The organism is Plantactinospora sp. BB1, from assembly GCF_003030385.1.
Taxonomy (GTDB): domain Bacteria; phylum Actinomycetota; class Actinomycetes; order Mycobacteriales; family Micromonosporaceae; genus Plantactinospora.
This window is the reverse complement of record NZ_CP028159.1, coordinates 5,221,089-5,278,759: the sequence shown is the minus strand read 5'-3', so window position 1 is coordinate 5,278,759 and position 57,671 is coordinate 5,221,089. Positions and strand designations below refer to the sequence as shown.

Sequence of the window (57,671 nt, the reverse complement as noted above, 5' to 3'; positions counted from 1 at the left end):
GGCGCAACCGTCGACATAGGCGATGGCGACGTCGGTGGCGCCGTCGGAGTCGAAGTCGGCCAGCCGTGGCGTGAGCGGGCCCGCGCAGTACCGCACCGGACCCGGGACGAGGGTGCCGGTGCCGGGATTCAGGAAGCTGACAAACCCCTGCCCCTGGTTGGTCCAGAGGTAGACGTCCCGCCGCCGGTCGCCGTCGAAGTCGGCCAGCCCGATGAAGTTGGGCCGGCGTAGCGCCGGCAGCGCGGCGCTCACCCGGTAGTCCCGCAGGACCAGCAGGTCGTCGCCGGACCGGCCGGGATTGCCGCCGTACCACCCCAGCACCAGTTCCGCCGCCGGCACGGGGGCGGCGTCGAGATCCACCGCCACCCCCAGATCGGGACAGCCGGTCGGGGCCCCGGGGCCGGGGAGCCGGTAGGCGTGGCTGTGCGGAGGCAGGTAACCGCCCTCCGGCCGCCCCGACTCCACCAGTACCGCGCAGGAGCGGGTCACGGTGCCGAGCCGGGCGCGGTCGAGCAGGCCGTCGCCGTTCAGGTCGCCGTACAGCGGATCGTTCGGTCCGCCGGCCCGGCCCGGCGGTGCCGCCGTGATCGTCGCGAGCATCGTCGCCGTGGCGGTCACCGCCACGATCGCTCTTCTCCACATGGCGCTCCTCCGTGCGGGTCGAGGGGCCGGCGCCGGCCGGTCGGGTCAGTCGACGATTCTCAGGCTGACCGCGGCGTTGCTGGTCCGGCCGTCCTCGGTGAGCCGGTAGACGAACGTGTCGGTCGCGCCGTGCGTCGGGTTCGGGGTGTAGATGATCGTCCGGTTCGTGGTGACCTTGACCGTGCCGTGCTGCGGCGGGGTCCAGATGGTCACCCTGGTCCGGTCGGTGGCGTAGTCGTTGGCCAACACCTGGATGCCAGTCGCCTTGCTGCCGCTGACCGTGGGATAGTCCCGGACGGCCACCGGCGACCGGACGAAGGAACCGTTGCCGAGGCTGATGAAGGTGGCGATCTCCCCGGTCGACTGGTCGTGGGTGGTCACGTCGACCAGTCCGTCGTGGTTGACGTCGCCGGTCTCCACCGTCCAACTGTCCAGGCCGGCCACGTCGGTGTGCAGGTGGTAGAGGCTGCCGTCGTCCCGGACCACCACCACGCCGCTGAAGTACGCGCCGCAGCCCTCGATGTACGCGATCACCACGTCCATCGCCCCGTTCCGGTTGAAGTCGGCGAGCCGGTGGTCCAGCGGGCCGGAGCAGTGCCGGACCGGGCCGGGCACCACCGTGCCGGTGCCGGTGGCGAGATAGCTGACGAACCCCTCGCCCTGGTCGGTCCACTCGTAGATGTCCTGCCGACCGTCGCCGTCGAAGTCGGCGGTGCCGATGTAGCTCGGCTGGAAGACGGTGTTGAACCCACGGGTGACCCGGAAGTTGTCCAGCACCAGCAGGGTGTTGGGGACGGTCGTCGGCGGCCCGGCGAACCAGGTCACCGCGAGTTCGGCGGCGACGTCCGCGTCCAGGTTGAGCCCCACGCCCATGTCGGCGCAGTTCGGCTCCGCCGCCGGCAGGGTCAGGTAGCCGTACGGCTGCGGCGGGGCGAACCCGCCGCCGGCCAGCCCCAGGCTGACCACCACCCGGCAGGTGGTCGCGGCTCCCACGGTGAGGTCGAGCACCACCCGGTCCGGCCGGGCGTCGCCGTTCACGTCGGCGACGATGGGCTCACCCGGCCCGCCCGCCCGGGCGGGCGGGCCGCCAACGCCAACACCACCGGCCGTCGCCATGATCATCACCGTTGTCGCGGCGATCCTGCTACCCCTCATGGCACGCCTCCTAAAGGCTCGCCAACCCACCCGGAACGGGCTATCCACTCCACCGGATGTACACGACCGCGCTGCTGCGGCGGGTGCCCTCGGTGAGTTGGTACGTGAACCGGTCGGTCGCGCCATGGTTCGGCCGGGGTGTGTAGATGATCCTGCCGCCGCTGATGACCCGGGCGGTGCCGTATCTCGGCTGGGCGGTGATGCTGACCTGCGCCTGACCGGTGGCGAAGTCGTTGTCCCGTACGGTGATCGTCACCGCCCGGTTGCCGGTGAGCCGTACGGTGTCGCTGTTCGCCTTCGGCGACCTGACGAAGCGGCCGCCGCCGGTGCCGATGAAGTGCTCGACCGCCCCGGTCGGTTGGGAGATGGTACGGATGTCCGGGAACCGGTCCCCGTTCACGTTGACCACCCGGGTCGTCCAGGTCTGCATGCCGGTCGGATCGTGCTGCAACTCCTGTGGCGTACCGTCGTCGAGCACCACGACCACCCCGCTGGCGAAGGTCGCCGAGAGGCAGCGCTGGATGTAGCTGTTCACCAGGTCGGTCCGGCCGTCCAGGTCGAAGTCCCGCAGCTCGTACTCCAGCGGCCGGGCGCACCACTTCTCCGGGCCGTGCGTCAGCGTGCCGTTGCCGAGGTTCAGGTACGTCTCGATCCCCTGGCCCTGGTCGGTGACCGAGTAGACGTCCTCCCGCCCGTCGCCGTTGAAGTCGGCGGTGCCGAGGTAGTACGGCGCGAAGATCGCCTCCACCAGGCCGAACGACGGCTGGAACGCGGTGTTCAGCACCATCAGGTTGTACGGCACGGTCGGCGGCGGGCCCGGATACCAGGCCACCACCAGCTCCTCGGTCCGGTCGGTGTCCAGGTCCACGGCCACCCCGAGTTCGGGGCAGCGGGTCCCCATCCCGGAGCCGCCCGGCCGGAGGTAGACGTACGCCACGGGTGGGCGGTAGCCGCCGGACGGCATGCCGTACTCGACGATCACCGAGCAGTAGTCCGGCTGGACCAGGCCGAGGGTGACGAGGTCGGTGAGACCGTCGCCGTTGACGTCGCCGAGGATCTGCTCGCCCCGCCCGGCGGCCCAGGCCGGACCCGGCGCGGTGCCCCCGACGCCGCCGACGGTCGCTACGACCACCAACACGACCACCATCGCGGTGCGTCTGCGCCACATGGCCCCTCCTGATGCCTCGACGTTCGACCGGATCAGTCCGGGAACCGGATGGTCACGGTGGCGGTGTTCCGCCCGCGCTCTTCGGTGAGCCGGTGGGTGAAGCGGTCGGTGCGGCCGTGGTCGCCCCGCGGGCGGTGCACGGTGCGGCGGTCGGGCGGGATCGGGCCGGGTTCCGTCGCGGCTCCCGCCGCCGCGCCGGAGCCTCGGCGCGGTCGCCGAGCGGCGGGTCGGGACGAACTCGAAGCCGTCGGACGCGGGGTGGCTGATCGGGGAGGCGCCGGCCGATCTCGTCCGAGCGAAGGAACTCTGCTCCACATAGTGCTCCCCCTATGTAGTGCTATGGCGGACCAACCCGCATTTGGGAGGCTAGACCGATTTTGTGGAGATCGGCCGGTGCTGACCACGATCCGACACCGGACTGGCATGACATAGCCGCAGCTCAGCGGCGTGTCGTGCTAGGGCGAGAACCGGAGGGTCACCGTGGCGGTGCTCCGCCTGCCCTCTTCGACGAGCTGATAGGTGAAGCGGTCGGTGCGGCCGTGGTCGGCCCGGGGACGGTAGACGATGCGGCGGTCGGACTGGACCCGGGTGGTCCCGTACCGGGGTGGGACGGTGACGGTGACGTCGGCGTACCGGCTGGCGTGGTCGTTGCCGAGCACGTCGATGGCGAGTGCCCGCGGCGCGGCGAGGTCGACCCGGTCGGTGTTCGCGTCCGGCGAGGGCACCAGGACGCCGGGGGACTCCGCACCACGGTTGACGAAGTAGTCGACGTCGCCCGTGCCGCGCTCGACCGTGCGGACGTCCAGCCAGCGGTTCCCGTCGGCGTCCACCACCTGGGCCGCCCAGGTCGTCCGGCCGCCCGAATCGAGCTGGAGCTGCTCCCGCTCACCCTGCTCGCGGATCCGGACCACGCCGCTGCCGGCCTGCCGGCAGTCGTCGGCGTAGCTGACGACGGCGCCGGCGATCCCGTTCCGGTCGAGGTCGGCGGTCTGCACGACCGGTACGTCGACGGTGCAGAAGCCGATCGCACCGGGACGTACGGTGTCGCCGGAGACGACGAAGCTCTGCACGCCGCCCGGCCCGACGTCGTACGGGCTGGACCGGCCGTCCCCGCCGAACGCCGCACTCCCGATCTGGCTGGGGCGGGAGATGGGCGAGGTGTACCGGGCCGTGGGCGTGAACCCGGGCGGCTGGAGCACGATCCGGTTGAAGTCCAGGGCCGGCGGCGCGCCCTGGCTCCAACCGATCCAGAGTTCGTCCGCCGGGTCCCCGTCGAGGTTGGCGGCGACCCCGATGTCCGGGCAGATCGGGGTGCCGCCGTTGGGCCGCAGATAGGTGTGCGCGACCGGCGGCCGGTAGACCCCGTCGGGCGACCCGTACTCGACGATCGTGGAGCAGAGGTCGGGGGCGACGACACCGAGGGTCGCCAGGTCCGGCAGGCCGTCGGCGTTGTAGTCACCCGCCAACTCGGCCCCGGGCTGGTCGGCCGGTGCGACGGTGGGCGGCACGGCGAACGTCGTGCCGACCACGGCGACGGTGACGGCGACGAGGAGTTTCGGTGTCCTGGTGCACATGACGATCTCCCGGAATGCTCTGCTCGGCTCGGTGCACCGGCTCCACGTCGGCGCACCGGGCCCGCTGGGCCGGTTCAGCTCGGGAACCGGATGTTGACCGCCGCGCTGCTCCGCTTGTCCTGCCGGCGCAACTGGTAGCTGAACCGGTCGGTTCGCCCGTGGTCCGGGTCGGGGCGGTAGAGGATGCGCCGGTCCGAGAGGACCTGCACGGTGCCGTACCGGGGTGGCACGGTGACCACCACCGCGGTGTCGGAGGCGGCGTAGTCGTTGGCCAGCACGTCGATCGCCAGCGGTCGGACCCTGGTCAGGAAGACGGTGTCGGTGTTCGCGTCGGGCCCCTCGACGAAGCTGCCGTCGCCCCGTCCGATGAAATAGCTGATCTCGCCGGTCGACAGGTTCTCCGTGCGTACGTCCGGGAACCGGTCGTCGTTGGTCTCCACGACCCGCGCCCGCCAGGTGGTCAGGCCCGCCGGATCGTGTTCCAGGTGCCGGGTCGTGCCGTCGTCGAGTACCACGACCACCCCGTTGGCGCCGTCGGCGCAGCCGTCGGTGTACGCCAGCACCGCGTCCGTGGCCCGGTCCCCGTCCACGTCCCGGAGCTGGAATGCCGGTGCGTTGGCCGAACACCACCGCTCCGGGCCGAGCTGGCCGACACCGTTCACGATCACGTAGGTGGCGAAGCCGCCGGCCCCGACCGAGTACGCCGTCTGCCGGCCGTCACCCCGGAAGTCGGCCGTACCGAGGTAGGTGGGGGTGATCGGCGAGCTGAACGTGAGGATGGTCCGCAGGTTGTCGTCGATCACCAGCCGGTTGTAGGTGAGCGAGGGCGGCGGGCCGGCGCTCCAGCCGAGCCAGAGTTCGTCACCGGCGTCGCCGTCGGCGTCGAAGCCCACGCCGATGTCCGGACAGGAGGTGCCGCTGCTGTTCCCGGGCCGGGCGTAGACGGTGGCCACCGGCGGCAGGTAGACGCCCGGGCTGCTGCCGTAGCTCACGATCACCGAGCAGAGGTCCGGCTCGACCGAGCCGAGCACCACGATGTCCTGGAGCCCGTCGACGTTGAAGTCGCCGGCGATGGGGTCACCCGGGCCGGCGGCCCGGGCGGGTGCTGCGGTGACCGTGGCGGCGAGCAGAGCCGCCCCGGCGGTGGTGGCGATGCGTTCGGTCCACATGACTCCTCCTGCACCGGATCGATCAGCTATCCGACCGGTCCTATTTGCGGACGTTAACCCCGCTCGTGGGCCCGATGGCGGTGCTGACCGTGATCCGACAGCCCGGTCGCAGCGGAAGTATCCGCAGCTCAGAGGCGTTTGATGCTCTGTCGTGCCGGTCATCGGGCCGCTGCGGCGCCAGGGCGGCACGGGCCCCGGCTGTCCGTGATCCGTCTGATCGGCGGCGGGCCCGGACGCGCGCCGCCACCCCCTCCGGCCCGGACTATCCGCCGGTTTCCGCGGTCTCGTACCAGGCGGCCAGATAGCGCAGGATCACCGAGGCCGCCACGTGGTGGCCGGGATCCGCACGCCTGTCGTTGAGCACGGCCGCCATCATCCTGGCCAGTTCCCGTGCCTCCGCGCTGGTCAGTACGCCCTCCTGGAAGCGTTCCAGCAGCCGGTCCCGGCGGGCGAACTCCGGGTGCGGTGAGTGCAGCAGCCGCGCGGCGTCGAAGGAGACGCCCCGCCAGAAGACGTCGACCTTGGTTTCCAGCCTCGCCAGCCGCTCGGCCAGGGCCCGGGTCTCCTCCCGTCGGCCCCGCAGCAGCGTGAGCAGGAAGGCGGCGACCGCCACCAGCGTCGAGACGCCGGCGACCGCCAGTTCGGCGGTCACCTCGTACGGCGGCGGATCGAGGCGATGGTGAACAGGCCCTGTGCGGTGGCGACCGGTGAGAGGTTGATCAGCACCGACACCTCGGTCCCGTTCTTCTTCCGGGCCCGCAGGTCCAGGTCCACGCCCATGCCGCGCATCCGGGGGTCGGCCATGAAGCCGGCCCGGTGCGCCTCGTGCGTCTCCCGCAGTTGCTGCGGCAGCAGGTTGTCGACCTTCATCGTCCGCAGTTCCTGCTTGCTGTAGCCGAACAGGAAGGTCGCCTGCCGGTTGCTGCGCTTGATGCGCCCCTCCTCGTCGACGATCACGATGGCGTCCGGGTTGAACTCGAACATCGTGATCGCGAGTTCGGAGGTCAGTTCCAGCTCCTCGGCGGCCTGCCGGAGTGGGTCGTCGTTGAACATGCCGGATCCTTCGTCCGCGCCGGTCCGGTCGGGTACCGGCGATCTCCCCGGCTCCCGGCCCGGTCCGGTGCCGGCGAGCCGGCTGGCGGCACTGCCAGTACGAGGGACGGTAGACCTGGGCGCAATATCAGTCAGTCACTCACTTGTCACTCTGGGTGATTGAATGTCCGGATGGCGTCCCGGCCGCCGCCCCCGGATCCGGTGGGTGCGGCGGTCCCCGGGTGCGCCGCCGCCCGCCCCGTAGGCTGGGAACGTGAGTCCCCGTCGCAACCGTCCGCGTCCCGACGACGCGCCGCCGCTGGACCGTACCCGGCTGGAGCGCGGCGTCGGCTCGGTGCAGACCTGGCGGGACGGCGACTGGCAGGTACGCAACATCCCGGGCAGCGCGGCGACCAAGACGTACCGCTGCCCCGGCTGCGTACAGGAGATCCGCCCCGGGGTGGCCCACCTGGTCGCCTGGCCGGCCGACGGGCAGGGCGACCTGACCGACCGCCGACACTGGCACACCGGCTGCTGGCGCGCCCGGGACCGGCGTGGCCCGGGCGTGGAACGCTCCCGCAGTGCCCCCCGGTACGGCTGACCCGCCGGACGATCCGAGGGATCTTCGTCACGCCGTCCCGGGTTCGCTGCCCTCCCCGGCCGGACCGGGTAAGACTGATCCCTGTGAGTACAGCCATCCGCGCCGCCAGCATCCTGCCCGCCCGCCGGGAGGAGATCGAGTTGCACACCGCCGACGGCCTGCGACTCGTCGGCGAACTGGCGCTCCCCGCCGACCGGGACCCGGTCGCCACCCTGGTCTGCCTGCACCCGCTGCCCACCCACGGCGGGATGATGGACAGCCACGTGTTCCGCAAGGCCGCCTGGCGGCTGCCGGCCCTGGCCGACCTCGCGGTGCTGCGCTTCAACACCCGGGGCACCAGCAGCGTGCGCGGCACCAGCGAGGGGACCTTCGACGGCGGCGAGGCCGAGCGGTACGACGTCGCCGCCGCGATCGAGTACGCCGAGTTCGCCGAGCTGCCGAACATCTGGCTGCTGGGCTGGTCGTTCGGCACCGACCTGACCCTGCGGCACGGCTGTGACCCGGGGATCACCGGCGCGATCCTGCTCTCCCCGCCACTGCGCAGCAGCACCGACGCCGACCTGGCCACCTGGGCCGAGTCCGGCAAGCCGCTGACCGCGATCGTCCCCGAGTTCGACGACTACCTGCGGCCGGAGGAGGCCCGTCGACGCTTCGCGGCCGTACCCCAGGCCGAGGTGATCGGCGTGCCCGGGGCCAAGCACCTCTGGGTCGGCGACGCCGAGACCGTACTCGACGAGGTGGTCCGGCGGGTCAACCCGGCGGTGCCGGTACCGCTGCCGTCGGAGTGGGACGGGCCGATGGAGACCGGCGACGCCAGCGCGTACGCCGACCGCACGGTGGCGGCCTTCGCCGACCTGCCGGCGCCGGGCGAGGAGCCGGGCTGAACCGGGCGGCTCAGCCCTCGGGGTCGGCGGTGCCGCGCGGGCCGGGCGGCACCGGCTCGGTGACCTCGACCGGCGGCAGTCCGGCCGCCGGTGGCCAGCCCGCCAGCCAGGTACGGCGCTGCCGCCACACCTCCCGCCAGTAACCGGCCCGGCCGGTCAGCCGGGCGGCGGTCGCCCGGGCGGCGATGCCGATCCGCAGCAGTGTCCGGCCCAGCCTCGCCCGGGTGGGTGACCAGCGCAGCCGCTGGAAGGTGACCTGGCCGCGCAGCAGCATCACCCGCTTGCCCGCACTGGTCGAGGCGGCCCCGCCGACGTGCAGCACCCGGGCCGCCGGCACCAGCACCGGGCGGGCGCCGAGCGCGGCCGCCCGCAGGCAGAGGTCGAGATCCTCGCTGTACATGAAGTAGTCCGGGGTGAAGCCGCCGAGCTGGTCGAAGAGGGTCCGCCGGACCAGCAGCAGGCAGCCGGAGGCGGCCGGCACCCGGACCGGCGCGGAGCGGTCCAGCCAGGGCAGCGCCTCCCGGTTGAAGAGCCGGGACCGGGGGAACAGCTTGGACAGTCCGGTGGCGAAGCAGGTGAGCGTCCAGAGCGAGGGCGGCCCGAAGACCGAGCGCCCGTCGTCGCTGCCGTCCGGCGCGAGGGTCCGGCCGACGTAGATGCCGTGCCCGGGCCGGTCCCGGGTGAAGGCGAGCAGTTCGCCGATGACGTTGCCGACCGGTTCGGTGTCCGGGTTCAGCAGCAGCAGCCAGTCGCCCCGGGCAAGGGCCGCGCCGACGTTGACCGCCCGGCCGAAGCCGACGTTGCGGGCCAGCCGCACCACCCGGGCCTCCGGGAAGGCCGCCGCGACCGCCGCCGCCGACCCGTCGGACGAGGCGTTGTCGACCACGATCACCTCGTACGGCTCGGCCGGGCAGGCGGTACGGAGCGTGGCCAGCGCGGTCAGGATCAGCTCGCGGGTCTGGTAGGAGACCACCACCACGCTCACCGCCGGGGTCACGGCGCCGCTCCGGTCACGCCGTCCGCCCCGGCCGGTCCTGGAACCCGGCTGGACTCGTCGCGGCCCCACCGGTCCCGTACCGCCGGTCGGCGTGCCGACGCCGCGGCCAGCAGGGTCAGCCCGAGGTAGCAGAGTCCGGCCGGCAGCAGCCACGGCCGGGGCAGCACCACGTCGACCAGCCAGGAGGTACGGCGGGCCGGGCGTACCCGGTCGTCGGCGGCACGCAGGCTGGCGTTGCCGGCCCGGACCCGGCCGAGCCGGCGCAGCAGGTCGGCGGTGCGCCGGGGCGTGGCCACCACGGTCGCCACCTCGGCCACCTCCCGCTTCTCCGCCTCGGTGAACTGCCCGTCCAGGAAGAGGTCGTCGGCGACCACGTCGGGAAACCGGCCGAACCGGGCCCGGCCGGCCGCCGAGAGCGCGATCGCGCCCCGGCCGAAGAGCGCGTTCCGGTACGCCGGATGCCGCGCGTTGATCGCGTAGTAGGCGCGTACCAGCAGGGGCCGCCCGGTGGTGTCGAGCCGGCGGCGCGGCGCGGCGGCCAGCGTCCCCGGCGCGGCGACCGCGGCGGCGAGCGCGCGGGCCCCGGCGGTGGAAAGCGCGATGTCGGCGTCGAGATAGATCCGGGGAAAGCCGGACACGGCCTCGTCCCCGGCGTTGAGTGCGGCCGGCTTGCCCGGCTCGGGCAGTTCCCGCACGAGCACGCCGGGCACCGACCGGGCCACCGCCGCCGTGGCGTCGGTGCAGCCGTTCGCCACCACGACCACCTCGAACTCGCCCGGCTCGGCGTCGGCGAGCAGGGTCCGCAGGTTCCGGCCGAGCACCGCCGCCTCGTCGTGCGCGGCCACCACCACACTGGTCACCACGGCGCCCGCCCGGTCAGCGCGAGCCGGATCTTCCGGGTGGCGTTGCGGCGACGCAGCCGCCAGCCCTGGTATTGCCGCAGGTCGAGCGGGGCGGCCTGGACCACCCGGGCCGAGTGCCGCATCTGCTGCGTCCACTCCGCCACCGTCGTCACCCCGGTACGCCGGGCCGACAGCGGCCGGCGGGCCATGAAGTCGGCGTCGGTGCGGTAGATGGTGTGCGGGCTGCGCGGGTCGTCCATGTGGTCCTCGGGCAGGAACGGGTGGTACCAGCCGTTCAGCCAGCCGAGCCGGGCGGCCCGCAGGCACCAGGCGGTGAACGTCTCGTCGCCGGCCAGCGGGCCGACCTGCTCCAGCGTCTCGCGTTTGAGCAGATAGCCGCTGCCCTGCACCCAGTGGTTGCGGAAGAGCTGGTGCCCGTTCGGATAGTCCGCCAGTTTCGCCGCCACCAGCGCCTCGTCGACGTCCTCCGGCGGGAAGCGCCAGGTGCCGATCACCCCGAAGCCGGGTACGTCCTGGTGTGCCTTGCGCAGGATGGTCAACCAGTCGGGGTCGGGCAGGCAGTCGTCGTCCACCTTGCTCAGGTAGGAACCGGTCGCCTCGGTCCAGAGCCAGTTGGTCGGCTCGGTCAGCCCGGCGTTGACCGGGCTGTGCCGGAACCGGTGCACCCGGGGATGGTGCCGCAGTTCCTCGACCGCCTCCAGGGTCGGCTGGTCGGTGCCGTTGTGCCAGAGCCACACCCGGGCGTCCGGCGGGCAGGTGTCGAAGAGGTGCGGCAGCGACAGCCGGACGTACTCCGGCCGGTCGTACGTGATCATGAGGATGTCGATGCCACCGTCGCCGGTCATCGGACCGTCCACCTCCGCTCGGGTTCCCGGAGCTGGCCGCGTCCCGCGCCCCGCCCCGTCATGCCTGTGCCGCCGCCGGCACCGGCCCGGGTTCGTCGGGTTGCCGCCCCGGCCGGCCCGACTCGATCCGGTTGGTGCGTTCCGCCCTGGTCAGCCGCCACAGCGCGCCGGTCAGCCCGAGCAGCACGTGCACGGTGATGAAGAACGTCGTGAAGTACATCGAGTCGAAGGTGAACCCGGAGACGGCGGCCACCCCGATCGCCACCGCCAGCACCGCCGCCAGGTCGCGGTCCCGTTCGGTACGGGCGAACCGGCGTACCCGGCCGGCGACCACCACCCCGGATCCGAAGAAGACGGTGAGCCCGGCCACCCCGATGATGCCGCCCTGGACCAGGGTGGTCAGCCACTGGTTGTCCAGCAGTTGGTACAGCTCCGGCAGGAAGGTGCCGACCCCGCGCCCCAGCCAGGGACGCTCCCGGATGAACGGGGCCACGTAGTCGTAGTCCTCCACCCGGGCCTGCACGCTGGGATCGTTCTCCCCGGCCAGCAGCAGCGACTTGATCGCGGCGAGCAGGCCGGGCCGGGCGACCTGGATCAGCGCGGTCAGGAAACAGCCGACCACCAGCACGTTGAAGGTGGTCCGCAGCGGCCAGACCAGGACGAAGAGCAGGATCGCGGCGCCGAGGGCGAGCACTCCGGTGCGGGAGAGCGAGATCGGGATGACCGCCGCCTGGAACATCGCCAGCGCGCCGTAGATCTGCCGGTCGCGTCGGGTCGACGAGAACCGGGCGAAGTGGATCGCCACCACCAGGCCGATCACCATCAGTACGCTGAACTCGATGTAGTGCCCGGCGGTGCCGGCGACCCGGACCAGCCCGTCGCCGCCCCGGTCGCGGAACCCGACCACCTCCTTGTGGAAGGTCAGCAGCGGCGGCAGCTTCAGATAGGTGGTCAGGTCGATCCGGGTCACGAACTGGACCAGCGCGACGAAGGCCATGAAGCTGGCGCCCCAGCAGAACCAGCGCAGCACCTTGTCGATGCGTTCCCGGGTCAGCACCCCGTCGGCGGCGGCGAGCAGGATCCCGGCTCCGGCGAGCGCCATCAGCAGGGTCCGCTCGGCGCCGTTCGCCTCCAGTACCGGCATCCCGCGCCCCTGCCCGGCGACGTAGGAGAGGAAGAGGCTGACCAGGTAGATCGCCATCGCCCAGCGCATCGGCTGCTGTCCCCGGGTGACCAGGGTGGGGTGCAGCCGGCTCAGCGCCCACCAGACCAGCAGGCCGAACCCGACCATCAGCCCCGGCTTGCCCAGGTCGCTCAGCGGGGGGAAGACCAGCCGGAAGGGGAGCAGGTAGGCAAGCATGATCGACGCGATCACCGCCGCGGTGGCATCCGGGAAGTGGCGTACGGCGGGGGTGATGCCGTCGTACACCGTGTCGGACCGCCGCGCGGATAGGTAGGTCGGCACGTCGCTCGTCTCGTCCGTGCGCCGTCAGCCGGCGCTCGTGGGCTTCCCGGGGATCATCGGCCCGGATCGTCCACGACGTGCCGGGCGGTGGTGGTGAGCAGGATCGTCTCCTCGCTCGGGGTCCCGCCGCCGCGTCCGTTGCCGCCCGGTCCGGGCCCCCGGTCGTCGGCCGGCGAGCCGGGGTGGCGATCGTCGGCCGGGTGCGCCGGGATCCGGTCGTCGGCGCCGTGCCGGTCGCGCCGGGAGAGGGACTGGGTCGGCTCGCGGCCGGGACCGGGGGAGACCGGCGCGACCCGGGCCGCCGGGGCCGGCGAGACCGCCGGGGCGGGACCCGGGCGGGGCCCGTTGACCACCGCCTGGCCGGCGTTCCAGGCCATCGGGGTACGCGCGTCGCGGCGCTGGCCGAGCCGGCTGCTCGCCCGGCGGCGGGCCACCGCGTCGTGGACCACGGCGGCGACGGCGGCCAGCAGGAGGCCGATGGCCGTGATCACGACCTGTGCCCGCAGCACGTTGGAGCGGGACGGCACGATGTTCAGCCCGGGATCCAGCACCTCGGTGGTGATCTGCTCACCCGGGTTGGGCTTGTACGGCGCCTGCTGCCCGGCGACCTCGTCGTGGATGAGCTGGGTCACCGCCTCGACGGTCTTCCGGGCGCTCTCCTCGCTCGACGCCGTCACCGCGACGGTCAGGATCGAGCTGCGGGTGACCAGCCCGACCTCGTAGTCGGGGTCACCGCCGGCCGCCGCGATCCTGGTCCGGGCGTCGTGCGCGGAGGTGGAGATCTGCACGGCCTGGGCCATCGCGTTCTCGCCGATCCGCAGCCACGGGTTGCCGGGCCGGGGTGCGGCGTCCTCGTCCGGTGCGGCCGAGGTGGTCGGCGGGACGAGCAGGATCGCCACCTCGGTCTTGTATTCCGGCTGGATCGCCAGCCCGAACGCGAGGGCCGCGCCGAGCGTCACGACGACGATCGGAGCCGAGACGTACCACCGCCGAAACATGAGCTTCAGCAGGTCGAGAAGGTCCATCGGGCGGCCCTTTCGAAAGGTGCGGAAGTACGGTGCGAGTGGTCAGATCGGCAGACGCGCGGCATCGGCCCCGTTACCGTGTGAAACTTCGTTGTAGTCGCTGAGCGACGGGCGGAGCAATCGATCCCACAGTCGGATGTACGACTTCACCTGGTGGTCCCAGGCGAGTTCATCGACGAACCGCTGTCTCCCGGTCGCACTCATCGCGGCCCGGGCGGAGTCGTCACTGAGAAGCTGGTCGATCACCTTGGCGAATTCGTCCGGGCTGCCGGTCTGCACATAGCTCGCCGCCGCCTCGGCGGTACGCCGGGTCTCCAGCAGGTCGACCGCGACCACCGGTACGCCCCGGGCGACGTACTCCACCGTCTTCGCCATCGTGTACATCTCGGCCATCCGGCTCGGCCGGTCCGGCTGGATCGCGATCGAGGCGGAGCAGAGCAGCGCGTCGACCTCGTCGGCCTCCAACCAGCCGGTGAAGCGTACGACGTCGTCCACCCCCCGCTCGGTGGCGAGCCGGCGCAGTTCCGGCATGCTCTCGCCGTCCCCGGCGACGACCAGCTCCCAGTCGTCGGTGCCGCGCAGCCCGGCCAGCCGCTCGGCGGCGAGTACGGTCGCCTCGACGTTGTCCTGCGGGTTGATCACTCCGACGTAGACGACCTTCTGCCGGGCGTCCTCGGTCTCCGGGCCGTCGCCGTGCCGCACCTCGGCCAGGGCCGGGCCGTTGCGCACCACCACCACCTTCTCCGGTGGGCAGCCGCCCCGGCCCATCGCCAGTTCCCGGAACGACTCGTTGGTGGCGACCACGGCGGTGGCGGTACGCCAGGAGAGTCGTTCGAAGAGCCGGAGCATCCACAGCACACTCGGTCGGGGTTGCCCCGCCTTGCACTCGTAGAGTTCCGGGCTCAGGTCGTGGTGGTCGAAGACGAAGGGTCGGCCCAGGGCCCGCATCAGCAGCCCGACCACCCAGAAGACGTCCGGCGGGTTGCACGCCTGGACGGCGTCCACCCGGGTCCGCAGCATCAGCCCGAGCAGCCGGGTGGCGACGGCGATCAGTGCCCAGGCGAACTCGGCGGCGAAGGAGAGCACGCCCTTGCCCGCGAGTGGCTGGGGAAACGAGTGGATCCTGGTGGCGGCGGTGCCGGGTAGCACCGTGAGCCGGCGTGGTCCCCGTGGGCAGATCACCGACGCCCGGTAGCCGGCCGCCTCCAGTGCCTGACACTCCCGGATCACTCGGCGGTCCCGCTCGGCTGGCAGATTTACCACCACGATCACCACGTGGGGGCGTCGATCGGCCATCTCTAACTCCCATCCGCGCAGCTCGGACGACGTTTTCGATGGAAGGTCGCGGCGTATGCGATTACGCCGCGACCCGAATGAGCCTTGCTCTCGCACCCGGCTGTTCCGCTACCGGCCCGGTGCCTACCAAGACATTGCTCTACCGACCCGGCCCGAGCAAGGACCGAGGATTGGTGGATGTGTCGAGTTACTTACAAGGTCGCGACCGATCGTACGATTGTTCCTTCACGGGCTCATCCGCGTGTCAGGGCTCGAACGGCAGGTCAGTGCCCTGATCAACACCAATTCGGCGGCATCGAGGGCGAACCGTCGGGGAAGTGGGTTTCATTGATCTTCGTCCCGATTCGCGATTAGACGCGGCTCGGTCGCAAGTGTTGCGTCGGAGCCTACTCTGTGCCGACAAAGGTGAGCCGCTGTTCACGGTCGGGTTCGGAACTGCCGCTCGCCACGTGGAGAGGAAGTGGGGCATGCGGCTGCGGCGGGGCTTGCGACTGGGTCTGGTGGCGGCGCTGCTGGCGAGCGTACTGGCGCCGCTGGGCGGAGCGCCGGCCTCGGCGGTGACGCTGCCGGCCGGCTTCCAGGAGCAGGTGGTGTTCAGCGGGCTGGACCAGCCGACCAACATCGAGTTCGCCCCCGACGGGCGGGTCTTCGTCGCCGAGAAGGGCGGCCGGATCAAGGTCTACGCCGACCTGGCCGACCCCACCCCGACCGTCTTCGCCGACCTCTCCACCAACGTGCACAACCAGTGGGACCGCGGCCTGCTCGGGCTGGCGCTGCCGGCCAACTTCCCGGCGGACCCGTGGGTCTACGTGCTCTACACCTACGACGCGCCCCCGGGCCGGACGGCTCCGGTGTGGAACGACACCTGCGGCGACGCCAACAACGGCCGCTGCGTGGTCACCGGCCGGCTCTCCCGGCTGCGGGCCAGCGGCGACGTGATGACCGGTACCGAGCAGGTGCTGATCTCCGACTGGTGTCAGCAGTACCCGAGCCACTCGGTCGGCGACCTGCGGTTCGGCGCGGACGGCATGCTCTACGCCACGGCCGGCGACGGGGCCAGTTTCAGCGCCATCGACTACGGCCAGTTGGGCAACCCGGTGAACCCGTGCGCCGACCCGCCCGGCGGCACCATGACGCCGCCGACCGCCGAGGGCGGGGCGCTGCGGGCCCAGGACGTCCGCAGCGACGCCGACCCGACCGGGCTGGACGGCGCGGTGCTGCGGCTCGACCCGGCGACCGGGGCGGCGGCGCCGGGCAACCCGGCGATCGACGCGGCCGACCCGAACACCCGGCGGATCGTCGGGTACGGCACCCGCAACCCGTACCGGTTCACCATCCGGCCGGGCACCAACGAGATCTGGCTCGGCGACGTCGGCTGGAACAGCTGGGAGGAGGTCAACCGGATCGTCGACCCGAGGGCGGGGGTCAGCAACCTCGGCTGGCCCTGCTACGAGGGTGCCGCCCGGACGGGCAGCTACGACAACGCCAACCTGAACCTCTGCGAGACGCTCTACACCGGTGCCGGGCAGACCCCGCCGTACTACGCCTACCACCACGGCGCGGAGGTGGTGCCGGGGGAGAACTGCGGCTCGGGCGGGGACGCCGTCTCCGGGCTCGCCTTCTATCCGGGCAGCGGCGGCAGCTATCCGGCGACGTACGCGGGGGCGCTCTTCTTCGCCGACTACTCGCGCGGCTGCATCTGGGCGATGCGCCCGAGCAGCCCGGGCGGGCTGCCGGACCCGGCCAACCTCCAGGCGTTCGGGCAGGCCGCCGCCGGGCCGGTCGACCTGGCGATCGGCCCGGGTGCCGAGCTGTACTACGCCGACCTGACCGGTGGCACCGTGCGCCGGATCCGGTACTTCCCCGGCAACCAGCCGCCGACCGCGGTGATCAACGCGACCCCGACCAGCGGCCCCGCCCCGCTGGACGTGACCTTCGACGGCACCGGGTCGACCGACCCGGACCCGGCCGACGCCGGCCGGCTGAGCTACCGGTGGGACTTCACCAGCGACGGTACGGTCGACGCCACCACCCCGACCGCCACGTTCCGCTACCCGAGCGCCGGCCGGCACACCGCGACGCTGACCGTCACCGACACCCTCGGCGTCTCGGCGAGCAGCAGCGTCACCATCCAGCCCGGCAACGCCGCCCCGACCGCCCTGCTGGAGAGCCCGGCGGTCGGCACCACCTGGCAGGTCGGCGACAGATTGAGCTTCGCCGGCCGGGCCACCGACCCGCAGCAGGGCACCCTGCCGGCGTCCGCGCTGCGCTGGAAGCTGCGGATGGAGCACTGCGAGTCGGTCGGCAACTGCCACACCCACCACCTCCAGGAGTGGTCCGGAGTGGCGTCCGGCTCCTTCGTGGCGCCGGACCACGAATATCCGTCGTATCTGGAGTTGGAGCTGACCGCCACCGACGCGCAGGGCCTGTCGAACACCGTGGTACGCCGGCTCGACCCGCGGACCGTCGACCTGACTTTCGCCAGTGACCCGCCGGGGCTGCGGCTGACCGTCGGCGCGACCACCGGGACGGCGCCGTTCACCCGTACCGTGATCGTCGGCTCGACCAACACGGTGAGCGCGCCGAGCCCGCAGACGGTCGGCGGGGTGCCGTACTCCTTCACCGGCTGGTCCGACGAGGGCGCGGCCACGCACGTCCTCACCGCGCCCGCGACGGCGGCCACCTACACGGCGACGTACGCCGGGGCGGCCGGCTGCGGGACCACGGCGTTCTACACCTGCGGCACCGCGACGGGCCGGCCCTGGGTGCCGGCCGACACGGTGCTGCCGCTCACCGGCGACGACGCGGTGACCCAGGTGACGCTGCCGTTCCCGGTGCCGTTCTTCGCCGAGACCTACCGCACCGCCTGGGTCTCCGGGAACGGCTTCCTCTCCTTCACCGACCCGGGCGGGCCGCAGCCGGGCAACACGGTGCTGCCGGCGGCCGGCGCGCCGAACGCGGCGCTCTATCCGTTCTGGGACGACCTCTGGGGGCGGGCGGACTCCAGCGTCCGGATCGGGGTGACGGGTACCGCGCCGAACCGCCGGTTCGTGGTGGAGTGGCGCGACAGCGGCATGTACGGTTCCAGCTCCGCACGGATCAGCTTCGAGGCGCTGATCGCGGAGAACGGTGAGATCGTCTTCAACTACCGGGACCTGAACAGCAGCGGGCGGGAGCGCGGCGACTCGGCGACGGTCGGCATCGAGAATCCGGCCGGCACCCTCGCGCTGCCGTACTCGGTCAACCATCCAGCGCTGGCCGACGGCACCTCGGTGGTCTTCCGGCCGGTCGCGTCGCCACCCTTCGTAGCCGACAGGGGTGAGCGTCGCCAGTCGCCGATTCTCGACCGACGGCCCAGGTAGCCACTGTGCGAACGGTTGACCAGGGAAGCTGATTGGTCGTTAAGTAGCGCCCGGTCAGTTAACCGCCCTGGTCAACCTCGCGACAGCCCGCTCCGCTACGGACGGTGATCCTGGAGCGCGGCAGTCGCCGACCGTTCGGCGGCGCCGTGGAGGGAGGCCGCCATGTCCCGAGCGGTACGGCGAATCTGGGTCCTGACCCTGGCACTCGTGCTGGGCGTACCGGTCGTGGTCGGGCTGCCCCCGTTCGACCCCGAACCCGCGGCGGCGATCCCGCCCGGCTTCACCCAGCAGGTGGTCTTCACCGGGCTGACCCGCCCCACCAAGCTGATCTTCGCGCCGGACGGCCGGGTCTTCGTCGCCGAGAAGAGCGGCATCGTCAAGGTCTTCGACAGCCTCGCCGACAACACCGCCACCGTCTTCGCCGACCTGCGCCCCAAGGTGTACGACTACGAGGACCTCGGCCTGATCGGCCTGGCCCTGCCGCCGAACTTCCCCACCGACCCGTACGTCTACCTCAGCTACACCTACGACGGCGTGGTCGGCGGCGGCGCGCCGACCTACCACGACAGCTGCCCGGTGCTCGGGAACTGCAAGGCCAGCGCCCGGGTCTCCCGGCTGCGCGCCGACGGCGACGTGATGACCGGCAGCGAGCAGGTGCTGCTGCACGACTGGTGCCACCAGATCGAGAGCCACTCCATCGGCGACCTCGCGTTCGGTCCGGACGGCGCGCTCTACGTCACCGGCGGCGACGGCGCGTCGGCGACCTTCACCGACTACGGGCAGGCGGGCAACCCGTCGAACCCGTGCGCCGACCCGCCCGGGCCGCCCGGCGCCGCGATGACGCCGCCGAGCGCCGAGGGCGGCGGGCTGCGGTCCCAGGACATCCGTACCCCGGGCGACCCGACCGGGCTCTCCGGCACGCTGATCCGGATCTCGCCGTCGGACGGGGCGGCGCTGCCGGACAACCCGCTGGCGGCGAGCAGCGACCCGAACAACCGGCGCATCCTGGCGTACGGGCTGCGCAACCCGTACCGCTGGACGTTCCGGCCGGGCAGCAACGAGGTCTGGATCGGCGACGTCGGTTGGCGTACCTGGGAGGAGATCAACCGGGTGGTCGACCCGGCGGTCGGACCGGTCCGCAACTACGGCTGGCCGTGCTACGAGGGGAACGCTCCGCAGGGCGGCTACAACGCGGCGAACCTGACGCTCTGCGAGACCCTCTACACCCAGCCCGTCGGCACGGTCACCCGGCCGCACTACACCTACCAGCACAGTCAGCAGGTGGCGGCCGGCGACGGCTGCCCGACCGGCGGCTCCTCCCCGGCCGGGGTGGCGTTCTATCCCGGGTCCGGCGGCGGCTATCCGGCGGCGTACGCGGGGGCGCTCTTCTTCGCCGACTACTCCCGGGGCTGCGTCTGGGCGATGCGTACCGGCGCCGACGGGCTCCCGGACCCGGCCCGGATCGTGCCGTTCGCGATCGCCCCCGGCGTGGTCGACCTGCGGATCGGCCCGGAGAACGACCTGTACTACGTCGACCTGCTCGGCGGCACCGTGCGGCGGTTCCACTACAGCTCCGGAAACCAGTACCCGAGGGCGGTCATCGACGCGACCCCGACCAGTGGACGGGCGCCGCTGACGGTCAGCTTCGACGCCGTCAATTCGAGCGACCCCGACCCGGGCGACATCCTCGAATACCGCTGGGACTTCACCAACGACGGCACCGTCGACGCCACCGGGTTGACCGCGACCCACCGGTACCCGGCGGTGGGCAGCTACACCGCCCGGTTGCAGGTGGTCGACTTCGGCGGGCTCTCGCACAGCGCGACGGCGCAGATCAGGGTCGGCACCGCCGCCCCGGTGCCGGTGATCGACGCGCCCACCTCGGCGCTGCGCTGGGCGACCGGGCAGACGGTCGCGTTCAGCGGTGGGGCCAGCGACCCGGAGCAGGGTGCGCTGCCGCCCTCGGCGCTGCGCTGGACGCTGGTCAACATGCACTGCAGCACGCCGGAGAACTGTCACAGCCATCCGGTGCGCGAGGTGGCCGGGGTCGCCTCCGGGACGTTCGTGGCCCCGGACCACGAGTATCCGTCCTATCTGGAGCTGACGCTGACCGCGACGGACAGCGGTGGGCTGACCGGCAGTACCACGCTGCGGCTGGACCCGAGGACGGTGCAGCTCAAGCTCGCCACCACGCCCGCCGGGCTACGGGTGAACCTGAACGGCCGGAGCCTGACCACCCCGAACGCCGTACAGGTGATCGTCGGTTCCACCAACACGGTCAGCGCGCCCGGGCCGCAGCGGCTCGGGCCGGGGACGTACACCTTCCAGAACTGGTCGGACGGCGGAGCCGCGACCCATGTGATCACGGCGCCGGCCGCCAGCACGGCGACCTACACCGCCAGCTACGACGGCGCGCCGGGTAGCTGCGCGGACGGCTTCGGCTACGCGTGTACGACGCACTCCGGTCGGGCGTACCTGCCGGCCGGCCCCACCGAGCTGCCGCTGACCGGGGACAACGACGCCGCTTCCGTGGCGCTGCCGTTCCCGTTCCCGTACTACGGGCAGAACCACTCCAGGGCGTGGGTGGACGTCAACGGCGTACTCTCCTTTGTGGATCCTCGCGGCTCCTGGCCGGCGAACCGGGCACTGCCGTACGCCGCGACACCGAACGCCGCGCTCTATCCGTTCTGGGACGACCTGGTGATGCACCCGGAGTCCAGGGTCCGGACCGCCGTGCTGGGCGCCGCACCGGACCGGCAGTTCGTGGTCGAGTGGAAGGACGTCGGGTTCTCCGGCGCGCCGGCCGCGCGGGTCAGCTTCCAGGTGGTGCTCTCCGAGTGGGGGCAGATCGTCTTCAACTACACCGCGCTGAACGCCGGACGGGAGCTGGGCAACTCGGCGACGATCGGCATCGAGAACCCGGCCGGCACGGACGCGGTGCAGTACTCGGTCAACCAGTTGGTGCTGGCCAACGGCAAGTCGATCGTCTTCACCCCACCGGCCGCGATCGTCGGGGCGGCACCGACCAGCTAGTGCCTCGTCTTTGGAGGTATTCGGCCGGCTGTCCTCCAGCCTCTGTGATCGTCTCGGTGATTCGCCATCCGGATCATCGCTCGTGGCCGTGGGACGTGGCGTCGACATCGCCGGGCGGACGGTCGGCAACCACATGGGCGACCGGCGGCGGAGCCGGGGAGTAGTCGGCGCGGAGACTGTCGAGCTGGGTGCAGAGACGGGGCACGGAAACCGGGTTGCCGACGGCGTGCTGCGCTTCGGGTCGACCGGCGGACGGGACCGGGGTTCGGGCAGCCGGGGAGGGTGGGCCCACAAGCGGGGCAGCTCGACAGTCTCCTCGGCGAGTATCCCCACCCGCTCCCAATCCGACATCAGAAGACCGCCGGCTCGGAGATACCTGGAAGCACCGGGTGCACGGTCGTACTGTTTCCCTAAACGAGATGGGCTGAGGGTCGTGACCGAGAGCGAGTTCCTGACGAGAGTGGTCGAGTTGATCCGCCCGATGCGTCCCGGGCATCCGCTGCGGGTGGCCGTGGACGGTCCCGACGCCGCCGGCAAGAGCAGCCTGGCGGCGGAACTCGCCCGGCGACTCGCCCCGGTACGGGAGACGATCACCGCCAGCGTCGACGGCTTCCACCGGCCCAGAGCCGTACGCCAACGCCGGGGCGGCCTCTCCGCCGAGGGCTACTACCGCGACTCCTTCGACTATCCGGCCCTGCGTGCCGCCCTCCTCGACCCGCTCGGCCCGGGCGGCAGCCGGCGCTACCGCACCGTCGTCTTCGACCACCGGACGGATCAGGTCGTCGACCTGCCGCCGGAGCAGGCCACCGACGACGCCGTACTGCTCTTCGACGGCGTCTTCCTGCTCCGTCCGGAGTTGCGGGAGCAGTGGGATCTCAGCATCTACCTGGCGGTCAGCCCGGCGGAGTCGCTGCGCCGGGCGCTGGTCCGGGACCTGGAACTGTTCGGCAGCGCCGAGTCGGTCCGGGAACGCTACGAGGCCCGCTACCTGCCCGGTCAGCAGCTCTACCGTGCCGAGGCGGATCCGGCCGGCCGGGCGGACGTACTGGTCGACTACGACGACCCAGCCCGGCCACGGGTACTGCGTTGGCCCGCCGCCCGAGCGTTGCGGTGATGGAAACGGAAGCACCATCGTCGGATAGGAACGGCACGACATGTACGCCAAGCAGTACGAGATCACCCTCCCCGCCGACTACGACATGCGGATCATCCGCAACCGGGTCGCCGAGTTCGGGCACCTGCTCGACGATCATCCGGGACTTCGGGCGGCCCGCCGTACAGCACTGGACCGGGCTGGCGACCGTGGCCGGGCCGGCTCGGGGCTCCGCCTTCCACGAGATGTACGGCTACTACGCGCAGGGTGTGAGCGTTTCAACAGCGGTGTTGTTGCCGAGCGGATCGAGACGGTAGACGTGCCGCTCGCCGTACGGCAGCGGCTCCGGGACTGGATTGCTTACCACCACGAACGCTGAGCGGCGCGAGCAGGCGCCGTCCAACGGTGCTCAGGACCTGGCGTCCGCGTCGGTGTCGCCGCCTCCGGCGCTCCGGCGGCGGGGGAGTCGGGTCAGCACGAGTCGGCGTAGCCGGGCGTCGGTGGCCCAGAGCAGCACCCCGGCGACCAGCCCGGCCGCCCCGCCCAGCACCAGCAGTTCGACCACCGGGCCGGCGTCCAGCCCGGTCCGGGCCACCGCCAGCGGCACCAGTGCGGCGGCCACCGCGGCCACGATCGCCGGCACCGTCGGGGCGAGGAAGGCCGCGACCGACGCGTTCGCGGCCCGGCGCACCGTGACCCAGACCGCGAGGGCGGTCACCACGACCTGCATGCCGACCCCCGCCAGCGCCACCGCCGTCGCCTCGGCCACGTCGCCGTACCCAGTGAAGAGGGTGCCGACGGCGGCCAGGGTCGCCACCCCGAGTACGCCCCGGGTCCAGAGGATCGCGGCGAGCTTGCCCGGCTGGCCGATCGCCTGGAGCGCCGGACCGAGCAGCACCCCGTACACGTTGACGGCGCCGAAGAGGCAGAGCAGCCGGAGCGGCACCTCGGTGCCGGCCCACTGCGGACCCAGGAGCGTGACCAGCGGATGCGCCGCCGCCGCGAGTATGCCGAGCACCGGCAGCCCGGCCAGCGCGCCGAGGTGCTGGAGTTGGTTGAGCTGCGCGGCCAGCGCCGCCCGGTCCCGCTGCAACCGAGACAGCGACGGCAGCGCCACCTGCTGGAGCGACCGGACCGTCACGTCGACCAGCATGTCCGGCAGCCGGGCCGCCAGCCGGTAGATCCCGGTCGCCACCGGTCCGAAGAAGAGGCCGGTGAAGAGGATGTCGGCCTTGGAGCTGAGCATCAGCCCCAGCCCGGCGTTGGCCGAGTGGGCGGAGAAGACCAGCAGGTCCCGGATGCCGGCCAGCCGGGGCCGGCGGCTCGGCCGCCACGGGCAGACCCACCAGAGCACCACCAGGCCGACCGCCGCGTTCACCAACTGCTGCGCCACCAGGGCCCAGATGCCCGCCCCGGCCAGCGCCAGCACCACCCCGACGGCTCCGCTGAGCAGCGAGGCGAGCAGGGTACGGATGGCGACCGCCCGGAACCGCAGCTCCCGGCGCAGCACCGCCTCGGGCACGATCGACAGCCCCTGCAACAGCACCAGCGGGGAGAGCGCGACGCAGATGGCGGTCAGCTCGGGCGCACGGTTGGCCATCGCCCACAGTGGACTGGCGGCGGCGGTCAGCCCACCGATCACCACCCCGGCCAGCACCAGCACCACGAAGGCGCCGTCCAGATGCTCCGGGGTGAGCCTGTCCCGCTGCACGATCGCGGAGACCAGCCCCTGCTGGATCAGCGTCTGCGCCACCGTGATGAAGACGGTGGCCATCGCCACCAGGCCGAACTCGCTCGGGCCGAGCAGCCGGGCCAGCAGGAAGGTGACCAGGATCGACGAGCCGATCCGGCCGGCGGTGAGCACGTACGACCAGCCGATCGCCGAGCGCAGCCGGCCGCCACCTTCCGACGGGGAGGACGTGGGATCGGCGAGCGGGGTACCGGCCGGGTCCGGAGCCGTCCGGGCGGGCTGGACCGGGGCCACCCTAGGCGCTTCCCTTCGCCGCGCTGGCCCGCCGCCGGATCAGCCGGCCCAGCCAGACCGGGGCCCGGCGGCGCAGCCGGCCGAGCCGGACCCGGACCCGGCGGGCCCACCAGATGGCCAGGAACGCCACCGCCGAACTGAGCCGGGTGCCGAGCGGCTCGGAACCGGTGGAGAGCGTCCGCAGCGTCTCGGCGAGCATCCGCAGCCTCGGCGCCCGGACCCGCTTGCCGCTCTGCGCGAACCAGGCCAGCGCCGAGGCCGGGGTGGCGTCCTTGGCCTGCCGGGTCGAGGCGCCGTGCATCCGGCGCAGGAAGAGCGGCTCGGCCACCTCGTGGATCTCGCCGAGCCGGGCCACCTCGGCGATCAGCGTGTAGTCGGAGGAGAGGAACGGACGGATCATCCCGGTCCGGCGCAGCGCCGACATCCGGAAGACCCCGAAGTGCGCGTGACAGAGGTTGATGTTCCGGGCCACCCCGGCCACCCGGCGCCACGGCCGCCGGTCGCGCAGGTCCAGCCGGTCGGCGTACGGGCCGATCACCTCGCCGGCCTCGTCGATGAGTACGGTGCGCGGATAGGCGAGTACGGCGTGCGGCCCGGCCGCGTCCAGCGCCGCCACGCAGGTGCGCAGGTACGCCGGCAGGCAGACGTCGTCGTACGCCACCCACTTGAACAGCTCGCCCCGGGCCAGCTCGACCACCCGGGCGTAGTTGACGTGCCCGCCGAAGTTGCGCGGATTGCGGTAGAGCCGGATCCGAGGGTCCCGCGCGGCGTAGCGCTGGCAGATCTCCCAGGTCCGGTCGGTGGAGGCGTTGTCGCTGATGATGATCTCGAAGTCGGGGTAGTCCTGGGCGAGCAGGGCGTCGAGGCAGCCTTCGAGGTAGCGCTCGGCGTTGTAGAGGGGTACGCCCAGACTCACCCGTGGCGCTGGCTCCATCGTCTCCTCCGCTCAGGCGACCAGCAGCTCGGCCCGTACGCCGAGCTGGCGCAGCGCGGCGTCGATCTCGTCCCGGTAGGCCGGGTTGGTGATGATCACCGAGCGGGTGCCGGAGCCGGCGAGCGTGGCCGGATCCCGCACCTGGTGCCCGGTCACCGGCAGGTAGCGGCCCCACTTGCGCGGGTTCACGTCCACCACGGCGGCGAGCCGGCCGTCCGGGTCGGCCAGGTGCAGGAACTGCACCCCGCGCGAACCGGCCCCCCAGAGCACCGGCCGGTCACCGGCGGCCACCAGCCGGTCGATGGTGCTCCGCCAGCGCTCCCGTTCGGCGGCGTGCCGGTCGGCGAAGCCGGCGATCGAGGCGAGCTGCCGGTCCCGGTCGGCCGGGCCCGGCGACTCGGCGCCGGGCAGCGCGGTGCCGGTCGCCGGAGGTGCCGCGTTGACCGAGATCTCGACGTACCGGAACATGCCGGAGAAGAGCCGCCCGGTGGCGACGACCCGCCAGCCGGCCCGCTCGACGATCCGGCAGAGCGAGTAGCCGTCGAAGTAGGAGACGTGCGGATAGATCACCTCCCAGCCGGCGGTGCCCAGGTCGTAGCCGGCGTCCGGTACCTCCAGGTAGCCGTGGACCGGCCGGTCGCCGGCCAGCTCGCGGAGCCGGACGAGGAAGGCGTACGGGTCGTCCAGGTGCTCGAACCAGTGCCGGGAGGTGACCAGGTCGAAGGCGGGAGTGTCGGCGTCCAGCGGGGCGTGGCCCCGGACGAAGGTCGCGCCGGAGGGGTCCGGGCCGGGCGGGCCGGCGTACATCGCGTCGTAGCCGACGCCCCGGCAACCGGCCACGTGACACAGCTCGCGGAGGAACTCGCCCTGCCCGCAGCCGACGTCCAGCACCGTGCCGCCGCGCAGCGGGAACCGCCCGGCGAGGTGCTTGACCAGTTCCGCCGAGAAGACGCCGAAGGCGGGCGAGTGGTGCAGGTTGGTGTCCATGGTGGTGTCGTAGACCAGAACGGCCGGGTCGAAGGCGAGGTTGCGGACGTACCCGCATTCCGGGCAGTACGCCAGCCACATCCGGCCGAGCGGACTCGCCAGCGCCTCGGCCCGGCTGGCCCAGTGCACCCCGCAGTAGACCGGGATCTCGCCCAGGTCGGCGAAGGGCACCAGGTCGTGCCGCCCGCAGGCCGTGCACCGGTGCACCGGCTGCCGGCCGCCGGAGCCCTCGGCACCGGTCACCGGGCCCTCCAGCGCAGCTCGGCGTCGAGCCGGCCCGCCTCGATCAGCGCCCGGATCCGGCGCAGCCGCTGGTGCCGCTCGCCCCGGAACGACTCGATGGTCAGCCCGTACCGCTGGTACGCCTCGACCAGCTCCTCGATCCCCTTGCGTACCGTCCAGCGGGGCCGGAAGCCCGGCACCTCGGCGGCGACCAGGTCGCAGCTCACCCGGTAGTTGCGGGTGTCCGCCGAGGCGCCACCGGCGAAGGTGACCCGGGAGCCCGGCACCACCTCGGCGACGAGTTCGGCGACGTCGCGGATCAGGTAGTTCTCCCCGGTGACCCCGATGTTGTACGCCCGGCCGTGCACCCGCTCCCGGGGCGCTTCGAGCAGGGCCAGGAAGGCCGCGCAGATGTCCTCGGCGTGCACCAGCGGGCGCCAGGCCGAGCCGTCGGAGAGCAGCCGTACCTCGCCGGTGAGCAGGGCGTGCGCGGTGAGGTCGTTGACCACCAGGTCGCCGCGGAGCCGGGGCGAGAAGCCGTACGCGGTGGCGTTGCGCAGGAAGACCGGGGAGAAGTCGTCGTCGGCGAGCGCCGCGACGTCCCGCTCGGCCCGGATCTTCGACTCGCCGTACGGGGTGACCGGCGCGAAGCCGGCCGTCTCGTCCAGCGGCCGGTCGTCGGTGCCCGCCCCGTAGAGGCTGCACGAGGAGGAGAAGAGGAACCGGCTCACCCGGGCGGCCTTGGCGGCCTCGGCCAGCCGTACCGTCGCCCGGTGGTTGATCTCGTAGGTCAGCTCGGGATTGAGGTTGCCGATCGGGTCGTTGCAGAGCGCGGCGAGATGGCAGACCGCGTCGAACCCGGCGAGCTGCTCCGCGCCGACGTCCCGCAGGTCCAGCGGGAGGGAGGGTACGGCCGCCGGTGCGGGACCGAGTAGGCAGTCGGAGAAGTAATCGGTGTCCAGGCCGGTCACGTCGTGCCCGGCGGCGCGCAGCATCGGGGTGAGTACGCCGCCGAGGTAACCATGGTGGCCGGTCACGAGAACACGCACGGCAAAGCTCCCGTCGTCGCCCGGGTGAGAAGGCGAGTTTATGGGTGGCCCACTGACCGGCCGGGCTATTGTCGGACTTTTTACTCAAGCGCTCCCGCCGCGCCGGAGTGCTGGTTAGCGTGGCGCGCAGGCGGGCGGGCGCCGCGCCGGTATTCCGATCATATCGGGGTGGGTGGGGCATGACCGATGCCAAATGCCGGCTGTGTGCGGCGGCATTGACCGAAACGTTTGTCGACCTCGGCATGTCGCCGCTCTGCGAGAGCTATCTCGACGCCGACCGGCTGGATTCGGCCGAGACGTTCTATCCACTGCACGTCCGTATCTGTTCCACCTGTCTGCTCGTGCAACTTCCGGCGTACGTGTCCGGAGAGGAAATCTTTTCCGACTATGCCTATTTCTCGTCGTATTCCGACTCGTGGGTGGCGCACGCCAGGCGGTACGCGGACACGATGACCGAGGCGCTCGGGCTCGGGCCGGACAGCCTGGTGACCGAGGTGGCGAGCAACGACGGGTACCTGCTCCAGCACTTCGTCGCCAGCGGCGTACCGGTGCTCGGGGTGGAGCCGGCCGGCAACGTCGCCGAGGTGGCCCGGCGCCGGGGCATCCGGACCGAGGTGCGGTTCCTGGGTGCGGAGACCGGTGCCGAGCTGGCCCAGCGCTACGGCCGGGCCGACCTGGTGGCCGCCAACAACGTCTACGCGCACGTGCCGGACCTGATCGGCTTCACCGCCGGACTGGCCGCGCTGGTCAAGCCGACCGGGCTGGTCACCTGCGAGGTGCCGCACCTGCTCCGGCTGATCGAGCGCCGGCAGTACGACACCATCTACCACGAGCACTATCAGTACCTGACGCTGCGTACCGCGATGCGGGCGCTGGCCACCGCCGGGCTGATCGTGGTCGACGTGGACGAACTCTCGTCGCACGGCGGTTCGCTGCGGGTGCACGCCCGGCCGGCCGCGGCGGCGGGGGAGCCCTCCGGCAACGTCAAGTCGGTGCTGGACGCCGAGACCGAGGCCGGGCTGCACACCGTCGCCGGGCATCTCGGCTTCGCCGACGCGGTCTTCGAGATCAAGCGGGAGCTGCTCGACTTCCTGCTCACCGCCCGGGCCCAGGGTCTGAAGGTGGTCGGGTACGGGGCGCCGGGCAAGGGCAACACCCTGCTCAACCACTGCGGCATCCGCGCCGACCTGCTCGAATACACCGTCGACCGGAGTCCGCACAAGCAGGGGAAGTTCCTGCCCGGCACGCACATCCCGATCCACCCGCCGGAGCGGATCGCCGAGGACCGTCCCGACTACGTACTCGTGCTGCCGTGGAACCTGCGCACCGAGATCTCCGCGCAGCTCGCCTACGTACGCCACTGGGGTGGGCGGCTGGTCTTCCCGATCCCCGCCCTGGAGGTGGTCTGATGAAGGTGGTGCTCTTCTGCGGCGGCCTCGGGATGCGGATGCGCGAGGACGCCGCCTCCGCGCCGAAACCGATGGCGATGATCGGGGACCGCCCGCTGCTCTGGCACGTGATGCGCTACTACGCCCACTTCGGGCACACCGACTTCATCCTCTGCCTCGGCTACGGTGCCGTCGCGGTCAAGGACTACTTCCTCCGGTACGACGAGACGCTCTCCAACGACTTCAGCCTCGCCATGCACGGCCGGGACGTGCGGCTGCACTCGGCCGACATCACCGACTGGAACATCACCTTCATCGACACCGGCCTCGGCACCAGCATCGGCGAGCGGCTGATGCGGGTCCGCAAGTACGTCGAGGACGAGCCGATGTTCCTGGCCAACTACGCGGACACCCTGACCGACGCGCCGCTGCCGGAGATGGTCGACCGGTTCCGCTACACCGACGCGGTGGCCAGCCTGCTCGCCGTACCCGTGCAGTCCACCCACCACGTCATCGACATCGCCCCCGGCGACCAGGTCACCCGGGTACGCCCGATCCGCGAGCTGATGCAGTGGGAGAACGGCGGCTACTTCATCCTCCGCCCGGGGATCTTCGACGTGCTCCGCGAGGGGGAGGACCTGGTGCCGCACGGCTTCGACCGGCTGCTGCCGGAGCAGCGGCTGATCGCCCAGCGCTACACCGGGTTCTGGCGGGCCGCCGACACCTTCAAGGACCGGGCCGAGCTGGAGCAGCTCTACCACTCGGCCCGCTGCCCGTGGATGCTCTGGGACGCCAACCGCAACCGGGGCCGCCGGCCGGCGACGCTGGAACCGGTACTCGCCGCCGCCGGCACCGCCGGGGGAGCCCGCGACCTGGGACTTACCGGCTGATGATGCCGCTGCGCCTCTCCGCGGCCCGCTCGGTGGTGCTGCTCGGGGCACACCCGGACGACATCGAGATCGGCGCCGGTGGGCTGCTGCTCGCCCTCGGCGACGTACCCGGGCTCCGGGTGCACTACGTGCTGCTCACCGGAAGTCCCGCCCGGCAGGCCGAGGCGCGGGCGGCGGCCGCGGCCTTCCTGCCCGCCGCCCGGCTCAGCTTCGCCCTGCACGACCTGCCGGACGGCCGGGTGCCGGCCCGCTGGGGCGAGGCGAAGGAGATCGTGAACGCCGCCGCCGCGACCCTGAACGCCGACCTGGTGCTGGCGCCGAGCCCCGACGACGCGCACCAGGACCACCACACACTCGCCGCCCTGGCGCCCACGTCGTTTCGGGACGCCACGGTGTTGTACTACGAGATCCCCAAGTGGGACGGCGACCTGGGCCGGCGCAACGTCTACCTGCCCCTGACCGAGCAGCGGGTACGCCGCAAGGTCGAGTTGCTGCACGCGAGCTATCCGTCCCAGAAGGCCCGGGACTGGTGGGACGACGAGGTCTTCCTCGGGTTGGCCCGGCTGCGGGGGATGGAGTGCCGATCCCGGTACGCCGAGGCGTTCCGGTGCGAGAAAGCGGTGATCGAGCAGTGACCGAGCTGACCGAGACGACCGGGTCGGGTACCCGGACCAGAGCCTTGTCGGCCTGCCTCTTCGGGGTGCCCGGCGCACACCTGAACCTGGGGGTCGGCGCGCTGCGGGCGGCCACCGTGGGCGGACTGCTGGCCCGGGAGCCGGGCGCGGACGTCACCGTCTTCGACGACGGCTGGGGGCAGCGCACCGGGCACGCCTTCGTGGCCGGCCGGCCGGTGCCGATCTCGCTGGCCGGTGCCCGGCACTCGCGCCGCTACCACCGGCCCGAGTCCTATCTGAACATGCGGATCAGCGCCGCGCTGGGCGGGCTCGGCAACGCCGGGCTGGCCCGGATCGACGCCGCCGACGTGGTGCTCGACGTCAGCGGCGGGGACAGCTTCAGCGACATCTACGGCGAACACCGGTTCCGCACCGTCGCCTGGCCGAAGCGGCTGGCCCTGCTCCGGCGCCGCCCGCTGGTGCTGCTGCCGCAGACGTACGGGCCGTTCCGGTCGGCGCGGCTGCGGGCCGAGGCGGCGGCACTGGTCCGGGGCGCGCGTACGGCCTGGGCCCGGGATCCGGAGAGCTACGCCGCGCTGGCCGACCTGCTCGGCCCCGACCTCGACCCGAGGCGGCACCGGGAGGGCGTGGACGTGGCCTTCGCGCTGGAGCCGAGGGTGCCGGACGAGCCGGCGTACCAGCGGTTGGTCGGATGGTTCGAGGCGGATCCGGGACCGGTGGCCGGAATCAACGTCAGCGGGCTGATGTCCCGGCCGGAGGGTCGGGTCCAGTTCGGACTCGCCGGGGACACCTCCCGGGTGGCCAACCGGCTCTGCGAACGCCTGCTGGAGCACTCCGACACCCGGGTGATCATCGTCCCGCACGTGCTCACCCCCGGCGGGGCCGACGACGACCGGGTGGCCAGCGAACGGCTCTACGCGGCGCTCGCGCCCCGGTACGGCGACCGGGTCGCGCTCGCCCCCTCCGGCCTCGACCCGCACCAGAGCAAGTGGGTGATCGGGCACACGAGCTGGTTCTGCGGGATGCGGATGCACTCGACGATCGCGGCGCTCTCCTCGCAGGTACCGGCGGCGGTGGTGGCGTACAGCGACAAGGCCCGGGGCGTCTTCGCCAGCGTGGGGCAGCGCCGGCACGTCGCCGACGCCCGGCGGCTCGCCGACGACGCGCTGCTCGACGCCCTCTGGACCTCCTGGACCGGCCGGGCCGAGACCTCGGCCGAGCTGGCGGTGCGTACCCCGGCGGCGGTCGGCCGGGCCGCCGCCCAGATGGACGAGTTCGTGGCGCTGGCCCGGGCCGAGCGGGACCGCCGGGCGCCGGCCGGGGTGCGCTGATGGCGCGGCCCCGCACCGTGCACGACGTCGCGGCCGGCAAGCTCTGCACCGGCTGCGGGGTCTGCGCCTACCTGGCGCCGGACGAGGTGCGGATGGTCGACGTCCTCGACCACGGCCGGCGGCCGTTGCCGATCACCCCGGTCGGGGCGGCGGCCCGGCCGGCGGCGGCCGGCAGCGGCGCGGCGGCTGCCCTGGACTGCTGCCCGGGGGTGCGGCTGGAGCACGACAGCGGCCGGCCGGCGCCGGGCGAGATCGCCGAGCTGCGCGCGGCCTGGGGACCGGTCCGGGCCATCTGGGAGGGGTACGCCGCCGACCCGGCGATCCGGTACGCCGGCTCCAGCGGCGGGGTGGCGACCGCGCTGGCCGGCTACTGCCTGACCGGCGAGGAGATGGCCGGGGTGTTGCACATCGGCGCCCGGGCCGACGTGCCGTACCTGAACGAGACCCGGCTCTCCCGCACCCCGGCCGAACTGCTCGACAACGCCGGCTCCCGGTACGCCCCGGCCAGCCCCTGCGACCGGCTGGACCTGGTCGAGTCGGCCGACGGGCCGTGCGTCTTCGTCGGCAAGCCCTGCGACGTGGCGGCGGTCCGGATGGCCCGGCGGGTCCGGCCGGAGCTGGACCGGAAGCTCGGGCTGACCATCGCGATCTTCTGCGCCGGCACCCCGACCACCCGGGGCACCCTGGAGATGCTGGACCGGCTCGGTGTGCCCGACCCGACCCGGCTGGAGTCGGTGCACTACCGGGGGGCCGGCTGGCCCGGCTCCGCCCGGGCCCGGCTCACCGACGACCCGCCGGACGAGCGGCGCGAGCTGAGCTACGCCGAGTCCTGGGGCGACATCCTGCAGAAGCACCGGCAGTGGCGCTGCTACCTCTGCGCCGACCACACCGGCGAGTTCGCCGACGTGGCGGTCGGCGACCCGTGGTACAGGCCGACCGGCGACGACCCGGGCCAGTCCCTGGTGCTGGCCCGCACCGAGCGCGGCGTACGGCTGGTCGAGGCGGCCGTCGCGGCCGGAGCGCTGGTGCTGACCCCGGTGACCGCCGACATCCTGCCCGCCTCGCAGCCGAACCTGCTCCGGGCCCGGGGTGCCGTGTGGGGGCGGCTGCGCACGCTGCGGGCCGCCGGGCTGATGACGCCCCGGCTGCGTCACCTGCCGATGGCCGGGATCTGGTGGCGGCACCTGTCGACGGTCGAGAAGCTCCGCTCCACCCTCGGCACGCTGCGCCGGATCGGGCGCAAGCGGCTGCGGGAGCCGGCCGTGCTGGAGGCGTACCGGCCGCCGGTCGGGGGCGGGGCGCCAGCGGTTCCGGCACCCGGCCCGGCGGCCGAGTCGGCTCAGACCACCGGCTGACCGTTGTCGAAGTAGACGTTGGTGGGCCGGTCCCAGGTCACTCCGGGCCGGTTCCAGCCGGAGACCACCCCGTACCGGTAGTCGCGGCCGTACTTGTTGTTCCGGAACAGGATGTTGGAGCCGACCAGCCGGGGACTGATCCCGATCGAGTAGTTGCCGCCGTTGCAGTAGTTGTCCTCGAAGGTCAGGTTCATCAGCGACGGGGCGGTCTCCGAGCCGATGGTGAGGCAGGAGTTGAACGGGTCCCGGGTCACCGGGTTGTACGACAGCAGCGTGTTGTGCCGGATGATGATGTTGTTGCCGCCGGTGCTCTGCAGGATGTCGTTGTGCGAGCCGGCGACCCGGGCCAGGCTGTGCAGGTACGAGTCGAAGATCCTGGTGTTGTCGGCCAGCCGTGGGCCGTCGATCATGTTGTAGACGTTGGCCCGGCGCAGGGTGTAGTTGCCGCAGCAGATCGAGGCGGAGTTCTTCGCCATGCCGTTGATCTCGACGTCCTGGATCAGCAGGTTCGTCGCCCCGGCCAGGGTGCGGATCGAGTACGTGGTGCTGTTGCAGGTGATCTTCGATTTCAGGATCTGCACGTTGGCGGCGGCGACGGTGACACAGCCGACGATGTTCAGCCCGCTCACCACCTGCCCGGCGGTACGCAGGCTCAGCGATCCGGAGTTGCGCAGCGCCGTACCGGCCGGCACGCCGGTGTTGCCCGGCCCGGGCCAGTACGTGATCGGGGTCGGCGGGGCGGCGGCCGGCGCGTACGGCGGCCGCTCCGCCATCGCCCGGGAGTCGGGGTCGGGCGCGGGTGGCGGTACCGATCCGCTCGGCCCGCTCGGCCCACCCGGGTACGGCTTGCCGTCCTGGGAGGACTCGACGATGGTGGCCGGGTTGGCGTCGGTCTGCCGGAACGCCTGACGGCAGCCGGTGACCCGGACCCGCAGCGCCGAGTATCCGCCCGGCACCACCCCGTCGGTACCGGCGGAGGTGCACCGGATCTCGGTGTCCTCGATCAGGGTGCCGACCACGCCGGGCCGGATCACGATGGCGGCGGTGCCGCCGGTGCGCACCTTCACCCGCCGGATGGTGACGTTGTCGGCCGCGACCTCGATCGGGCGGTCGACCGTCTGTCCCCAGAGGACGCCGGCGGGCTGGTCGAGCACCATCGGCGCGGCCCGGACCGGCTGCCCGGCGACGTTGAGCACGAGATAGCCGCTGGCGGCGAGGAGGGCGGCCGTGGCGCCGAAGGTCGCGGCGACGGTGGCGCGGCGCCGGTTGCGGTGTGGCGGGCGGGCGAGGCTCGCTGGCTCGATCGGAGGTCCGGCGTTGGTGTCGGTCACGGCTACCCCCCACGGGCGCGTCGCACACGAGCGGGGGCCACCGCTCCTGCGCTCCGGGGCGCCCACCGCCGATATCGGCCTGTCGGCGTCGACTCCCCCCGAGTCGACATGATCGCGCGGTCGAGACACCTTCCCTGGTCAGGAGGGGTGCGATCTCGATCGTCTCGATCTACCGGCCATGAATGAATACTACAAGCCGTATTGAAGGGGTTACTATTCTCGATTCAGACGGATTACGGACAGAAGTTGCGGCTCGGCGGGTCACGATCCCGGCCCGGCGCCGGGTCAGCGGTGTTGCTGGCGGGGGAGGACCACCTCGCGGAGCACCAGTTGGATCGCCGCCACCGCCGGGATCGCCACCAGCGCGCCGATCACCCCGAACAGGGCCACCCCGAGCAGGGCAGCGACGATCGCCGCCACGTCGGCGACCTGCACCGAGCGGCGCATCACCCGGGGGTAGACGAGGTAGTTCTCCACCTGCTGGTAGATCAGGAAGAAGACCACGCAGGCGATCCCGGTCGGCACGTCGGTGGCGAAGCCGACCAGGCTGACCACCACCGCCCCGATGGTCGCGCCGATCTGCGGGATGAGGTCGCAGATCGCCACCACCACGGCGAGGGCGAACGGGTACGCCAGGCCGACGACGACGGCGAAGACGAAGGTGCTCACCCCGGCCAGCAGCGCGATCGCCAGCGCACCCACCATGTAGGCGCCGACCTTGGCGAGGATCTCGTCGCCGATCAGCCGTACCCGGTCCCGCCGGGTCGCCGGGACCAGGCCGTAGCCGAGGTCGCGCAGCCGGTCGAAGGTGGCCATGAAATAGATGGTCAGCACGATCACGGTGACGATGTTGAAGACCGCGCCGAAGATGAACCCGGCGGCCCCGAAGACCCCGCCCAGGGCCCGGGTGATGTTCTCGGTGGTGGCCGCCGACTCGATCTTGCCCGCCAGGTCGTACTGCTCGATCAGGTCGTCGACGGTGCCGTTGCGGCGCAGTTGGGTGACGTAGTCGGGCACCTGCCCGATCAACTCGCCGGTCTGGCTGACCACCGGCGGGACCAGCGCGTACACCGCACCGGTGATGACCGCGAGCAGGGTCAGCGTCACCGCCGCCACGGCGAGGCCCCGGGGCAGCCCCCAGGAGCGCAGCCGGACCACCGCCGGGTGCAGGCCGATCGCCAGGAAGAGCGCGATGAAGACCAGCACCAGCACCGAGCCCGCGTTGCGGACCGCGAGGAAGATCGCGTACGCCACCAGCACGCCCAGCCCGCCGGTGAGCCCGACCAGGAACGGACTGAGTCGCAGCGGCTGCCCTGGTCGGCCGAACCGGCCGGGGTGCTCGTCGGCCGGCTGCTCGTCGGGGCCGGCGTCGGCCGAGGGCGGGGGTGTCGTGCGGTTCTCGTCGGCCGGATTGCGGCTCTGCGGAGGTGCGCCGCCGGTTGGCGCGGTCACTCCGGCAGGAGTCTCCGACCCCTCGCCCGGGTCGCCCCGCCGCTCGCCGTGCACCGCTGGTTGCTCGCTTCCCACCCCGACCTCCCACCGATCGTCCCGGCAGAGGTTATCGGGCGGGCGCCAGGGTGGGGTGCCCCGCGCGACGGAACTACTCCGAGTCGACGGTCACCTTGTTCGACTTGGTGCCCTGGTCCTCGACGGTCGGCTTGCCGCTGCGCTTGCCGGAGTCACCGGTACTGGTGATCCGGGTCGGCATCGGCTCCCGCCCACCGGTGCCGGGCACCGCCGCCACGGTCGGCTCGCCGTCGATGCCGCCACCGTCGGCCCCGCCGGTCACCGGCTCGGTCACCCGGTTCGACCCGGCCTTCCCGCCGCCCGCCGCGTGCTGGTCGGCGGCGACCTGCTCGGCGGCGGCCTCGACGATCTGCTGCATGTCCGCCTCGGCCTGCGCGAGCTGCTGCTCGGCCTGCTGCGCCGACTGCTCCGTGCCGGTCAACCGGTCCCGCTCACCGGCGAGCTGGTCCCGCGCGGCGGCGAGCTGCCGCTGGATCCGGTCGGACTCCTGCCGGGAGGCGACCGTCTCCTGCCGGATGTCGGCGAGCGCCTGCTGCGCCTCGGCGATCTCCTGCATCACCTCGGCCAACTGCTGCCGGCCGGCGGCCGCCTCCTGCTGGGTACTCGCCAGGTGCTGCTGAGTGGTGGCCAGGTGCTGCTGCGCGGTCGCCATGTACTCCTCGAACTGGCGGCGGGACGTGGCGGCCTGCTCGTCGGCCTGCCGCTGCAACTCGGCGAGGCGTTCCTCGGCCTCCCGCCGGACCTGCTCGGCGTGCTCGTCGGCCTCCCGGCGCACCCGCTCGGCGTACTCGTCGGCCTCCAGGCGGACCCGGTCGGCGCCGCCCTCGATCTCCGCCCGGCGGGTCTCGTACGACTCCTCCAGCTCCGCGCGCCGCTGGTCGAACTGCTGCTCCAGCTCGGCCTGCCGCTCCTGGAACTGCTGCTCCAGCTCGGACTTGCGCTGGTTGAACTCCCGGTCGGCCCCGGCCCGGTAGGCGGCGAGTTCCTCCTCCAGCGCGGCCCGGCCGGCGGCGAGTTCCTGCTCGGCCGCGCTCCGCTGGGCGGCGATCTCCGCCTCGGCGGCCGTACGGCGCCGGTTCACCTCCTGCTCGACACCAGAGCGCCAGGCGCCCAGCTCCTGCTGCGTCTCCGCCCGCACCTTCTGGGCGTACTCCTCGACCTCGGCCCGGGACTTGCGGACGTACTCGGCGGTCTCCTCGTTGATCCGGGCCGCCTCCTGCTGGGCCTTGGCGTGCGCCGCCTGGCCGGCCTCGCGGAGCTGGGTCGCCTCGTGCTTCGCCTTCGCGTGCAGCCCCTGGCCGGCCTCGCGCAGCCGGGTGGCCTCCTGCTTGGCCAGCTCGATCATGCGGTCGGCCTCCTGGCTCGCCGCGTCGGTGAGCCGCTGCGCCTCCTGCTGGGCCTTGACGTGCGCCGCCTGGCCGGCCTCGCGCAGCCGGGTCGCCTCCTGCTGCGCGGCGTCGCGCAGCCGGTTGGCCTCGTGCTGGGCCGCGTGCCGCAGCCGGGCGGACTCCTGGCGGGCGCGCTCGACGACCTGCTGGCTCTCCCGCTCGGTCCGCTCGGTCAGCTCCTGGGCCTGTCGGGCCGTCAGTTCGGTGAGCCGGTTCGCCTCCTGCTCGGCGGTGTCCCGGAGCTGCTTCGCCTCCTGTACGGCCTTGGCGTGCGCCGCCTGGCTCGCCTCGCGCAGTCGGTTCGCCTCCTCGGCGGCCCGGTTGCGCAGCTCCGAACCCTCCTGCTTGGCCTTCTCCAGCGCGGCCTGTGCGGCCTCGCGGAGCCGGGTGGCCTCCTCGGCGGCGGCGGTGACGGCGGCGTCCGCCTCCGCCCGGCGGGCCGTGTTGACCTTCTCCTCCTCCGCGCGGCGGGCGGCGAGGGCGAGTTCGAAGTCGCGCAGCGCGTCGGCGGCCTGCGTCCGGGCGTCCTCGAGCACCTGCTCCGCCTCGGCCCGGCGGGCCTCGATCTCCTGGAGGGTGTCCCGGTGGATGATCTCGGCCTGTTCCTCGGCGAGCGTCAGGATCTGTTCGACCACCGGACCGAGATGCCGGAACGACGCCCGGTCGACGACGCCGACCTGCCGGCGTACCGCCGTCAGGTCGCGTTGCAACACCTCTACCTGGCCCGCCAGGTTGTGGATCTGGGTGTACGCGTGCTCACGCTGGGCCGCCAGGGTGGCGATCTCGTTCTCTGCGCGAGCGACGTATCGGTCCACCTGCCCCCTGTCGTAGCCCCGAAAGGCCGGCTCGAAGCTCGGCTCCGTAGCCACATCCCCGTTCAGGGCAAACAGTTCCTCGCCGTGCGACATGCTCCCATCCTCACACGCGGTGGCTGGTTCTGCGGCGATACCCGGCGGGGCTGATGGGACGAAGCTCACTGGTGGTGACATTGCCAGATCTATCGGACCGTACGCCGCGCAGCGCTCGGGGCCGTACCGGAACTTCCGGTACGGCCCCGGCCGTGCTGCTGCCCCGCAGTCCGACCCGCGCCCGTCGTCGGGTCAGCTCGTGGCGTCGGCGGGAACCCGCTCCTCCGCCTCGGTCTTCTCGGCGGCGGCGGCCGGCTTGGCCGCCTCGGGCTTGGCGGCCGCCCCACCCACGCCCGGCACGATGCCGGCGAGGCCGGAGAGCATCTGGCCGAGCTGCGAGGTGACGGCGTCCTTCTGCCGGGTGAGGTCCTCGACCTCGCGGCGGGCCGCCTGCGTGGTCAGGTCGGCCTCGGTACGCGCCTCGGTGAGCAGGCGGTGCGCCTCGGCGCGGGCCTCGTTGAGGGTCTTGTCGGCGAGCGCCTTCGCCTTGTCGATCGTCTCGTTGGCGTTCCGCTCCGACTCGACCCGACGGGCCTCGGCGCGCTGCTCGATCTCCTTGGCGCGGTCCTGCGCCGCCCGGGCCCGCTGCTCGGCCTCGGCGACCAGCTTCTGGGTCTGGGCCACCTGCGCGGCGTGCCGCTCCGACTCCTCGCGCTCGGCCTTCTCCCGGCGCTCGGCGAGCTGGAGTTCCAGCGCCTGGAGGTCCTTGTCGCGCTTGTCCCGGGCGTCGGTGAGCAGCTTGGTCGCCTCGGCGCGCTTCTCCTCGGCCTCCCGGGCCGCCTTGGCGCGCTGCTGGGTGATCTCCCGCTCGGCGGTGGCCCGCAGGGTGGCGACCTCCCGCTCGACGGTGGACTTCAGCTCGGCGACCTCGTGCGCGGTCACCGTACGGAGCTGCTTGGTCTCCCGCTCGGCGTCGGCGCGCAGGGTGTCCGCCTCCCGGCGGGCCTGCACCCGGACCTCGGCGGCCTCCCGCTCGGCGGCGGTGCGGACGCTGCCCGCCTCCCGCTCGGCGGAGGCCTTCATCGCGGCGGCCTCGGCGCGGGCCTTGTCGGTGATCTCCCGCGCCTCGAGCCGGGCGGCCGAGAGGATGCCCTCCGACTCGCGCTTGGCCTCGCCGCGGTGGTCGTTCGCCTGCTCCTCGGCGAGGCGGAGGATCTGCTCGACCCGGGTGCCCAGGCCGGAGAGGGTGGGGCGGTTGTTCTCCTCAAGCTGCTTGTTGGTGTCGGTGAGCTTCTGCTCGACCGACGCGAGGCGCTGCTCGGCCTGCCGGAGTCGACGCTGGGCGTCGTTCATCCGCTGCTCGGCCTCGGCGCGGGCCTGCTCGGACTGGTTCAGAGCGGCGTTCAACCGGCCCAGGTGGCTGTTGACCTGCTCACGGTCGTAGCCGCGCAGGGCAACCGTGAAGTCTGGCTGCGAGTTCGCGTTGTCGAAGAACGCGAGAGGGGAGGACTGCTGCTGGGGCATTGGGACATACTTGCAGACTTACCGGGGTGCTTCGCAAGGGCCGAGCCGTACTATCGCGCCCAGTTCACAAGGTCAACTCAACCCGCCGGGCGGCGGTGCTGTTTGCCGGATCTACTGTGCTCGAAGCGCCCCCGGATCATGTCGTCGCGGCCGGTTCCGGAGCACCCCGGTACGCCCGGGATTCGCCGCCGTCATCGTCCCGCCAGCCGGGCCACGATCGGTGCCGCGGCGTCCAGGTTGCCGCCGAGGTGCAGATAGCTGACGCCGTACCGGTCGCGGAGCGCGAGGAGCTTGTCGACGCACTCGTCCACGCTGCCGTGCAACACCGACGGGGAAGCAGCCAGCGTGGCCGGGTCGACCCCTCGGGCGTGACTGGACGAGGCCCGGTGCTCCACGCCCCGGTGCCGCACCCGTACGTCGAACATCCGGGTCTGGAACTCCAGGCCGGCCGGATCCCGCCCGGCGGCCGTCGCGGCGTCCCGGGCCCAGGCCACCTTCCGGGCGAAGCGCTCCGGACTCATCTCGGCGAGCGCGGCGAGCGGGTCGACGTCCGGGGCGAGTCGCGGGTTGATCCCGACGATGTCGGCGCAGCGGCCGGCGAGTTCGAGGATCCGCCGGCTGCCGCCGCCGACCAGTAGCGGCGGCCGGGGGCGCTGTGCCGGAGCCGGCAGCCCGAGCAGTCCGGTGATCCGGTAGTGCCGGCCGGTGAAGTCGACCGGCTCGTCGCCGAAGAGCCGCAGCAGGATCTCGATCGACTCGGCGAGCCGGTCGACGCGTACCGCCGGGGGGTCGAAGGGCAGCCCGGCCGCGTCGTGGTCGGCACGCAGCCACCCGGCGCCGAGGCCGATCTCCACCCGGCCGCCGGAGAAGACGTCGAGGTTGGCCAGTGCCTTGTGCAGGAGTACCGGATGCCGGAAGTCGTTGCAGAAGACCATGCCCAGCACCCGGAGCCGGCTGGTGGCCTCGGCGGCCACCGTCATCGCCACCAGCGGGTCCATCGCCCAGCCGCCGGTGAGGTGGTCGGAGACCGAGACCGAGTCGAAACCGAGGTCCTCGATCCGGCGGATCTCGTCGCGCCACCGCGCCGCCGGCCGGTCCAGCCCGGGCATCGCGGCGGTGAACCGGAACGGGCGTACCCCGACGGGGCCGGGACCCGGTGCGGCGGACGACCCGGTACGCGGGGTCGGCGGCGCCGGGGCGGCGGTGGGCGCGGGGGACTGCGCGGGCGGCATCGCCCGACTCTATTGGTCCCGGGGCGTCGCGCCCGGCGTTCCCGGCCGGTCACCGGGGCGAAGTCGGATTGTCGACACGGGCCCCGGCCCGACCGGACGGCGCATTCCGGGCGGCCGGCCGGCGGCCTACCGTGACCGCTGCGCAGACCCAGCGTGACCCGCTGGGCCCCAGACCTACCGGGAGCTACCGCAGGAGGCCGCAGTGACGGTGCTGCACTTCGACTCGCCGATGTCCGACGACGAGCGTCGGGCACGGCTCTTCGCCGGGGACCTGTTCGTCTACTCGCCGACGCCGCACTCGATGGCGCTGGTCGCCTTCGCCCGGCAGATGACCGAGACCGCGTTCGCGCCGTACTTCCCGCCGGAGGCCCAGCACCACCTGGCCGGCCCGGACTACGTCTCGGTGCTGGCCGAGCTGAAGCCCAGCTTCATCAACCACCCGCGCAGCGCCGAACTCGTCCGGGGGCTCCTGGCCGACCTCGGCGCCGACCCGGTGCAGACGTACTTCGACGTACCCCGGCTGCGCTCGATGACCAGCGAATACCTCAACGCCGGGCTGACGCTCCAGTTCGAGTCGCACCGGGACACCTGGTTCTCCGCACCGATGTCCCAGCTCAACTTCTGGATCCCGGTGTACGAGGTGACCGAGGCGAACGTGATGGCCTTCCACCCGAGGTACTTCGACACCGGGGTGCGGAACAGCTCCCGGGACTACAACTACGCGCAGTGGGTGGCGCACGGCCGGACCGCCGCCGCCGCGCAGGTGCACGCCGAGACCCGCAGGCAGCCCGGGCTGGAGCAGGAGCTGGAGCGGGAGCCCGACCTGCGGGTGCTCACGCCGCCCGGCGGAGTCCTGGTCTTCTCCGGTGCCCAGTTGCACACCACCGTGCCGAACACGTCGGGCCGGACCCGGTTCTCCATCGACTTCCGCGCGGTCAACCTGCACGACGTACGGGCCCGGGCCGGTGCCCGCAACGTCGACTCGGAGTGCACCGGCACCACCCTCGGCGACTTCCGCCGGGCCACCGACCTGGCGCCGCTGCCGGCCGAGCTGGTCGAGGCGTACGACACCGTGCCGGCCTGAGCCGGAGCCGGGTCAGGAGGCGGCGGGTTCGACCAGTTCCACCAGTACGCCGCCGGCGTCCCGGGGGTGCACGAAGTTGACCCGGGAGCCGGCGGTACCCCGCTTCGGCGTCTCGTAGAGCACCCGTACGCCCCGGTCGCGCAGCGCGGCGCAGGCGGCGTCGACGTCCGCGACCCGGTACGCGACCTGCTGCACCCCCGGCCCGCTGCGGTCCAGGAACTTCGCGATGGTGGAGTCCGGGGTCAGCGGCGCGAGCAGTTGCACGCAACCGCCGTCCGGTGTCGGGCCGACCTGGAGCATCGCCTCCCGGACGCCCTGCTCGGGGTTGGTCTCGGTGTGCACGCAGCGCATCCCGAAGACCCGCTGGTAGAACTCGATCGCGGCGTCGAGGTCGGCCACCGCCACCCCGACGTGATCGATGCCGAGCAGGCCGATGCCTGTGAGATAGTCGGCAGCCGGGCTGTCCGGGTTGTCGTCGTCCACCAGGATAGTCTGACCTAACCGACGTTAAGGCGCTCCGCCAGGTCCCCCCGGAGGCGACAGTTCCCATGGCATCCGTGATCGTGAACGGCGCCCGTACCCCGATGGGTCGGCTGCTCGGCAACCTCAAGGACTTTTCGGCGACCAAGCTCGGCGGCATCGCCATCCGGGCCGCCCTGGAACGCTCCGGCGTCGCCGCCGACCAGGTGCAGTACGTGATCATGGGGCAGGTGCTCCAGGCCGGTGCCGGACAGATCCCGGCCCGGCAGGCGGCGGTGGAGGCGGGCATCCCGATGTCCGTACCGGCGCTGACCATCAACAAGGTCTGCCTCTCCGGCCTGGACGCGATCGCCCTGGCCGACCAGCTCATCCGGGCCGGCGAGTTCGACATCGTGGTGGCCGGCGGCATGGAGTCGATGACCAACGCCCCGCACCTGCTGCTCGGCCAGCGGGCCGGCTACAAGTACGGCGACGTGACCGTGAAGGACCACATGGCGCTGGACGGGCTCACCGACCCGTGGGACTGCTGCGCGATGGGCGAGTCCACCGAGCGGCACAACGCCCGGCACGCGATCAGCCGGGCCGAGCAGGACGCCTTCGCCGCCGCCAGCCACCAGCGGGCCGCCGCCGCGCAGAAGAACGGCGCCTTCGCCGAGGAGATCGTCCCGGTGACGGTGCCGCAGCGTAAGGGCGACCCGCTGGTGATCAGCGAGGACGAGGGCGTACGCCCGGACACCACCGCCGAGTCGCTGGCCCGGCTCCGCCCGGCGTTCACCCCGGACGGGACGATCACGGCCGGCAGTTCGTCGCCGATCTCGGACGGCGCCTGCGCGGTGGTGGTGATGAGCAAGGCGAAGGCGACCGAGCTGGGGTTGACCTGGCTGGCCGAGGTCGGTGCGCACGGCAACGTGGCCGGCCCGGACAACTCCCTGCACTCGCAGCCGGCCAACGCCATCGCGCACGCGCTGCGCAAGGCCGGGCTGACCGTCGGCGACCTCGACCTGATCGAGATCAACGAGGCGTTCGCGCAGGTGGGTGTCAAGTCGGCCCGGGACCTCGGCGTCTCCGACGAGATCGTCAACGTCAACGGCGGCGCGATCGCGCTGGGCCACCCGATCGGGATGTCCGGGGCCCGCCTGGTGCTCACCCTGGCTATGGAGCTGCGCCGCCGGGGCGGCGGCACGGGCGCGGCCGCGCTCTGCGGCGGCGGTGGCCAGGGTGACGCGCTGATCGTGCACGTGCCGGTACAGGCCGGCGGGCGGGAGTGACGGCGGAGTCCGCCGCGGACCGCCCCGAGCCCAACCCGGCCGGGTCGGCGCGGCCCGAGTCGGAGCCGGCCGGGTCGGTGCGGCCAGAGTCGCAGCCGGCCGGGTCGGTGCGGCGCAGCCGGGACGTGCCGATGCTGGTCGACCGGGCCCGGCAGGGCGATCCCCGGGCGGTGGCCCGGCTGATCACCCTGGTCGAGTCCGGCGACGACCTGCTGCCGCGGGTCGCGGCGGCGCTCGCCCCGCACACCGGGCGGGCCCAGGTGATCGGGCTGACCGGTTCGCCCGGGGTGGGGAAGTCGACCACCACCAACGAACTCGTCCGGGCGCTGCGGGCCCGGGACCACCGGGTCGGTGTGCTCGCGGTGGACCCGTCCAGCCCGTTCACCGGCGGGGCGATCCTCGGCGACCGGGTCCGGATGCAGGACCACGCCACCGATCCCGGGGTCTACATCCGCTCCATGTCGAGCCGGGGACACCTGGGTGGGCTGGCGGCGGCGACCCCGCAGGCGGTCCGGGTGCTGGAGGGGGCCGGCTGCGACGTCGTACTCGTGGAGACCGTCGGGGTCGGCCAGGCCGAGGTGGAGGTCGCCTCGCTGGCCGACACCACCCTGGTGCTGCTGGCGCCGGGGATGGGTGACGCGATCCAGGCGGTCAAGGCCGGCATCCTGGAGATCGCCGACGTCTTCGTGGTCAACAAGGCCGACCGGGACGGCGCCGACGCCACCGTGCGGGACATCAACGGCATGATCGCGTTGGGCGAGCGCGGGCCGGGGGAGTGGCGGCCTCGCGTGGTGCGCACGGTCGCGGCCCGGGGTGAGGGGATCGACGACCTGGTCACGGCGGTGGAGAAGCACCGCGGCTGGCTGGTCGAGCACGGCGAGCTGCGCCGCCGCCGCGAGGCCCGGGCCGCCGCCGAGGTCGAGGCGATCGCGCTGGGCACCCTCCGGGACCGGATCGGTTCGCTTCGCGCGGGTACGTCGCTCGCGGCGCTCGCCGCCCGGGTGGCCGACGGTTCGCTCGACCCGTACGCGGCGGCCGGCGAGCTGCTCGACCAGCTCGGCCGGTCCGCCGGCTGAACGACACCGCGCTCAGGGGTGCCCGGACGGGCTCAGGGGTGCAGGACGGCGCCCTTGAGCACCCTGTCGACGGCGTTCCTCGGCCCGTGCACGGCCAGTCCGACCAGGTCGAGCCGGTCCCGCCCGACCGCCCGGACGGCGGCCCGATTGTCCCGGTCGTTGCCGGTGCCGAAGAGCTGCTCGGTGAAGATGGCGACCCGCATCCCGCGCGAGACGGCCCGGCGGTGTGCCGCGACGACGACGTCCCGGCCGCCGGTGAAGACCAGCACCGGCTGGCGGAACATCGGCAGGTAGCGGGTGTCGTCGGCATCGAGGTAGTCGGCGCCGAGCAGCTCCGGCTCGGCCCCGGCGACGCCGCTGGTCAGGAAGGCCGTGACGTTGAGCCGTTGCCAGGTCGCGAGGTCGTCCCGGAGCAGAATGGCGATCTTGGTGTCGAAGCGGACCCGGGCCGGCTCCGGTCCGGCCGTCGGGACGGCTGTGGTCATCGAGATTCCTCCTCGGTCGGTCGTCGCTCGATCCTGTCCCCGGTCGGCACCGCGGGTCTTGTACGTTCCTCGCACCCCGCCGCCGGCCGGCGCGGCCAGACTCGACGGAGCCGAGAATGTGTCAGTTCCGCCGCTGGCTCGCCCACGGCGGATAGGCTCCGTCAACGCCGACGGCGCCGTGCAGGCCGTCGAGACCAGGGGAGAGAGACGAGAATGACCGAGGTTCAGAACGATTCCGGCCAGGCCACGGAGACGGCACCGGCGGCAGCGCCCGCGGCGGCGCCGAGGGGCGGCACCGAGGTGTCCGAAGAGGTCATCGAGAAGATCGCCGGTACGGCGGCCCGCTCGGTGCCCGGCGTCGCCGATCTCGGTGGCGACGTCGCCCGGTTCTTCAACAGCGTGCTGGACAAGGTCGGCCTGGACGAGGTGGGTGACGACGGGCGGGGCGTCTCGGCCGAGGTGAAGGGGACCAGCGCGACCATCCGGGTGGTACTGGTGATCGAGGCCGGTCACGTCGTACAGGAGGTGACCGAGGCGGTCCGGGCGAAGGTCATCGAGGCGGTCGAGAAGTACGGCCTGACGGTCGCCGAGGTGAACGTCAAGGTGGACGACATCGAGCTGAACACTCCGCCGGCCGCCGGGGCCTGACCGCGTGCCGGCCCGGCCGCAATTGCCGTGATCAGGGATCTTCCGCCCGGAAGCCGTACCGCCCGGTGTCGGAAGGTCCCTGGATCGCGGGACACTCCCGCCTTGATCGCGGGCTACCTTAGCGATCGTTCAGGGACCCCTCTACACTCGGGCTCAGTCAAGGAGCGCGAGGAGGCCCCCTGCGATGAACGCCGAGGAGATAGCCGCCGGCCGAGCCCGCTGGCAGGCCAGGTACGACGCGGCACGCAAGCGGGAGGCGGACTTCACCACCCTCTCCGGGATGCCCGTCGAACCGGTCTACGGCCCGCCCGAGGGGAGCGCGGATCCCCGGTTCGCCCGGATCGGCTGGCCGGGCGAATACCCGTACACCCGGGGGTTGTATCCGACCGGCTACCGGGGACGGACCTGGACCATCCGGCAGTTCGCCGGCTTCGGCAACGCCCGGCAGACCAACGAGCGCTACCGGATGATCCTCGGCGCGGGCGGCGGTGGCCTCTCCGTCGCCTTCGACATGCCGACCCTGATGGGCCGGGACTCCGACGACCCGCAGGCGCTCGGCGAGGTCGGGCACTGCGGCGTCGCCGTCGACTCCGCCGCCGACATGGAGGTGCTCTTCGACGGCATCGACCTGGCCGCCGTCACCACCTCGATGACCATCTCCGGCCCGGCGGTGCCGGTCTTCTGCATGTATCTGGTCGCCGCCGAGCGGCAGGGCGCCGACATCTCCACACTGGACGGCACCCTCCAGACGGACATCTTCAAGGAGTACATCGCGCAGAAGGAGTGGCTCTTCGACCCCGAGCCACACCTGCGGCTGATCGGCGACCTGATGGAGTACTGCGCCCGGGAGATCCCGCGCTACAAGCCGCTCTCGGTCTCCGGCTACCACATCCGGGAGGCGGGGTCGACCGCCGCGCAGGAGCTGGCGTACACCCTGGCGGACGGGTTCGGCTACGTCGAGCTGGGCCTGTCCCGGGGCCTCGACGTCAACGTCTTCGCACCGGGGCTGAGCTTCTTCTTCGACTCGCACCTCGACTTCTTCGAGGAGATCGCCAAGTTCCGGGCCGCCCGCCGGATCTGGGCCCGCTGGCTGCGCGAGGTGTACGGCGCCACCGACGAACGGGCACTCTGGCTGCGCTTCCACACCCAGACCGCCGGGGTCTCGCTGACCGCGCAGCAGCCGGTCAACAACGTGGTGCGGACCGCCGTCGAGGCGCTGGCGGCGGTGCTCGGCGGCACCAACTCGCTGCACACCAACGCGCTGGACGAGACCCTCGCGCTGCCCAGCGACTCGTCGGCGGAGATCGCGCTGCGTACCCAGCAGGTGCTGATGGAGGAGACCGGGGTGGTCAACGTGGCCGACCCGCTCGGCGGCTCCTGGTACGTCGAGGCGCTGACCGACCGGATCGAGGCGGAGGCGGAGGAGATCTTCGCCCGGATCCGGCAGCTCGGCGGCGACGGCCCGCACCCGATCGGCCCGATGACCTCCGGCATCCTGCGCGGCATCGAGGACGGCTGGTTCACCGGTCAGATCGCCGAGTCGGCCTTCACCTACCAGCAGGCGCTGGAGAAGGGCGAGAAGAAGATCGTCGGCGTGAACTGCCACACCGGTACGGTCGCCAAGGAGCTGGAGATCCTGCGCGTCTCGCACGAGGTGGAGCTGGAGCAGCGCCGGGTGCTCGCCGACCGCAAGGCCGGCCGGGACGCGGCGGCGGTCACCGAGGCGCTGACCCGGATGGTCGAGGTCGCCCGGACCGGCGAGAACATGATCCCGCCGATGCTCGACGCCGTACGCGCCGAGGCCACCCTCGGGGAGATCTGCGACGCGCTGCGCGCCGAGTGGGGCGTCTACCGCGAGCCGGCCCGGTTCTGACCGTCGCGTACACCCGGCCGGTCGGCCGATCGGCCGGGTTGGCATCTGTCGGGCAGCGGCGCTTGGGCAGGGTTCCCGGCGCCGCGTGCGAGACTAGGGAACCATGAGCGACCCACGGATCACCTCGTCGATCTTCACCCGCGGCGCGGTCGACCTCGGCGCACTGCGCGCCGCACAGACACCCGCGAAGCCGGCGGCGGCAGCGACCCCGCCGGGCGGCCCCGGCACCCCCGGCGCGACACCGCCGAGCACACCTCCCGGGGGCGGGGGTGGAGTCGCGGTGATCGACGTCACCGAAGCCACGTTCCAGTCCGAGGTGCTGGAGCGCTCCCTCACCACGCCAGTGGTGATCGACTTCTGGGCCGAGTGGTGCGAGCCCTGCAAGCAGCTCTCCCCGGTGCTGGAACGGCTCGCCGCCGAGGGCGCCGGTGCGTGGGTACTGGCCAAGGTCGACGTCGACGCCAACCCGCGGCTCGCGCAGATGTTCCGGGTGCAGAGCATCCCGATGGTCTACGCGGTGGTGGGCGGCCAGCCGGTCGACGCCTTCGCCGGAGTGGTACCCGAGGCGCAGTTGCGACAGTGGATCGGCGCCGTGCTGAAGGCCGGCGGGGTCTCGGTGGAGGCACCGGAGGACCCCCGGCTCGGCGAGGCCGACGAGGCGCTGATCAGCGGCGACCTGGACGCGGCCGAGCGGGCGTACAAGAAGATCCTCTCGGACGCGCCGTCGGACGCGGCGGCCGAGGCCGGCCTGGCGCACGTCGCGCTGGCCCGCCGGGTGAGCGGTGCGGACCCGGCGGCGGCGCTGGCCGCGGCCGAGGCGGGCCCCGACGACGTACCCGCGCAGTTGCTCGCCGCCGACATCGAGGTGCTCAGCGGTCAGGCCGAGCAGGCGTACGCCCGGCTGGTCGACCTGGTCCGTCGGACGGCCGGCGATGACCGAGAGGCCGCCCGACAGCACCTGGTGTCCCTGTTCACCATCGCCGGTCCGGACGATCCTGCGGTGGCCAACGCGCGGAGGGCGCTCTCGCGTGCACTCTTCTAGACAATAGGCAGCTACGAGCAGCGCGCGTGCCGGCCTGGCAGCCGCGATACCGGACGGGAGCACAGTATGCGCCGGATCGCCGTCCTGGACGCCCCGTCCAACCTGGGCCTGCGTCCGCCGACCCCCACGTCGGTGCCGGGCTGTGCCAAGGCCCCGGGCGCGCTGCGTGACCACGACCTGATCGCCCGGCTCGCGGCCCGGGACGCCGGCTGCCTCACCCCGCCCCGGTACGACCCGGGCGACTGGCGTCCCGGGGACGGGGTGTGCCACGCCGGCTCGATCGCGCAGTACTCGATGGAGCTGGCCGAGCGGATCGGCGGCATCATCGACCAGGGCGAGTTTCCGCTGGTGCTCGGCGGGGACTGTTCGATCCTGCTCGGCTCGGCGCTCGCCATGCACCGGCTCGGCGAGGCGGTCGGCGGCCGGATCGGGCTGGTCTTCGTGGACGGCCACTCCGATTTCCGGCACCCGGGCAACGCCTCCTACGTCGGTGCGGCGGCCGGCGAGGACCTGGCCCTGGTCACCGGGCGGGGCCAGGCCGACCTGGCCGCGATCGAGGGGCGCCGGCCGTACTTCCGGGACATCGACGTGGTGGTGCTCGGGATCCGCGCGCACGACGAGTACCGGCTCGACCTCCAGGCGGCCGGGATCGTCACCCGGCCGGTGCCGGCGCTGCGGGTCGAGGGGGCGGCCCGGACCGCCCAGTGGGCGCACGACCAGTTGACCGACTGCGCCGGCTACTGGGTGCACGTCGACGTCGACGTGCTCGACCCGGCGGTGATGCCGGCGGTGGACGCGCCGGACCCGGGCGGGATCGCCTTCGCCGAGCTGGAGCTGCTGCTGGCCGGGTTGGTGGACACCCCGCACTGCCTGGGGGTGGAGATCACCGTCTTCGACCCCGACTACGACCCGGAGGGGGGCTACGCGGCCGAGATCGTCGACACGCTGGTCGCCGGCCTGGCTCCGGTCGCCGCGCCCGAGGCGGTGCCGCCCCGGTTGCTCCCGAGCCGGCCGGTCGGTCCGGAGCGTGGTTTGACGGTCCCGGGGCCTCGAACGGTCCTGCCCGGCACGCCGTCGACACCGGCCCGGCCGTCGGCGGAACCGCCGGCCGGGGTGGCAGACGAGCCGGCCGCCAACGGCGCCCGGGTCGGGGTACCCGAGCTGGCCGCCCGCTGGTCGGAGCCGGTCGGCCCGCCCGCCTCGGCCGGTCCGGGACGGCTCCGTCGCAACCCGCCGCCGCCGGCCGAGGATCCGGCCGACGGTGCCGCGCAGCCCACCCGCGCCGTCGACGGGGATTCCGGGGGGTCGGCGGCGGCGCCGACACCGGACTCCGAGCCGGGGTCGGCGGAGATCGCCTGAACCTCGGCGCACGCTCTCGACCGGTGCTCGGCGAACCCGCCCGCCTGGTCGACGACCCGACCGGGAGACCGGGACCGCTACGCCGGCCCGGCCGGCTCGGCACCATTCCGGCGGAAGACTGTCGAGATGGGTGCACGGACGGGGCACCGACCGTATCGGGTCGCCGAAGACCTCCGGGTGGCCGGACGACATCGGGCGGACGACATCGGGTGGCGGGCGACATCGGGCGGACGACATCGGGTGGCGGGCGACATCGGGCGGACGACACCGGGTGGCGGGCGACATCGGGCGGCGGACGACATCGGGTCTCGCCCGAGCGCGGACGCACCGACGGGGCAGCTCGACAGGCTCGACGAGAGGTGTACTCCCACGGCTGGCGAACACCCTGCGTAGCCTGGAATTCGGCTCGATTTGACAGGGGGAGCTAGCGTCACTAGCTTTTTGGCTATTGTGACTAGCGAACTGTCGAGCCGCCGACGAGCACCACACGGGCGGTGCGGTGCCTAGGGCCGGGCTCTCCACGGCGGCGGTGGTCAGCGCGGCGATCGAGGTGATCGACGAGCAGGGCGTCGACGCGCTGACCCTGGCGGCCGTCGCCGCACGCACCGGGGTCGCCCCGCCCTCGCTCTACAAGCACGTCGCCGGCCTTGCCGAGCTGCGCACCCTGGTGGGCATCCGGCTGATGACCGAGCTGACCGACCGGGCCGTGGCCGCCGTACTCGGCCGCAGCGGCGACGAGGCGGTGGCGATGCTGTTGCGCGCCTACCGCGCCTACGTCCGCGAGCACCCGGCCCGGTACGCGGCGCTGCCGCCCGATCCGCTGCACGAGCCGGCCATGGTCGAGGCCGGTACCCGGATGTTGCAGGTCTTCCTCGCCACGCTGCGCGGGTACGGGCTCACCGACTCGGCGGCGATCCACGCCGTACGGTGCGGCCGGGCCATCGCGCACGGCTTCTCCTCGCTGGAGGCCAGTGGCGGCTTCGGGTTGCCGGAGGACCTGGACGAGACGTACGAGCAACTGATCGCGATGTTCGTGGCCAGCCTGCCGCGTCGATGACTTTCGGCTGATCACGACGGCGGACCGGGACAGCGGCTCCGGACGGATTCCGGTAAGGTGCGCGAGCGCTGTGCTCTTCCTGAGAATGTCCTGAAAGGAATAATCCATGTCCACAACCGCCGCCGGTCCGGCCGTCGGGCAGAAGTCCTGGATCGCCGCCCTGCTGCTCTGCCTCTTCCTCGGCACCATCGGCGTGCACCGGTTCTACGTCGGCAAGGTCGGCACCGGCATCCTGATGATCCTGACGTTCGGCGGGTTCGGCATCTGGACCCTGATCGACCTCATCATGATCGCGGTCGGCAAGTTCACCGACAAGCAGGGCCAGGCGCTCGCCCGCTGAGCGGACGCGCAGCGGCCGGGGCGGTCCGGGGGATACCCCGTCGACCGCCCCGGCCGGCGCGTTTCCGGGCCGGTACCCGCACTCAGCGGAGGCCGCGGAGGAACTTCTCGGCGATCGGCACGGCGGTGGCGGTACTCGATCCGCCCTTCTCGACGAAGACCGCGAACGCGACGTCCCCCTGCCAGCCCACGAACCAGGCGTGGGTGTGCGCCGGGTTGTCGTCGTACTCGGCGGTGCCGGTCTTGCCGTACACCGGGTCGCCCGGCACGTCGGCCAGGGTGCTGCCGGTCCCCTTGGTGACCACCTCGCGCATCATCGTGCGCAGCGGCTCGACCGAGCCGGCCTTCAGTTGCGGGCCGGGCGGGGCGGGCTCGCCGGGCGCCGGCTCCAGCACCAGCTTCGGCTGCTGCCACTGACCCCGGGCGACCCCGGCGGTCGCCGCCGCCATCGCCAGCGGACTGACCACCGTGGTGCCCTGACCGAACGACGCGGCCGCCCGCTCGGCCGCCGAACCGCCGGCCGACACCTTCCCGGTGAACGCGTCGATCCCGAGCTTCCAGTCGGCCTCCAGCCCCAGGCTCCGGCCGGCGTTGGCCAACCCGTCCGGCCCCAGCTTCGGCGCCAGCGCGGCGAACGCGGTGTTGCAGGACTTCGCGAAGTCGGTCCGGAACGGCACCGTGCCGAGGGCGAAGTTGTCCGAGTTCTTGAACGAGCGCCCGTCGACGGTGAACGTCTTCGGGCAGCCGACCGGCGCGTCCAGGGTGACTGCCCCGGCGTCGAGCAGGCCGAGCGCGCTGACCATCTTGAAGGTCGAGCCGGGCGGGACCTGGGCGGTGAAGGCGAGGTTCTCGGCGCTGCCGCCGTTCGCCGCGGCGAGTACCGCGCCGTCGCTGATCCGTACCGCGACCAGGGCGGCCCGCTGCCGGGACCCGCGTACCGCGTCGTCGGCGGCGTTCTGGGTGGCCACGTCGAGGGTGGTCTTCAGGGGTACCCCGGCCTGCGGCTCGCGCCGGAACACCTCGGTACCGGTCGGCGTGACCGTACCGTCCGGGCGCTTGCTGGTGATGATCACGCTCAGCCCGGTACCGCCGCGCAGTTGCTTGTCGTAGCGGCCCTGGAGGCCGCCGTGTCCGACCAGGTCACCCTCTTCGAAGAGGCCCGGGTTGGCGGCCATGTCGTCGGCCTGCACCGGGTCGACCGAGCCGAGCAGGGCCCGGGCGAAGTCCCGGGTCGGCGCGAGTTCCCGCTGCTCCTCGCGGAACTTCGTGCCCGGGAGTTCGTGGATGCGCGGTTTGATCTGGAGGTACGCCTCCCGGCGCAGGGTCACCACGTCGACGAAGTGTTCCGGTTCCGCCTCCCGGATCCGGGTCGGCAGGTCGGTCAGGTCGACCGGCGGGGTGATCGGCGGGCGGATCGCCTTGAACGCGGCGTCGAGCTGGCGTACCAGGCCGGGTAGGTCGGTGACCTCGTTGGGCTGTACGCCGACCAGCACCACCGGCCGGGGCGCGACGATGGGTTTGCCGGCCCCGTCGGCCACCGCCGCCCGCCTGGCGGGGAGCCGGCGCACGGCCAGCTCGTCTCCGCTGGTGAGGCGCGGCTCGACGACCTTCGGTTCCCAGATCACCTGCCACTCGTCGTCCTCGCCACGCTTGAGGTGGATCTCCGACGGGTACGTCCAGTGCGTGTCGCCGGGCAGTGTCCAGTCCACCCGTACCGTCGCGGTCGCGGTGTCCTCCGTGATCTTCGGGTCCCCCTCCCGACGGAGCTCGGGTGGCGTCTTGGCCAGCTCGCCGGAGAGCTGTTTGATCTCCTCGGCCACCTCGCCGGCGGGTACCCGCTCGCCCGCCGGGTTGCGGAATCCGACCTTGTTGAGGTCGCCGCCGCGCCAACCGGCCAGGAACGCGTCGACCGCGCGGTCGGGGCCGTCCGAGTCCGAGCAGCCGGCCAGGCCCCCGGCGGCGAGCAACACGCCGGCAAGAACGGTGGCCGTCCCTCGACGGGCGGTTTGCCGGAAGAGGGGGCGTTGGGAGGGATTCGGAAAGCGCATGCCGCGGTTACCTTCCAGCTCAAGGCACCGCCGGACGTTGCTCCGGCGGCAGACCGACGGTAGTACGCGATGCCGAATCGGGGCTGCCCCGGTGCGGTCCGGGAGGCGTGGAGCACGGCCGCCGACGGCCCGTCTCGACGCGCTCCGCCGCAGGTCAGGGCGTATATGGCTGCCCGGTGGGCGGTCCGGTCACGGGTCCGGCGAGGCGGATCGGGTGATGGCCGAGCGTGCGTGGGTACTCCGGGGCGGGCGTGTCGGGCGTCCGCAACGGATGAAGGGACAGATCTCAGATCCGACATCCGGCCGCCGGTCCACCGGCAGAGGGGCTTATCGGTAGGGCCTAGTCTGGGCGGAGAGTGACCCACGGCGTGGTGGGTCGAGGGGAGTGGCACGATGGACCGGCGTCCGGCGATCAAACCGGAACCCGTTCTCCGGCCGGCGGATGCCGGCCGAGACGACAGTTACGACGCGGCGATCGACGACGACGGGGCGGGCTCTCGACTCGCCTCCGGCGCGACCGGCGTGCCGGGGGCCAGCATCGACACCCTCTATGACCTGGGACTGCCTCCGGAGGCCCTCGCCGACGACGTCGAGGACGCGGATCTGGACGAGCCGGTCCCGAACGCCGAACGACTGGTGGCCCAGGCGGTGGCGCTGGCCGGTGACGACCACGACGCGGCGACGCTGGTCGACCGGTTCTGGCGGTTCGCCCCGGACGAGGAGCTGATCGGTTTCACCCCGGCGGAGATGCTCGCCGCCGCGAAGGCGCACCGGGATCTCGCCCAGCAGCGGGTGCCGGGCGAGCTCAAGCTGCGGATCCACGAGCCGGACGAGGAGCAGCAGCACACCGTAATTGAGATAGTTACGGACGATATGCCCTTTTTGGTGGATTCGATCACGGCGCTGCTGACCGGCCACCACCTCGACGTGCACATGCTGGTCCACCCGCTCGTGGTGGTCCGCCGCGAACCACTCGGCCGGCTGACCGAGGTCGCCGCCGACGTCGAACCGGACGACGCGATCGACGGCGACATCGTCGAGAGCTGGATGCGGATCGAGATCGACCCGGTACGCGGCGCGGCGGACCGGGACCGATTGCGCGCCGAGTTGCAGCGGGTGCTCACCGACGTGCGCGAGGCGGTGGAGGACTGGCCGAAGATGCGGCAGCGCGCCCTCTCCCTCGCCGACGAGCTGGCCGCCGCACGCACCTCGGAGAACCGCCCACCCGTGCCGGAGAAGGACATCACCGACTCGGTGGAGCTGCTCCGCTGGCTGGCGCACGAGCACTTCACCTTTCTCGGCTACCGCGAGTACCGGCTGATCCAGACCGAGCAGGGGCCGGCGCTGGAGGCGATCCTCGGCACCGGGCTGGGCATCCTGCGCCAGGACTCCACCACCCCCCGGGCGCTCTCCTCGATGACCCCCGAGGCGCACCAGAAGGTGACCGAGAAGCGGCTGCTCATCATCACCAAGGCGAACTCGCGAGCCACGGTGCATCGATCGGCCTATCTGGACTACATCGGCTTCAAGGTCTTCAACGCCGACGGCGAGGTGGTGGGGGAGCGCCGCTTCCTCGGCCTGCTCGCCACGGCGGCGTACCGGACCAGCGTCCGCGAGTTGCCGGTGGTCCGGCGCAAGGTCGCCGAGGTGCTGGACCGGTCCGGGCTCAGCCCGCGCAGCCACTCCGGCAAGGACCTGTTGCAGATCCTGGAGACCTATCCCCGGGACGAGCTGTTCCAGATCAAGACCGACGACCTCTACCACGCCGTCGTCGGGGTGCTGCGGATGGCGGGCCGCCGCCAGCTCCGGGTCTTCCTGCGCCGCGACGGTTACGGCCGGTTCATCTCCTGCCTGATCTACCTGCCCCGGGACCGGTTCACCACGCAGAACCGGCTGCGCATGCAGGAGATCCTGCTCCGCGAGCTGAACGGGATCGGGGTCGACTACACCACCCGGGTCACCGAGTCGATGCTGGCCCGGGTGCACTTCATCGTCCGGACCGACCCGGCCAGCCCGCCCGGCGAGGTGGACGCGGACCTGCTCGCCGAGGAACTCGCCGACGCGACCCGGCTCTGGGACGACGACTACCGGCTGGTGCTGGAACGCAAGCTCGGCGACGAGCAGGCGAAGCGGCTCTTCACCCGGTACGCCGACGCGTTCCCGGAGGGCTACAAGGACGGGCACACGCCGTACGAGGCGATGAAGGACCTCGCCAAGCTGGAGCTGCTGGAGGAGCCGGGCCAGCTCGAAATGCACATGTTCCGCAAGCAGCAGCCGGTCCGGCCGGGCGGCCCGACCCCGGCCACCGCGGTCGAGGACGTCCGGTTCAAGGTCTACCGGTACGGCGAGCCGATGGTGCTCTCCGCGGTGCTGCCGGTGCTGCACTCCCTCGGCGTACGGGTGGTCGACGAGCACCCGTACGAGGTGGACCGGATCGACGGCCGGATCTACCTCTACGACTTCGGTCTCGAACTGCCCGACGGCGCCCGGGACCTGGCCGAGGTACGCCCGCACGTGGAGAACGCCTTCTCCGCCACCTGGCGGGGCGAGGCCGAGGTCGACGGCTTCAACGAGCTGGTGCTGCGCGGCGGACTCACCTGGCGGCAGGTGGTGGTGCTCCGGGCGTACGCGAAGTACCTGCGGCAGGCCGGCACGGTCTTCTCGCAGGACTACATGGAGTCCACCTTCATCGCGTATCCGCAGGTCGCCGCCTCGCTGGTGGAACTCTTCGAGGTGCGGTTCTCGCCGACGCTCGGGCTGGGCGCCGAGGAGCGCAACCTGCGGAGCAAGGAACTGGTCACCTCGATCAACCAGCAGCTCGACGACGTGAGCAGCCTGGACCAGGACCGGATCCTGCGGTCGTACCTGACGCTGATCCAGGCGACCCAGCGGACCAGCTTCTACCAGCGGCGTACGGACGGCCGGCCCAAGCCGTACGTGGCGTTCAAGCTCGACCCGCAGATGGTGCCGGACCTGCCGGAGCCCCGGCCGAAGTACGAGATCTTCGTCTACTCGCCGCGCTTCGAGGGCGTACACCTGCGGTTCGGGCCGGTGGCCCGGGGCGGCATCCGCTGGTCGGACCGGCGGGAGGACTTCCGGACCGAGGTGCTCGGCCTGGTCAAGGCGCAGATGGTGAAGAACGCCGTGATCGTGCCGGTGGGCGCCAAGGGCGGCTTCGTGCTCAAGCAGAAGCCGGGCGACCGGGACGAGGCGGTGGAGTGCTACAAGGGCTTCATCTCGGCCCTGCTGGACGTGACGGACAACCTGGTCGGCGGGCAGATCGTGCCGCCGTCCGACGTGGTCCGGCACGACGCCGACGACCCGTACCTGGTGGTGGCGGCGGACAAGGGCACCGCCAGCTTCTCCGACATCGCCAACGAGATCTCGGTGCGCAACGGCTTCTGGCTCGCCGACGCGTTCGCCTCCGGCGGCTCGGCCGGCTACGACCACAAGAAGATGGGGATCACCGCCCGGGGCGCCTGGGAGTCGGTGAAGCGGCACTTCCGGGACATGGGGATCGACACCCAGACCCAGGACTTCACGGTGGTCGGCGTCGGGGACATGTCCGGTGACGTCTTCGGCAACGGGATGCTGCTCTCCGAGCACATCAAGCTGGTGGCCGCCTTCGACCACCGGCACATCTTCCTGGACCCGGATCCGGACCCGGCCGTCTCCTATGTGGAGCGTCGCCGGCTCTTCGACCAGCCGCGTTCCTCCTGGGCGGACTACAACCCCGAGCTGATCAGTTCCGGTGGCGGGATCTATCCGCGTACCGCGAAGTCGATCCCGATCAGCCCGGAGGTCCGCGCGGTGCTCGACCTCGGCGGCGGCGCCGAGTCGATGTCGCCGCAGGAGCTGATGAAGGCGATCCTCTCCGCCCCGGTCGACCTGTTCTGGAACGGCGGGATCGGCACCTACGTCAAGGCGTCGTCGGAGTCGAACGCGCAGGTCGGGGACAAGTCCAACGACGCGATCCGGGTGGACGGCCGGGACCTTCGCTGCCGGGTGGTCGGCGAGGGCGGCAACCTGGGCTTCACCCAGGTCGGCCGGATCGAGTACGCCCTCGGCGGCGGCCGGATCTTC

Annotated in this window: 46 protein-coding genes (2 of these 46 cut by a window edge); 21 read left to right on the top strand and 25 right to left on the bottom strand. The window is 72.4% G+C overall.

The genetic code is table 11. The features are described 5' to 3' along the window. From C6W10_RS22960 to C6W10_RS22930, 7 genes are all read right to left on the bottom strand, one after another. Nucleotides 1-642, bottom strand: the 5' portion of a protein-coding gene (locus C6W10_RS22960; RefSeq protein ID WP_107260399.1) for an FG-GAP-like repeat-containing protein. 459 nt of this gene lie to the left of the window's left edge; only the first 642 of its 1,101 coding nucleotides appear in the window; its start codon is at nucleotides 640-642; its stop codon lies off the left edge, out of view. A 45-nt stretch (nucleotides 643-687) separates the two neighbouring features. Then, a complete protein-coding gene (locus tag C6W10_RS22955) occupies nucleotides 688-1,797 on the bottom strand; it encodes an FG-GAP-like repeat-containing protein (RefSeq protein ID WP_159104721.1) in 1,110 nt (369 codons plus the stop codon). 40 nt (nucleotides 1,798-1,837) lie between these two features. Further along, nucleotides 1,838-2,965: an FG-GAP-like repeat-containing protein gene (locus tag C6W10_RS22950; protein ID WP_107260395.1), complete on the bottom strand. Its 1,128-nt coding sequence runs from the start codon at nucleotides 2,963-2,965 to the stop codon at nucleotides 1,838-1,840. A gap of 455 nt (nucleotides 2,966-3,420) precedes the next feature. Continuing rightward, the gene (locus tag C6W10_RS22945) at nucleotides 3,421-4,539 is read right to left on the bottom strand and encodes an Ig-like domain-containing protein (RefSeq protein ID WP_107260393.1); all 1,119 of its coding nucleotides are present in this window, start codon (nucleotides 4,537-4,539) and stop codon (nucleotides 3,421-3,423) included. 74 nt (nucleotides 4,540-4,613) lie between these two features. Continuing rightward, entirely contained in the window at nucleotides 4,614-5,708 is a 1,095-nt protein-coding gene (locus C6W10_RS22940; RefSeq protein ID WP_107260391.1) for an Ig-like domain-containing protein, read from the bottom strand. A 262-nt stretch (nucleotides 5,709-5,970) separates the two neighbouring features. Further along, nucleotides 5,971-6,360: a hypothetical protein gene (locus C6W10_RS22935; protein ID WP_107260389.1), complete on the bottom strand. Its 390-nt coding sequence runs from the start codon at nucleotides 6,358-6,360 to the stop codon at nucleotides 5,971-5,973. Further along, nucleotides 6,357-6,761 (bottom strand): PAS domain S-box protein, encoded by a 405-nt coding sequence (locus tag C6W10_RS22930; RefSeq protein WP_107260387.1) that lies wholly within the window; start codon nucleotides 6,759-6,761, stop codon nucleotides 6,357-6,359. The genes C6W10_RS22935 and C6W10_RS22930 overlap by 4 nt, the downstream gene beginning before the upstream one ends. A gap of 298 nt (nucleotides 6,762-7,059) precedes the next feature. Between C6W10_RS22930 and C6W10_RS22925 the strand changes: the two genes are divergently transcribed. After that, on the top strand, nucleotides 7,060-7,341 hold the full coding sequence (locus tag C6W10_RS22925; protein WP_369931446.1) for a hypothetical protein: 282 nt from the start codon (nucleotides 7,060-7,062) through the stop codon (nucleotides 7,339-7,341). A gap of 83 nt (nucleotides 7,342-7,424) precedes the next feature. After that, nucleotides 7,425-8,225 carry an alpha/beta hydrolase gene (locus C6W10_RS22920; RefSeq protein ID WP_107260383.1) on the top strand — a complete coding sequence of 267 codons (801 nt, stop codon included), beginning with the start codon at nucleotides 7,425-7,427 and terminating at the stop codon, nucleotides 8,223-8,225. Nucleotides 8,226-8,235: 10 nt separating this feature from the next. Here the strand turns inward: C6W10_RS22920 and C6W10_RS22915 are convergent, their stop codons facing one another. Genes C6W10_RS22915 through C6W10_RS22890 form a run of 6 tightly spaced genes read right to left on the bottom strand, consistent with a single transcriptional unit; the run spans nucleotide 8,236 to nucleotide 14,683 of the window. After that, complete coding sequence (locus C6W10_RS22915) at nucleotides 8,236-9,222, bottom strand: glycosyltransferase family 2 protein (protein WP_159104720.1); 987 nt, start codon at nucleotides 9,220-9,222, stop codon at nucleotides 8,236-8,238. Next, complete coding sequence (locus tag C6W10_RS22910; protein ID WP_107264202.1) at nucleotides 9,219-10,082, bottom strand: glycosyltransferase; 864 nt, start codon at nucleotides 10,080-10,082, stop codon at nucleotides 9,219-9,221. The genes C6W10_RS22915 and C6W10_RS22910 overlap by 4 nt, the downstream gene beginning before the upstream one ends. Beyond that, a complete protein-coding gene (locus C6W10_RS22905; RefSeq protein ID WP_107264201.1) occupies nucleotides 10,079-10,930 on the bottom strand; it encodes a glycosyltransferase family 2 protein in 852 nt (283 codons plus the stop codon). The genes C6W10_RS22910 and C6W10_RS22905 overlap by 4 nt, the downstream gene beginning before the upstream one ends. 58 nt (nucleotides 10,931-10,988) lie before the next feature. Continuing rightward, on the bottom strand, nucleotides 10,989-12,395 hold the full coding sequence (locus C6W10_RS22900) for an O-antigen ligase (protein WP_159079400.1): 1,407 nt from the start codon (nucleotides 12,393-12,395) through the stop codon (nucleotides 10,989-10,991). A 53-nt stretch (nucleotides 12,396-12,448) separates the two neighbouring features. Further along, nucleotides 12,449-13,420, bottom strand: coding sequence for a hypothetical protein (locus C6W10_RS22895; protein ID WP_107260379.1), 972 nt, complete (start codon nucleotides 13,418-13,420; stop codon nucleotides 12,449-12,451). Nucleotides 13,421-13,462: 42 nt separating this feature from the next. Beyond that, nucleotides 13,463-14,683 carry a glycosyltransferase family 4 protein gene (locus C6W10_RS22890; RefSeq protein WP_159104719.1) on the bottom strand — a complete coding sequence of 407 codons (1,221 nt, stop codon included), beginning with the start codon at nucleotides 14,681-14,683 and terminating at the stop codon, nucleotides 13,463-13,465. A 500-nt stretch (nucleotides 14,684-15,183) separates the two neighbouring features. On the opposite strand from C6W10_RS22890, the gene C6W10_RS22885 reads away from it, so the two are divergent. The 4 genes from C6W10_RS22885 (at nucleotide 15,184) to C6W10_RS38725 (ending at nucleotide 22,583) form a co-directional block, all read left to right on the top strand. Then, on the top strand, nucleotides 15,184-18,078 hold the full coding sequence (locus C6W10_RS22885; protein WP_107260375.1) for a PQQ-dependent sugar dehydrogenase: 2,895 nt from the start codon (nucleotides 15,184-15,186) through the stop codon (nucleotides 18,076-18,078). A gap of 162 nt (nucleotides 18,079-18,240) precedes the next feature. Beyond that, entirely contained in the window at nucleotides 18,241-21,111 is a 2,871-nt protein-coding gene (locus C6W10_RS22880) for a PQQ-dependent sugar dehydrogenase (protein ID WP_107260373.1), read from the top strand. 433 nt (nucleotides 21,112-21,544) lie between these two features. Next, complete coding sequence (locus C6W10_RS22875; RefSeq protein ID WP_199853729.1) at nucleotides 21,545-22,225, top strand: uridylate kinase; 681 nt, start codon at nucleotides 21,545-21,547, stop codon at nucleotides 22,223-22,225. Nucleotides 22,226-22,265: 40 nt separating this feature from the next. Next, nucleotides 22,266-22,583: a DUF4865 family protein gene (locus tag C6W10_RS38725; protein WP_234361388.1), complete on the top strand. Its 318-nt coding sequence runs from the start codon at nucleotides 22,266-22,268 to the stop codon at nucleotides 22,581-22,583. A 30-nt stretch (nucleotides 22,584-22,613) separates the two neighbouring features. Here C6W10_RS38725 and C6W10_RS22865 read toward each other — a convergent pair whose 3' ends face one another. From C6W10_RS22865 to C6W10_RS22850, 4 genes are read right to left on the bottom strand one after another with little or no spacing between them, the layout of a single operon-like run. After that, nucleotides 22,614-24,188 (bottom strand): lipopolysaccharide biosynthesis protein, encoded by a 1,575-nt coding sequence (locus C6W10_RS22865; RefSeq protein ID WP_107260371.1) that lies wholly within the window; start codon nucleotides 24,186-24,188, stop codon nucleotides 22,614-22,616. 1 nt (nucleotide 24,189) lies between these two features. Then, the gene (locus tag C6W10_RS22860) at nucleotides 24,190-25,122 is read right to left on the bottom strand and encodes a glycosyltransferase family 2 protein (RefSeq protein ID WP_107260369.1); all 933 of its coding nucleotides are present in this window, start codon (nucleotides 25,120-25,122) and stop codon (nucleotides 24,190-24,192) included. 12 nt (nucleotides 25,123-25,134) lie between these two features. Then, complete coding sequence (locus C6W10_RS22855; protein ID WP_107260368.1) at nucleotides 25,135-26,352, bottom strand: class I SAM-dependent methyltransferase; 1,218 nt, start codon at nucleotides 26,350-26,352, stop codon at nucleotides 25,135-25,137. Beyond that, nucleotides 26,349-27,380: an NAD(P)-dependent oxidoreductase gene (locus tag C6W10_RS22850; protein WP_107260366.1), complete on the bottom strand. Its 1,032-nt coding sequence runs from the start codon at nucleotides 27,378-27,380 to the stop codon at nucleotides 26,349-26,351. Before C6W10_RS22850 ends, C6W10_RS22855 begins: the two co-directional genes overlap by 4 nt. Nucleotides 27,381-27,559: 179 nt before the next feature. Between C6W10_RS22850 and C6W10_RS22845 the strand changes: the two genes are divergently transcribed. From C6W10_RS22845 to C6W10_RS22825, 5 genes are read left to right on the top strand one after another with little or no spacing between them, the layout of a single operon-like run. After that, the gene (locus tag C6W10_RS22845) at nucleotides 27,560-28,789 is read left to right on the top strand and encodes a class I SAM-dependent methyltransferase (RefSeq protein ID WP_107260364.1); all 1,230 of its coding nucleotides are present in this window, start codon (nucleotides 27,560-27,562) and stop codon (nucleotides 28,787-28,789) included. Beyond that, on the top strand, nucleotides 28,789-29,658 hold the full coding sequence (locus tag C6W10_RS22840) for a glucose-1-phosphate cytidylyltransferase (protein ID WP_234358919.1): 870 nt from the start codon (nucleotides 28,789-28,791) through the stop codon (nucleotides 29,656-29,658). Before C6W10_RS22845 ends, C6W10_RS22840 begins: the two co-directional genes overlap by 1 nt. Beyond that, a complete protein-coding gene (locus C6W10_RS22835; RefSeq protein ID WP_107260362.1) occupies nucleotides 29,658-30,293 on the top strand; it encodes a PIG-L deacetylase family protein in 636 nt (211 codons plus the stop codon). Before C6W10_RS22840 ends, C6W10_RS22835 begins: the two co-directional genes overlap by 1 nt. Further along, a complete protein-coding gene (locus C6W10_RS39515) occupies nucleotides 30,290-31,624 on the top strand; it encodes a polysaccharide pyruvyl transferase family protein (RefSeq protein WP_107260360.1) in 1,335 nt (444 codons plus the stop codon). Before C6W10_RS22835 ends, C6W10_RS39515 begins: the two co-directional genes overlap by 4 nt. After that, complete coding sequence (locus tag C6W10_RS22825) at nucleotides 31,624-32,979, top strand: Coenzyme F420 hydrogenase/dehydrogenase, beta subunit C-terminal domain (RefSeq protein ID WP_107260358.1); 1,356 nt, start codon at nucleotides 31,624-31,626, stop codon at nucleotides 32,977-32,979. Before C6W10_RS39515 ends, C6W10_RS22825 begins: the two co-directional genes overlap by 1 nt. Here the strand turns inward: C6W10_RS22825 and C6W10_RS22820 are convergent. The 5 genes from C6W10_RS22820 to C6W10_RS22800 form a co-directional block, all read right to left on the bottom strand. Next, nucleotides 32,964-34,310 (bottom strand): hypothetical protein, encoded by a 1,347-nt coding sequence (locus tag C6W10_RS22820; protein WP_107260356.1) that lies wholly within the window; start codon nucleotides 34,308-34,310, stop codon nucleotides 32,964-32,966. The two genes, C6W10_RS22825 and C6W10_RS22820, sit on opposite strands and share 16 nt — an antisense overlap. A 285-nt stretch (nucleotides 34,311-34,595) precedes the next feature. Next, complete coding sequence (locus C6W10_RS22815) at nucleotides 34,596-35,837, bottom strand: AI-2E family transporter (protein ID WP_234361387.1); 1,242 nt, start codon at nucleotides 35,835-35,837, stop codon at nucleotides 34,596-34,598. Nucleotides 35,838-35,910: 73 nt separating this feature from the next. Beyond that, entirely contained in the window at nucleotides 35,911-38,040 is a 2,130-nt protein-coding gene (locus tag C6W10_RS22810) for a hypothetical protein (RefSeq protein ID WP_369936816.1), read from the bottom strand. A 285-nt stretch (nucleotides 38,041-38,325) separates the two neighbouring features. Next, nucleotides 38,326-39,597, bottom strand: a complete 1,272-nt coding sequence (locus C6W10_RS22805; RefSeq protein WP_107260351.1) for a cell division protein DivIVA — start codon at nucleotides 39,595-39,597, stop codon at nucleotides 38,326-38,328. Nucleotides 39,598-39,788: 191 nt separating this feature from the next. Continuing rightward, complete coding sequence (locus tag C6W10_RS22800) at nucleotides 39,789-40,829, bottom strand: TIGR03621 family F420-dependent LLM class oxidoreductase (RefSeq protein WP_107260349.1); 1,041 nt, start codon at nucleotides 40,827-40,829, stop codon at nucleotides 39,789-39,791. A 202-nt stretch (nucleotides 40,830-41,031) separates the two neighbouring features. On the opposite strand from C6W10_RS22800, the gene C6W10_RS22795 reads away from it, so the two are divergent. Further along, nucleotides 41,032-41,913, top strand: a complete 882-nt coding sequence (locus C6W10_RS22795) for a hypothetical protein (protein WP_107260347.1) — start codon at nucleotides 41,032-41,034, stop codon at nucleotides 41,911-41,913. A 12-nt stretch (nucleotides 41,914-41,925) separates the two neighbouring features. On the opposite strand, the gene mce is transcribed toward C6W10_RS22795, so the two are convergent. Beyond that, nucleotides 41,926-42,396: a methylmalonyl-CoA epimerase gene (mce, locus tag C6W10_RS22790; RefSeq protein WP_107260345.1), complete on the bottom strand. Its 471-nt coding sequence runs from the start codon at nucleotides 42,394-42,396 to the stop codon at nucleotides 41,926-41,928. Nucleotides 42,397-42,461: 65 nt separating this feature from the next. Here mce and C6W10_RS22785 point away from each other — a divergent pair, with 65 nt between their 5' ends. Both C6W10_RS22785 and meaB read left to right on the top strand, forming a co-directional pair. Further along, a complete protein-coding gene (locus C6W10_RS22785) occupies nucleotides 42,462-43,661 on the top strand; it encodes an acetyl-CoA C-acetyltransferase (RefSeq protein WP_107260343.1) in 1,200 nt (399 codons plus the stop codon). Between the two features lie 131 nt (nucleotides 43,662-43,792). Next, complete coding sequence (meaB, locus tag C6W10_RS22780) at nucleotides 43,793-44,737, top strand: methylmalonyl Co-A mutase-associated GTPase MeaB (protein ID WP_107264199.1); 945 nt, start codon at nucleotides 43,793-43,795, stop codon at nucleotides 44,735-44,737. Nucleotides 44,738-44,769: 32 nt separating this feature from the next. On the opposite strand, the gene C6W10_RS22775 is transcribed toward meaB, so the two are convergent. Then, nucleotides 44,770-45,222 carry a DUF2000 domain-containing protein gene (locus C6W10_RS22775; RefSeq protein ID WP_107260341.1) on the bottom strand — a complete coding sequence of 151 codons (453 nt, stop codon included), beginning with the start codon at nucleotides 45,220-45,222 and terminating at the stop codon, nucleotides 44,770-44,772. A gap of 213 nt (nucleotides 45,223-45,435) precedes the next feature. On the opposite strand from C6W10_RS22775, the gene C6W10_RS22770 reads away from it, so the two are divergent. From C6W10_RS22770 to C6W10_RS22745, 6 genes are all read left to right on the top strand, one after another. Next, a complete protein-coding gene (locus C6W10_RS22770; protein ID WP_107260339.1) occupies nucleotides 45,436-45,870 on the top strand; it encodes an Asp23/Gls24 family envelope stress response protein in 435 nt (144 codons plus the stop codon). Nucleotides 45,871-46,054: 184 nt separating this feature from the next. Then, nucleotides 46,055-47,743, top strand: a complete 1,689-nt coding sequence (locus tag C6W10_RS22765) for a methylmalonyl-CoA mutase (RefSeq protein WP_107260337.1) — start codon at nucleotides 46,055-46,057, stop codon at nucleotides 47,741-47,743. A 103-nt stretch (nucleotides 47,744-47,846) separates the two neighbouring features. Next, complete coding sequence (locus C6W10_RS22760; RefSeq protein ID WP_107260335.1) at nucleotides 47,847-48,785, top strand: tetratricopeptide repeat protein; 939 nt, start codon at nucleotides 47,847-47,849, stop codon at nucleotides 48,783-48,785. 66 nt (nucleotides 48,786-48,851) lie between these two features. After that, entirely contained in the window at nucleotides 48,852-50,144 is a 1,293-nt protein-coding gene (locus tag C6W10_RS22755; RefSeq protein ID WP_369936811.1) for an arginase family protein, read from the top strand. 499 nt (nucleotides 50,145-50,643) lie between these two features. Continuing rightward, nucleotides 50,644-51,201: a TetR/AcrR family transcriptional regulator gene (locus C6W10_RS22750; protein ID WP_199853032.1), complete on the top strand. Its 558-nt coding sequence runs from the start codon at nucleotides 50,644-50,646 to the stop codon at nucleotides 51,199-51,201. A 106-nt stretch (nucleotides 51,202-51,307) separates the two neighbouring features. Then, nucleotides 51,308-51,541 carry a TM2 domain-containing protein gene (locus tag C6W10_RS22745; RefSeq protein ID WP_107260331.1) on the top strand — a complete coding sequence of 78 codons (234 nt, stop codon included), beginning with the start codon at nucleotides 51,308-51,310 and terminating at the stop codon, nucleotides 51,539-51,541. 82 nt (nucleotides 51,542-51,623) lie between these two features. On the opposite strand, the gene C6W10_RS22740 is transcribed toward C6W10_RS22745, so the two are convergent. Further along, nucleotides 51,624-53,588 (bottom strand): penicillin-binding transpeptidase domain-containing protein, encoded by a 1,965-nt coding sequence (locus C6W10_RS22740; RefSeq protein ID WP_107260329.1) that lies wholly within the window; start codon nucleotides 53,586-53,588, stop codon nucleotides 51,624-51,626. A gap of 393 nt (nucleotides 53,589-53,981) precedes the next feature. On the opposite strand from C6W10_RS22740, the gene C6W10_RS22735 reads away from it, so the two are divergent. After that, nucleotides 53,982-57,671 carry the 5' portion of an NAD-glutamate dehydrogenase gene (locus C6W10_RS22735; protein ID WP_107260327.1) on the top strand. It continues 1,362 nt past the right edge of the window, so the window shows 3,690 of its 5,052 coding nt (coding positions 1-3,690); its start codon is at nucleotides 53,982-53,984; the stop codon falls past the right edge of the window.

Coding starts and splice junctions, on each gene's coding strand:
- C6W10_RS22955 (WP_159104721.1), bottom strand. CDS start 1,797: ATGAGGGGTAGCAGGATCGCCGCGACAACGGTGATGATCATGGCGACG.
- C6W10_RS22950 (WP_107260395.1), bottom strand. CDS start 2,965: ATGTGGCGCAGACGCACCGCGATGGTGGTCGTGTTGGTGGTCGTAGCG.
- C6W10_RS22945 (WP_107260393.1), bottom strand. CDS start 4,539: ATGTGCACCAGGACACCGAAACTCCTCGTCGCCGTCACCGTCGCCGTG.
- C6W10_RS22940 (WP_107260391.1), bottom strand. CDS start 5,708: ATGTGGACCGAACGCATCGCCACCACCGCCGGGGCGGCTCTGCTCGCC.
- C6W10_RS22930 (WP_107260387.1), bottom strand. CDS start 6,761: ATGTTCAACGACGACCCACTCCGGCAGGCCGCCGAGGAGCTGGAACTG.
- C6W10_RS22905 (WP_107264201.1), bottom strand. CDS start 10,930: ATGACCGGCGACGGTGGCATCGACATCCTCATGATCACGTACGACCGG.
- C6W10_RS22895 (WP_107260379.1), bottom strand. CDS start 13,420: ATGGACCTTCTCGACCTGCTGAAGCTCATGTTTCGGCGGTGGTACGTC.
- C6W10_RS22885 (WP_107260375.1), top strand. CDS start 15,184: ATGCGGCTGCGGCGGGGCTTGCGACTGGGTCTGGTGGCGGCGCTGCTG.
- C6W10_RS22880 (WP_107260373.1), top strand. CDS start 18,241: ATGTCCCGAGCGGTACGGCGAATCTGGGTCCTGACCCTGGCACTCGTG.
- C6W10_RS38725 (WP_234361388.1), top strand. CDS start 22,266: ATGTACGCCAAGCAGTACGAGATCACCCTCCCCGCCGACTACGACATG.
- C6W10_RS22860 (WP_107260369.1), bottom strand. CDS start 25,122: ATGGAGCCAGCGCCACGGGTGAGTCTGGGCGTACCCCTCTACAACGCC.
- C6W10_RS22845 (WP_107260364.1), top strand. CDS start 27,560: ATGACCGATGCCAAATGCCGGCTGTGTGCGGCGGCATTGACCGAAACG.
- C6W10_RS22840 (WP_234358919.1), top strand. CDS start 28,789: ATGAAGGTGGTGCTCTTCTGCGGCGGCCTCGGGATGCGGATGCGCGAG.
- C6W10_RS22835 (WP_107260362.1), top strand. CDS start 29,658: ATGATGCCGCTGCGCCTCTCCGCGGCCCGCTCGGTGGTGCTGCTCGGG.
- C6W10_RS22825 (WP_107260358.1), top strand. CDS start 31,624: ATGGCGCGGCCCCGCACCGTGCACGACGTCGCGGCCGGCAAGCTCTGC.
- C6W10_RS22805 (WP_107260351.1), bottom strand. CDS start 39,597: ATGCCCCAGCAGCAGTCCTCCCCTCTCGCGTTCTTCGACAACGCGAAC.
- C6W10_RS22800 (WP_107260349.1), bottom strand. CDS start 40,829: ATGCCGCCCGCGCAGTCCCCCGCGCCCACCGCCGCCCCGGCGCCGCCG.
- C6W10_RS22785 (WP_107260343.1), top strand. CDS start 42,462: ATGGCATCCGTGATCGTGAACGGCGCCCGTACCCCGATGGGTCGGCTG.
- meaB (WP_107264199.1), top strand. CDS start 43,793: ATGCTGGTCGACCGGGCCCGGCAGGGCGATCCCCGGGCGGTGGCCCGG.
- C6W10_RS22775 (WP_107260341.1), bottom strand. CDS start 45,222: ATGACCACAGCCGTCCCGACGGCCGGACCGGAGCCGGCCCGGGTCCGC.
- C6W10_RS22770 (WP_107260339.1), top strand. CDS start 45,436: ATGACCGAGGTTCAGAACGATTCCGGCCAGGCCACGGAGACGGCACCG.
- C6W10_RS22765 (WP_107260337.1), top strand. CDS start 46,055: ATGAACGCCGAGGAGATAGCCGCCGGCCGAGCCCGCTGGCAGGCCAGG.
- C6W10_RS22760 (WP_107260335.1), top strand. CDS start 47,847: ATGAGCGACCCACGGATCACCTCGTCGATCTTCACCCGCGGCGCGGTC.
- C6W10_RS22755 (WP_369936811.1), top strand. CDS start 48,852: ATGCGCCGGATCGCCGTCCTGGACGCCCCGTCCAACCTGGGCCTGCGT.
- C6W10_RS22745 (WP_107260331.1), top strand. CDS start 51,308: ATGTCCACAACCGCCGCCGGTCCGGCCGTCGGGCAGAAGTCCTGGATC.
- C6W10_RS22740 (WP_107260329.1), bottom strand. CDS start 53,588: ATGCGCTTTCCGAATCCCTCCCAACGCCCCCTCTTCCGGCAAACCGCC.